49 protein-coding genes, 1 tRNA gene, 1 other RNA gene and 1 pseudogene are annotated in these 45,245 nt (G+C 72.7%); 21 read left to right on the top strand and 31 right to left on the bottom strand.

Annotated elements, in window-relative coordinates; all coding sequences use genetic code 11:
- Positions 1-203: hypothetical protein (locus tag JWQ92_RS03740; RefSeq protein ID WP_297343116.1), on the top strand; the 203-nt coding region annotated here is incomplete at its 5' end.
- A gap of 6 nt (positions 204-209) precedes the next feature.
- On the opposite strand, the gene JWQ92_RS03735 is transcribed toward JWQ92_RS03740, so the two are convergent.
- Entirely contained in the window at positions 210-452 is a 243-nt protein-coding gene (locus JWQ92_RS03735; protein WP_297343115.1) for a zf-HC2 domain-containing protein, read from the bottom strand.
- Complete coding sequence (locus tag JWQ92_RS03730) at positions 449-1,351, bottom strand: sigma-70 family RNA polymerase sigma factor (RefSeq protein WP_297343114.1); 903 nt, start codon at positions 1,349-1,351, stop codon at positions 449-451. The genes JWQ92_RS03735 and JWQ92_RS03730 overlap by 4 nt, the downstream gene beginning before the upstream one ends.
- Positions 1,352-1,468: 117 nt before the next feature.
- Between JWQ92_RS03730 and aroA the strand changes: the two genes are divergently transcribed.
- The 6 genes from aroA (at position 1,469) to JWQ92_RS03700 (ending at position 7,175) form a co-directional block, all read left to right on the top strand.
- Positions 1,469-2,788, top strand: a complete 1,320-nt coding sequence (aroA, locus tag JWQ92_RS03725; protein ID WP_297343113.1) for a 3-phosphoshikimate 1-carboxyvinyltransferase — start codon at positions 1,469-1,471, stop codon at positions 2,786-2,788.
- The gene (locus JWQ92_RS03720) at positions 2,785-3,882 is read left to right on the top strand and encodes a ribosome small subunit-dependent GTPase A (protein WP_297343112.1); all 1,098 of its coding nucleotides are present in this window, start codon (positions 2,785-2,787) and stop codon (positions 3,880-3,882) included. Before aroA ends, JWQ92_RS03720 begins: the two co-directional genes overlap by 4 nt.
- Positions 3,883-3,944: 62 nt before the next feature.
- Positions 3,945-4,772 carry an inositol monophosphatase family protein gene (locus JWQ92_RS03715; RefSeq protein ID WP_297343111.1) on the top strand — a complete coding sequence of 276 codons (828 nt, stop codon included), beginning with the start codon at positions 3,945-3,947 and terminating at the stop codon, positions 4,770-4,772.
- Between the two features lie 7 nt (positions 4,773-4,779).
- Entirely contained in the window at positions 4,780-5,271 is a 492-nt protein-coding gene (locus tag JWQ92_RS03710) for a sigma-70 family RNA polymerase sigma factor (RefSeq protein WP_297343110.1), read from the top strand.
- On the top strand, positions 5,268-5,906 hold the full coding sequence (locus JWQ92_RS03705) for a methylated-DNA--[protein]-cysteine S-methyltransferase (protein ID WP_297343109.1): 639 nt from the start codon (positions 5,268-5,270) through the stop codon (positions 5,904-5,906). Before JWQ92_RS03710 ends, JWQ92_RS03705 begins: the two co-directional genes overlap by 4 nt.
- 15 nt (positions 5,907-5,921) lie before the next feature.
- Positions 5,922-7,175, top strand: a complete 1,254-nt coding sequence (locus tag JWQ92_RS03700) for an Nramp family divalent metal transporter (RefSeq protein ID WP_297343108.1) — start codon at positions 5,922-5,924, stop codon at positions 7,173-7,175.
- 51 nt (positions 7,176-7,226) lie between these two features.
- Here JWQ92_RS03700 and ssrA read toward each other — a convergent pair.
- The 6 genes and pseudogenes from ssrA to prfB all read right to left on the bottom strand — a co-directional run bounded on the left by ssrA (position 7,227) and on the right by prfB (position 12,572).
- Positions 7,227-7,602: a transfer-messenger RNA gene (gene ssrA, locus JWQ92_RS03695) on the bottom strand.
- Between the two features lie 65 nt (positions 7,603-7,667).
- A complete protein-coding gene (locus JWQ92_RS03690) occupies positions 7,668-8,087 on the bottom strand; it encodes a GNAT family N-acetyltransferase (protein ID WP_297343118.1) in 420 nt (139 codons plus the stop codon).
- Positions 8,088-8,311: 224 nt separating this feature from the next.
- Positions 8,312-8,788, bottom strand: a complete 477-nt coding sequence (smpB, locus tag JWQ92_RS03685) for an SsrA-binding protein SmpB (protein WP_297343107.1) — start codon at positions 8,786-8,788, stop codon at positions 8,312-8,314.
- A 163-nt stretch (positions 8,789-8,951) separates the two neighbouring features.
- Positions 8,952-9,866, bottom strand: a complete 915-nt coding sequence (gene ftsX, locus JWQ92_RS03680) for a permease-like cell division protein FtsX (protein ID WP_297343106.1) — start codon at positions 9,864-9,866, stop codon at positions 8,952-8,954.
- Positions 9,867-10,573: 707 nt separating this feature from the next.
- A pseudogene (gene ftsE, locus JWQ92_RS03675) lies at positions 10,574-11,275 on the bottom strand (cell division ATP-binding protein FtsE); the annotation flags it as partial.
- 181 nt (positions 11,276-11,456) lie between these two features.
- Positions 11,457-12,572 carry a peptide chain release factor 2 gene (prfB, locus tag JWQ92_RS03670; RefSeq protein ID WP_297343105.1) on the bottom strand — a complete coding sequence of 372 codons (1,116 nt, stop codon included), beginning with the start codon at positions 12,570-12,572 and terminating at the stop codon, positions 11,457-11,459.
- A 39-nt stretch (positions 12,573-12,611) separates the two neighbouring features.
- Here prfB and JWQ92_RS03665 point away from each other — a divergent pair, with 39 nt between their 5' ends.
- Positions 12,612-13,880 (top strand): MFS transporter, encoded by a 1,269-nt coding sequence (locus JWQ92_RS03665; protein WP_297343104.1) that lies wholly within the window; start codon positions 12,612-12,614, stop codon positions 13,878-13,880.
- Between the two features lie 4 nt (positions 13,881-13,884).
- Here JWQ92_RS03665 and JWQ92_RS03660 read toward each other — a convergent pair whose 3' ends face one another.
- A complete protein-coding gene (locus JWQ92_RS03660; protein ID WP_297343103.1) occupies positions 13,885-15,735 on the bottom strand; it encodes a hypothetical protein in 1,851 nt (616 codons plus the stop codon).
- A gap of 144 nt (positions 15,736-15,879) precedes the next feature.
- On the opposite strand from JWQ92_RS03660, the gene JWQ92_RS03655 reads away from it, so the two are divergent.
- Positions 15,880-16,371 (top strand): PaaI family thioesterase, encoded by a 492-nt coding sequence (locus tag JWQ92_RS03655; RefSeq protein WP_297343102.1) that lies wholly within the window; start codon positions 15,880-15,882, stop codon positions 16,369-16,371.
- A 6-nt stretch (positions 16,372-16,377) separates the two neighbouring features.
- Here the strand turns inward: JWQ92_RS03655 and JWQ92_RS03650 are convergent, their stop codons facing one another.
- The 4 genes from JWQ92_RS03650 to JWQ92_RS03635 are packed head-to-tail and all read right to left on the bottom strand — an operon-like array spanning position 16,378 to position 17,795.
- Complete coding sequence (locus tag JWQ92_RS03650) at positions 16,378-16,809, bottom strand: pilus assembly protein TadG-related protein (protein WP_297343101.1); 432 nt, start codon at positions 16,807-16,809, stop codon at positions 16,378-16,380.
- Entirely contained in the window at positions 16,806-17,267 is a 462-nt protein-coding gene (locus tag JWQ92_RS03645) for a hypothetical protein (RefSeq protein ID WP_297343100.1), read from the bottom strand. Before JWQ92_RS03645 ends, JWQ92_RS03650 begins: the two co-directional genes overlap by 4 nt.
- Positions 17,242-17,622: a TadE/TadG family type IV pilus assembly protein gene (locus JWQ92_RS03640; RefSeq protein ID WP_297343099.1), complete on the bottom strand. Its 381-nt coding sequence runs from the start codon at positions 17,620-17,622 to the stop codon at positions 17,242-17,244. Before JWQ92_RS03640 ends, JWQ92_RS03645 begins: the two co-directional genes overlap by 26 nt.
- Positions 17,619-17,795, bottom strand: a complete 177-nt coding sequence (locus JWQ92_RS03635; protein ID WP_297343098.1) for a hypothetical protein — start codon at positions 17,793-17,795, stop codon at positions 17,619-17,621. Before JWQ92_RS03635 ends, JWQ92_RS03640 begins: the two co-directional genes overlap by 4 nt.
- A 235-nt stretch (positions 17,796-18,030) precedes the next feature.
- On the opposite strand from JWQ92_RS03635, the gene JWQ92_RS03630 reads away from it, so the two are divergent.
- Positions 18,031-18,396, top strand: a complete 366-nt coding sequence (locus JWQ92_RS03630; RefSeq protein WP_297343097.1) for a hypothetical protein — start codon at positions 18,031-18,033, stop codon at positions 18,394-18,396.
- 95 nt (positions 18,397-18,491) lie between these two features.
- Entirely contained in the window at positions 18,492-18,701 is a 210-nt protein-coding gene (locus JWQ92_RS03625; RefSeq protein WP_297343096.1) for a hypothetical protein, read from the top strand.
- A 5-nt stretch (positions 18,702-18,706) separates the two neighbouring features.
- Here JWQ92_RS03625 and JWQ92_RS03620 read toward each other — a convergent pair whose 3' ends face one another.
- The 3 genes from JWQ92_RS03620 to JWQ92_RS03610 form a co-directional block, all read right to left on the bottom strand.
- Complete coding sequence (locus JWQ92_RS03620) at positions 18,707-20,053, bottom strand: permease prefix domain 1-containing protein (RefSeq protein WP_297343095.1); 1,347 nt, start codon at positions 20,051-20,053, stop codon at positions 18,707-18,709.
- A complete protein-coding gene (locus JWQ92_RS03615; protein ID WP_297343094.1) occupies positions 20,050-20,406 on the bottom strand; it encodes a PadR family transcriptional regulator in 357 nt (118 codons plus the stop codon). Before JWQ92_RS03615 ends, JWQ92_RS03620 begins: the two co-directional genes overlap by 4 nt.
- A 78-nt stretch (positions 20,407-20,484) precedes the next feature.
- Positions 20,485-21,528, bottom strand: coding sequence for a TIGR03617 family F420-dependent LLM class oxidoreductase (locus JWQ92_RS03610; RefSeq protein ID WP_297343093.1), 1,044 nt, complete (start codon positions 21,526-21,528; stop codon positions 20,485-20,487).
- 51 nt (positions 21,529-21,579) lie between these two features.
- On the opposite strand from JWQ92_RS03610, the gene JWQ92_RS03605 reads away from it, so the two are divergent.
- Together JWQ92_RS03605 and JWQ92_RS03600 are read left to right on the top strand one after the other, a co-directional pair.
- Positions 21,580-21,978, top strand: a complete 399-nt coding sequence (locus JWQ92_RS03605; protein WP_297343092.1) for a ribonuclease E inhibitor RraB — start codon at positions 21,580-21,582, stop codon at positions 21,976-21,978.
- 135 nt (positions 21,979-22,113) lie between these two features.
- Entirely contained in the window at positions 22,114-22,680 is a 567-nt protein-coding gene (locus JWQ92_RS03600) for a hypothetical protein (RefSeq protein WP_297343091.1), read from the top strand.
- Here JWQ92_RS03600 and JWQ92_RS03595 read toward each other — a convergent pair.
- From JWQ92_RS03595 to JWQ92_RS03585, 3 genes are read right to left on the bottom strand one after another with little or no spacing between them, the layout of a single operon-like run.
- Positions 22,677-23,615 (bottom strand): type II secretion system F family protein, encoded by a 939-nt coding sequence (locus JWQ92_RS03595; RefSeq protein ID WP_297343090.1) that lies wholly within the window; start codon positions 23,613-23,615, stop codon positions 22,677-22,679. The two genes, JWQ92_RS03600 and JWQ92_RS03595, sit on opposite strands and share 4 nt — an antisense overlap.
- Positions 23,612-24,472, bottom strand: coding sequence for a type II secretion system F family protein (locus tag JWQ92_RS03590; RefSeq protein ID WP_297343089.1), 861 nt, complete (start codon positions 24,470-24,472; stop codon positions 23,612-23,614). The genes JWQ92_RS03595 and JWQ92_RS03590 overlap by 4 nt, the downstream gene beginning before the upstream one ends.
- Positions 24,469-25,689 carry a CpaF family protein gene (locus JWQ92_RS03585; protein ID WP_297343088.1) on the bottom strand — a complete coding sequence of 407 codons (1,221 nt, stop codon included), beginning with the start codon at positions 25,687-25,689 and terminating at the stop codon, positions 24,469-24,471. The genes JWQ92_RS03590 and JWQ92_RS03585 overlap by 4 nt, the downstream gene beginning before the upstream one ends.
- A gap of 115 nt (positions 25,690-25,804) precedes the next feature.
- Here JWQ92_RS03585 and JWQ92_RS03580 point away from each other — a divergent pair.
- Positions 25,805-25,884, top strand: a tRNA-Leu gene (locus JWQ92_RS03580).
- 40 nt (positions 25,885-25,924) lie between these two features.
- Positions 25,925-26,611, top strand: a complete 687-nt coding sequence (locus JWQ92_RS03575; protein WP_297343087.1) for a VTT domain-containing protein — start codon at positions 25,925-25,927, stop codon at positions 26,609-26,611.
- Between the two features lie 4 nt (positions 26,612-26,615).
- Here JWQ92_RS03575 and rdgB read toward each other — a convergent pair whose 3' ends face one another.
- The 4 genes from rdgB to JWQ92_RS03555 are packed head-to-tail and all read right to left on the bottom strand — an operon-like array spanning position 26,616 to position 29,007.
- Positions 26,616-27,203: an RdgB/HAM1 family non-canonical purine NTP pyrophosphatase gene (rdgB, locus tag JWQ92_RS03570; protein ID WP_297343086.1), complete on the bottom strand. Its 588-nt coding sequence runs from the start codon at positions 27,201-27,203 to the stop codon at positions 26,616-26,618.
- Positions 27,200-27,949 carry a ribonuclease PH gene (gene rph / locus JWQ92_RS03565; RefSeq protein WP_297343085.1) on the bottom strand — a complete coding sequence of 250 codons (750 nt, stop codon included), beginning with the start codon at positions 27,947-27,949 and terminating at the stop codon, positions 27,200-27,202. The genes rdgB and rph overlap by 4 nt, the downstream gene beginning before the upstream one ends.
- Positions 27,946-28,797, bottom strand: coding sequence for a glutamate racemase (murI, locus tag JWQ92_RS03560; protein WP_297343084.1), 852 nt, complete (start codon positions 28,795-28,797; stop codon positions 27,946-27,948). The genes rph and murI overlap by 4 nt, the downstream gene beginning before the upstream one ends.
- Before the next feature lie 42 nt (positions 28,798-28,839).
- On the bottom strand, positions 28,840-29,007 hold the full coding sequence (locus tag JWQ92_RS03555) for a hypothetical protein (RefSeq protein ID WP_297343083.1): 168 nt from the start codon (positions 29,005-29,007) through the stop codon (positions 28,840-28,842).
- Between the two features lie 266 nt (positions 29,008-29,273).
- Here JWQ92_RS03555 and JWQ92_RS03550 point away from each other — a divergent pair, with 266 nt between their 5' ends.
- Positions 29,274-30,578, top strand: coding sequence for a nicotinate phosphoribosyltransferase (locus JWQ92_RS03550; protein ID WP_297343082.1), 1,305 nt, complete (start codon positions 29,274-29,276; stop codon positions 30,576-30,578).
- A 10-nt stretch (positions 30,579-30,588) separates the two neighbouring features.
- Here the strand turns inward: JWQ92_RS03550 and JWQ92_RS03545 are convergent, their stop codons facing one another.
- From JWQ92_RS03545 to JWQ92_RS03530, 4 genes are all read right to left on the bottom strand, one after another.
- A complete protein-coding gene (locus tag JWQ92_RS03545) occupies positions 30,589-30,855 on the bottom strand; it encodes a DUF3039 domain-containing protein (protein ID WP_297343081.1) in 267 nt (88 codons plus the stop codon).
- Between the two features lie 35 nt (positions 30,856-30,890).
- On the bottom strand, positions 30,891-32,459 hold the full coding sequence (locus tag JWQ92_RS03540; RefSeq protein WP_297343080.1) for an ABC transporter permease: 1,569 nt from the start codon (positions 32,457-32,459) through the stop codon (positions 30,891-30,893).
- 126 nt (positions 32,460-32,585) lie between these two features.
- Positions 32,586-34,385: a glycosyltransferase 61 family protein gene (locus JWQ92_RS03535; RefSeq protein ID WP_297343079.1), complete on the bottom strand. Its 1,800-nt coding sequence runs from the start codon at positions 34,383-34,385 to the stop codon at positions 32,586-32,588.
- Positions 34,386-34,546: 161 nt separating this feature from the next.
- Positions 34,547-35,377 (bottom strand): ABC transporter ATP-binding protein, encoded by an 831-nt coding sequence (locus JWQ92_RS03530; RefSeq protein WP_297343117.1) that lies wholly within the window; start codon positions 35,375-35,377, stop codon positions 34,547-34,549.
- A 657-nt stretch (positions 35,378-36,034) separates the two neighbouring features.
- Between JWQ92_RS03530 and JWQ92_RS03525 the strand changes: the two genes are divergently transcribed.
- Together JWQ92_RS03525 and JWQ92_RS03520 are read left to right on the top strand one after the other, a co-directional pair.
- Entirely contained in the window at positions 36,035-36,856 is an 822-nt protein-coding gene (locus tag JWQ92_RS03525) for an ABC transporter permease (RefSeq protein WP_297343078.1), read from the top strand.
- 1 nt (position 36,857) lies between these two features.
- Complete coding sequence (locus tag JWQ92_RS03520) at positions 36,858-37,595, top strand: ABC transporter ATP-binding protein (RefSeq protein WP_297343077.1); 738 nt, start codon at positions 36,858-36,860, stop codon at positions 37,593-37,595.
- 5 nt (positions 37,596-37,600) lie between these two features.
- Here JWQ92_RS03520 and JWQ92_RS03515 read toward each other — a convergent pair whose 3' ends face one another.
- Positions 37,601-38,023: a hypothetical protein gene (locus tag JWQ92_RS03515; RefSeq protein WP_297343076.1), complete on the bottom strand. Its 423-nt coding sequence runs from the start codon at positions 38,021-38,023 to the stop codon at positions 37,601-37,603.
- Positions 38,024-38,131: 108 nt separating this feature from the next.
- On the opposite strand from JWQ92_RS03515, the gene JWQ92_RS03510 reads away from it, so the two are divergent.
- Positions 38,132-38,881: a hypothetical protein gene (locus JWQ92_RS03510; RefSeq protein WP_297343075.1), complete on the top strand. Its 750-nt coding sequence runs from the start codon at positions 38,132-38,134 to the stop codon at positions 38,879-38,881.
- Between the two features lie 3 nt (positions 38,882-38,884).
- Here the strand turns inward: JWQ92_RS03510 and JWQ92_RS03505 are convergent, their stop codons facing one another.
- Both JWQ92_RS03505 and JWQ92_RS03500 read right to left on the bottom strand, forming a co-directional pair.
- Positions 38,885-40,771: an alpha-amylase family protein gene (locus JWQ92_RS03505; protein WP_297343074.1), complete on the bottom strand. Its 1,887-nt coding sequence runs from the start codon at positions 40,769-40,771 to the stop codon at positions 38,885-38,887.
- Between the two features lie 90 nt (positions 40,772-40,861).
- Complete coding sequence (locus JWQ92_RS03500) at positions 40,862-42,286, bottom strand: trypsin-like peptidase domain-containing protein (RefSeq protein ID WP_297343073.1); 1,425 nt, start codon at positions 42,284-42,286, stop codon at positions 40,862-40,864.
- A gap of 115 nt (positions 42,287-42,401) precedes the next feature.
- Here JWQ92_RS03500 and JWQ92_RS03495 point away from each other — a divergent pair, with 115 nt between their 5' ends.
- Together JWQ92_RS03495 and JWQ92_RS03490 are read left to right on the top strand one after the other, a co-directional pair.
- A complete protein-coding gene (locus JWQ92_RS03495; RefSeq protein WP_297343072.1) occupies positions 42,402-43,604 on the top strand; it encodes an aminotransferase class I/II-fold pyridoxal phosphate-dependent enzyme in 1,203 nt (400 codons plus the stop codon).
- Positions 43,601-44,140: an AAA family ATPase gene (locus JWQ92_RS03490; RefSeq protein ID WP_297343071.1), complete on the top strand. Its 540-nt coding sequence runs from the start codon at positions 43,601-43,603 to the stop codon at positions 44,138-44,140. The genes JWQ92_RS03495 and JWQ92_RS03490 overlap by 4 nt, the downstream gene beginning before the upstream one ends.
- 150 nt (positions 44,141-44,290) lie before the next feature.
- On the opposite strand, the gene JWQ92_RS03485 is transcribed toward JWQ92_RS03490, so the two are convergent.
- On the bottom strand, positions 44,291-45,079 hold the full coding sequence (locus JWQ92_RS03485; RefSeq protein ID WP_297343070.1) for a carbon-nitrogen hydrolase family protein: 789 nt from the start codon (positions 45,077-45,079) through the stop codon (positions 44,291-44,293).
- Between the last annotated feature and the right edge of the window lie 166 nt (positions 45,080-45,245).

Below are 45,245 nucleotides of genomic sequence, written 5' to 3'. Positions count from 1 at the left end.
GGGCCATGCAGATCCCCAAGGAGACGATCGTCCGGTTCCTGCGCGACCGCGGGAAGGACGCACTGGCCGATCAGGCCGACAAGCACCTACCGGAGCAGGTCGATCCCGCGCAGTACGCGGAGCAGCTGCAGCGGTACGGCGTGGACGTGCCCGCGCTCCTCAGCAGGCTGCCCGGTCCCCTCAAGGGGCTCTTCGGGCGCTGATCCGCGTCAGACGTGGCGCGTCAGGAGCCGCAGCTGCACCATGACGTGCTCGCGGAGCTGCTCGGGCGCCGTGTCCCGGCACGCACGCTTGACCGCGTCGGTGAGCACGACACCGATGTGGTGCTCCTCCGCGCAGTCGACGCAGCCGGCCATGTGCTCCGTGATGTCCGCGTACTCGGTGCGCTCGAGCTCGTGGTGGAGATACTCCTCGAGATCGCGTTTGGCCTTCTCGCAACCGCAATCGGTCATGGCGTCACTGCCCCTTTTCGAGTCGGGGTCGCCCGGCGCGAGATCTCGCCCATGGCGATCCCGCGTTCCTGGGCGTACCCGGTCAGCCGGTCCCGCAGCAGCCGGCGGCCGCGGTGCAGGCGGCTCATCACGGTGCCAACGGGGGTCTTCATGATGTCGGCGATCTCCTGGTAGGAGAACCCCTCGACGTCGGCGAGGTAGACCGCGAGCCGGAAGTCCTCCGGGATGGACTGCAACGCGTCCTTCACCGTGGAATCCGGTAGGTGGTCGATCGCCTCGGCCTCCGCGGAGCGCGAGACGCGCGACGCGGAGGTGGTGGAGACGGCCTCGCCGAGCTGCCAGTCCTCGAGGTCGTCGATCGTGTTCTTGTACGGGTCCCGCTGCTTCTTGCGGTAGCTGTTGATGAACGTGTTCGTGAGGATGCGGTACAGCCAGGCCTTCAGGTTCGTGCCCTGCTGGTACTGGCGGAAGGCGCTGAACGCCTTCACGTACGTCTCCTGCACCAGGTCCTGCGCGTCCGCCGGGTTGCGGGTCATCCGCATGCCGGCCGCGTACAGCTGGTCGAGAAACGGCAGCGCCTGCTGCTCGAACAGCTCGCGGAGCTCCTCGTCGCCCGGCGCGACGTCCTCGAGCGCGGCATCCGGGCCCGTTCCGGCCGGTTCCGACGGGTCGCGATGCGACGTGGCCGCCGGGCCGAAGGGGACTGCATCGGCCTCGTCGTCGAGGGTCGCCGCATCGGTCTCGTCGGCACCATCGACGGGCTCCGCGAGCGCGTCCTGCACCTCGTGGTCGAGGTCCTCGTCGGCCTCGTCCCCGGCGGCCCCCTCCAGCGGGGACTCCTGCTCGTCAGAGGGCCCGACCTCGCGGTCGTCGACGGGGCGGTCGGAGGGAAGGGACATGGCCCAGGATTCTACGGGCGGCCACTCCACGACGTCCGGGAGGAGCGGTGCGTCGAGCACTGCTGCTGGCATGCCGCCCTCCTTCGCTTCGAGTCCGCCGGACCTATGGTGGAACCGATGGCCGCGCCGACCTATTCCGCCCCCGCGGGCTGGAACGCGCCCAGCCCGTCGGGGCGGCTGTCGGCGGTCGTCGAGCTGCCCGGCTCGAAGAGCCTCACGAACCGGGAGCTCGTGCTCTCCGCGCTCGCGCACGCGCCCTCCACCTTGCGCCGGCCATTGGCCGCCCGCGACACCGATCTCATGGTCGAGGCGCTCGGCCGGCTCGGCACCCGCATCCGGCGCGACGACGACGGCACCCTCCACATCGAACCCGGGCCGCTCACCGGCGGGGTCGACATCGACTGCGGGCTCGCGGGCACGCTCATGCGCTTCCTGCCCCCGGTCGCGCTGCTCGCGGACGGCCCCGTGCGCTTCGACGGCGATGAGCGCGCCAGGGCGCGACCGCTGGCCACGACGATCCTGTCGCTGCGCGCACTCGGCGCCGAGGTCGACGACGGCGGACGTGGCACCCTGCCCTTCACGGTCACACCCGGGGACGTGCGAGGCGGCCGCGTCGTGATCGACGCCTCGGCGTCCAGCCAGTTCGTCTCCGGGCTGCTGCTCGTCGGCGCCCGCCTCCACGACGGCATCGAGGTGGAGCACCGCGGCGAGCGCCTGCCCTCGATGCCGCACATCGCGATGACGATCGACGCCCTCGCCCGGCGGCACGTGCGGGTGGAGACCGCGAGCGCCGGGCCGCCCGCGGCGCTCTGGCGCGTGGAGGCGCAGCGGATCCGTGGCCGCGACGTCGACATCGAGCCCGACCTGTCCAACGCGGCGCCGTTCCTCGCCGCCGCCCTCGTCGCCGGCGGCACCGTGACGGTGCCGGGCTGGCCGGAGGAGACGACGCAGGTCGGGAACCGGCTGCGCGACTGGCTGGCCGCGTTCGGCGCCGGCGTCTCACTCGAGCAGGGCGCGCTCACCGTCGACGGCGGCGCCGGCGTCCGGGTGGCGCCGCTCGCCCCAGTCGACCTCGACCTGTCCGAGGGCGGCGAGCTCGCGCCGACCCTCGTCGGCCTCGCCGTGTTCGCCGACGGGCGCAGCACGTTCACCGGGATCGGGCACCTCCGCGGGCACGAGACCGACCGCCTGGCGGCGCTCGCGACCGAGCTCACCGCCGTCGGAGCGTGCGTCGAGGAGACCGAGGACGGCCTGATCGTCGAACCCGGCCCGCTCGCAGCGCCCGGCCGCCCCTGGCGCGCCTACGAGGACCACCGCATGGCCACCACCGGCGCACTGGTCGGACTCGGTGTCGACGGCGTCGTGGTCGACGACATCGCGACGACCGCCAAGACCCTCCCCGGCTTCGCGGACCTCTGGCGGCGGATGCTCGGATGAGCTGGCTGTCGGACGAGGAGGAGGGCCCGTACGACGAGTACGACGAGTCCGACGCCCGGGTGCGGCCGAACCCCCGCGGCTCGCGGCCGCGCACCAAGCAGCGACCCGCGCACGAGACGGCCGTTCCGGGGCGCGTGCTCACCGTCGACCGCGGCCGCATGCAGGTGCTGCTCTTCGAGGACACCCCGGAGGAGCGGGAGGTGCAGGCGACCCGCGCCCGCGAGCTGGGCAAGGTCGGCGTGGTCACCGGCGACGCGGTCGACGTGGTGGGCGACCTCTCGGGCGAATCCGGCGTGCTCGCCCGGATCGTCCGCCTCGAGCCGCGCCGCACGGTGCTCCGGCGCAGCGCCGACGACACGGACGACGTCGAACGGGTCGTGGTCGCCAACGCCGACCAGCTGCTCGTCGTGGTCGCCGCCGCCAACCCCGAGCCGAGGCCCGCGCTGATCGACCGCTACCTCGTCGCCGCGTTCGACGCCGGGCTCGACGCCGTGCTGCTCGTCACCAAGACCGACCTCGCGGAACCGGCGCCCCTGCTCGCGGAGTTCGCGCCGCTCGAGCTCACTGTCGTGACGACCGAACGCGGCGCCGATCTCAGCGGGCTGCGCCGCCTGCTGCTCGGCCGCACGACGGTGGCCGTCGGCCACTCCGGTGTCGGGAAGTCCACGATCGTGAACGCGCTCGTGCCCGACGCGGGCCGCGCGATCGGCGCGGTGAACGCCGTGACGGGACGCGGCCGCCACACGTCGTCGTCGAGCGTCTCCCTGCGCGTCCGGGCGACGGCGGCGGATCGGGCGGAGGGGCTGCCGGCGACCGGGTGGATCATCGACACCCCCGGCATCCGGTCGTTCGGGCTCGGGCACGTCGACCCGACGAACATCCTGCGGTCGTTCGCGATCCGCAGCCGCCCGATCACGGATCCGCCCGACGGCATCGCGCTCGCGGACGCCCACGACTGGGAGATCGTCGACCGGGTGAACGCGGGCGAGCTCGGCGACGCCGGGCGCCGCCGTCTCGAGTCGCTGCAGCGGCTGCTCGAAGCTCAGGGCGGGCGGGTGCAGGGCGCCGACGACGAGGCCGATCCCGACGCCTAGGGCGCGTCTCGCGACCTCGTTCCGCCGCGAGACGTCGCGAGGCGCGCCCTAGTGTGAGTCCCATGGCGCCCGGCATCTTCGAGGACCTGCAGCTCGCCCTCGACCTCGCCGACATGGCGCACGTGCTCGCCGTCGACCGCTTCCGGGCCGGCGACCTCGCGATCTCGACGAAGCCCGACCGCACCCCGGTCACGGATGCGGACCAGGCGATCGAGCAGGCGCTCCGGGCCGCGCTGAAGGACGCCCGCAAGGACGACGAGGTGCTCGGCGAGGAGTACGGCGGCGAGGCGCGATCGGGCCGCCAGTGGATCATCGACCCGATCGACGGCACGACGAACTTCCTTCGAGGGCTGCCGATCTGGGCCACCCTGATCGCGCTCGCCGTCGACGGCGACCCGATCCTCGGCGTCGTCGCCGCGCCCGCGCTCCGCCGGCGCTGGTGGGGTGCCCGCGGTCACGGCGCGTGGGCCGCCACCGTCACCGAGCGCGGCACCGGCGCTCCGGCTCGGCTGTCGGTCTCGAAGGTCGGCGAGCTGTCCGACGCCCTGCTCAGCTACAACTCGCTCCAGGGCTGGGACGACGCGGGAGGCCTGGACGGCCTGCTCGCCCTCGCCCGCGGCTGCTGGCGCACCCGGGCGCTCGGCGACTTCTGGTCCTACGTGCTCGTCGCCGAGGGCCAGGTCGACATCGCCGGGGAGCCCGACCTCAAGGTGTGGGACATGGCGGCGCTCGTGCCGATCGTCACGGAGGCGGGCGGCCGGTTCACCTCGCTCGACGGGCACGACGGCCCCTGGCACGGCACCGCGCTCGCGACCAACGGGCGCCTGCACGACGCGGCCCTCGACCGGATCGGACTCGCGGCCTCACATTCCGGCCCCGCCGGCCGTTGATATCGATGTGAGCATCTCCGAGACGGCGAAAGCACCGTTCGAACGGGTCGTCGGCGAGCACGGGCCGCTCGTCTGGCGGGTCTGCCGCGGCATGCTCGACCAGCACGACGCGGAGGACGCCTGGAGCGAGACCTTCCTCGCCGCGATGGGCGCCTGGGCCCGGTTCGACGGGAACGTCGCCGGATGGCTCGTCACCATCGCGCACAGGAAGGCCGTCGACGTGCTCCGGGCGCGGTCCCGTGCGGCGTTCCCGACCGCGGAGCCGCCGGAGGTCGTCTCGACCCTCGGCGTCCCCGACGGCCGGGACCTCGACCTGTGGGCGGCGCTCGCGCTCCTCCCGACCCGGCAGCGCGCCGCGGTCGTCCACCACCACCTCGCCGGCCTGCCGTTCGCCGAGGTGGCGCAGCTCACCGGCACCACCGAGCCCGCGGCCCGCAAGGCCGCCTCCGACGGCGTGCAGCGGCTCCGATCGCTGCTCGCCGGGAAGGACATCGCATGACCACCACCGCCCCCTTCGCCGTTCCCGACGCCGATCCCGCCCTGCTCGCCCGCCTCCACGCGAGGCTCGAGGACGCGGCGACCGGCGACGCCGCCCCCGACGTGCACTACCGGACCGTCGACTCCCCGCTCGGTCCGCTGCTCGTCGCCGCCACCGAGCAGGGTGTCGCCCGGCTCGCGTTCGCGATCGAGGACGAGGACGAGGTGCTCGAGAGCCTCGCCACGCGCATCGGTCCACGCGTGCTGCGTGCGCCGCGCCGACTGGACCCTGCGGCGCGCTGGCTCGACCACTTCTTCGCCGGTGACCACGGCCCGTACCCGGGGCCGGTGGATCTGCGGCTCGCCCGGGGGTTCCGGCTCGCCGTGCTCGAGCGGCTGCGGGAGGTGCCGTTCGGCCGCACCATCAGCTACGCCGCGCTCGCCGCCCGCACGGATGCGCCCCGCGCGGTCCGCGCGGTCGGCACCGCCTGCGCCACGAACCCGGTGCCGCTCGTCGTGCCCTGCCACCGCGTGGTGCGCTCCGACGGCAGCACCGGCGCGTACCGGGGCGGCGCGGAGGCGAAGGTGCGCCTGCTCGCACTCGAGCGCGACGGCGTGCTCCCCGCATCCGGAGGGTCCGCGCCCCGGCTTCTGTGAGGCAGGATCAGCGGGGTGACCGACGCCCCCGCCCCCGCGATCGTGCGGGCGACCCGGCGACGGTCGCTCGTCCGGCTCGTCTCGGGGTTCGGTCCCGCGTTCGTGGCCGCGATCGCCTACGTCGATCCGGGCAACGTGGCCGTGAACATCACCGCGGGCGCGACGGAGGGCTACGCGCTCGTCTGGGTGCTCGTCGTCGCGAACACCATCGCGGCGCTCGTGCAGTACTGCTCAGCGCGGCTCGGGCTCGTCACCGGCGCCAGCCTGCCGGAGCTGCTCGGCCGCCGGCTCTCCCGCCCGTCTCGCATCGCGTTCTGGCTGCAGGCCGAGGTCGTCGCGGCCGCCACCGACGTGGCCGAGGTGATCGGCGGCGCGATCGCGCTGCGGCTGCTGTTCGGGCTGCCGCTGCTGCTCGGCGGGGTGATCGTCGGCGCCGTCTCCCTCGTGCTCCTCTCCGCGCAGCACCGCCGGGGGCAACGGGTCTTCGAGGGGCTCGTCGTCGGGCTGCTCGCCGTGCTCACCATCGGGTTCGCCGCGGGCGTCTTCACGGGCAGCACGGATTGGAGCGGGGTCGCGGGCGGCCTGCTCCCTCGGCTCAAGGACGGCGGATCCGTGCTGCTCGCCGCCTCGATGCTCGGCGCGACGGTGATGCCGCATGCGATCTACCTGCACTCGTCGCTCACCCGCGACCGTCACGGCGATCCCGGGGAGCGGCTCCCCCATCTGCTGGTCGTGACCCGGTGGGACGTGATCGTCGCGCTCGCACTCGCCGGCGCGGTCAACATCGCCCTGCTCGTCGTGGCCGCCGCCAACCTGCAGGGCAGCAGCGGCGCCACGACCATCGAGGGCGCGCACGGCGCGATCACCTCCGCGCTCGGGCCGGTGATCGGAGTGCTCTTCGCGATCGGGCTGCTGGCATCCGGCCTCGCGTCGAGCTCCGTGGGCGCCTACGCCGGCTCCGAGGTGATGGCCGGCCTGCTCAAGGTGCAGGTTCCGCTCCTCGCGCGCCGGGTCGTGACCCTGCTGCCGGCGCTCGTCCTGCTCGCGCTCGGCACACCGCCGACCGCGACGCTGGTGATCAGTCAGGTGGTGCTGAGCTTCGGGATCCCGTTCGCGGTCGTGCCCCTCATCCGCCTGAACTCGGACGCGTCGCTCATGGGCGCCTACGTCGCGGGCCGCGGTCTGCGGATCGGCGGCTGGGCCGCGGCGGGCGTGGTCGTCGCCCTGAACGTGCTGCTGCTCGGCGTCACCCTCACGGGAACCGCCTGAAACAGCAGCCGCCGACCGAGCTGCACAGCGCGACAGTGACATCCGCGCGAGGAGTGGAGATGGGGGGAATCGAACCCCCGTCCACTGCTGGAGAACGGCGTCTTCTCCGGGCGCAGCCTGTGTCTTTCGTTCTACTCGGCCCCGTCCCTTGCCACAGGCAGGTTACGGACGACAGGCCCAGTCCCGGTGAAAGTCCCACGAAGCCCCGAGGCAGGACATCCGTAGCAAGCCCCCTTGATGACGCCGGATACCGGGGCGGAGGCGAACCCGGTCCGACGGCCTTGACTACTCTTGCTTACGCAGCGAGAGAGAAGGCGGTGCGAGTCTTACTGGCACCTGTTGTTTGCATGCATCGTTAGCGAGATAAGCATGCATCCTCGGCCCGCTTTCCGTCGTCGAACAGGCAATGTCGAAACCGATCATCCCCATGACGGCGCGGAGCCACTGTCGCACTGTGGAGTTGTGTCGCCCCGTTGCCGGGGCTCCGACAGTCTAGAACCGCGAGGGCCCCTCGGTCATTCCCGGATCGAGGGACAGCATGTAGTAGGCGCTGTGCGGGTCCTCCCGGTACGCCCCGAAGGGCGGGCAGGGCCGGAAGCCGTGGCGCTCGTACAGCCGCCGCGCCGGCACGAAGAACGGCTCGGTACCGGTCTCGAGCAGGACGGCCTCGTAGCCGCGGCCCCGCGCCTCCGCGAGCACGGCGGCCAGCACGATGGTGGCGACGCCGCGGCCGCGGGCGGCCTCGGTGGTGCGCAGCGACTTCAGCTCGCCCCTGACCGCATCGATCGGGGCGAGGGCTCCGCAGCCGAGCACGGCGCCGCCGTCGCGGACGGTCCAGAACGCGACGCCCCGGGCGACCAGCCCGTCCGGGTCGAGCGCGTGGACGCTCTCCGCCGGTGAGGTGGCGTGCATGTCGGCGAGATGCTCGGTGAGCACCGCGACGACGTCGGGCCGCCGCGGGTCGTCACGCCGCGCCTGCAGCCTCCCGGCGCCGGGCCGAGATTCCGGCGCGCGGACTCCACCGTCCACGAGGGCTGGTCGCCGAGATCCAGGCGTATGGACATCCGACGTCGGCACGGCCGGCACACCGCTGAGCGTCGTGCGGGACTCGGCGCCGGGGTCCGGAGCCATGAGGACTACTCGCCGAGGTTCCGGCGAGTGGACATCGCGCGTTCGGCCTCGCGGCGGTCCTGCCGCTCACGCAGCGCTTGGCGCTTGTCGTACTCGCGCTTGCCCTTGGCGAGCGCGAGCTCGACCTTGGCCTTGCCGTCGCTGAAGTACAGCGACAGCGGCACGAGTGTGTAGCCGCCCTCCTTCACCCGGCTGCCGAGCTTGAGGATCTGCTGCTTGTGCAGCAGCAGCTTCCTGGTGCGGCGCGGCGGGTGGTTCGTCCACGTGCCCTGGTTGTACTCGGGGATGTGCACGGCGTCGAGGTAGGCCTCGCCCCCGTCGATGTACGCGTAGCCGTCGATGAGCGACGCTCGACCCTGCCGCAGCGACTTGACCTCGGTGCCCGTGAGCACCAGTCCCGCCTCGATGGTGTCCTCGATGGTGTAGTCGTGGCGCGCCCGGCGGTTGCTCGCGACGACCTTGCGACCCTGCTCCCTGGGCACTGCAACCACCTCCTCGGCTGATCGATCAGCCCGACAGTCTACTGCCGAGGCTCCATACCCGCTCCGGAGATTCGGACCCCCCTCGGTCCACCAGCATGCACGCGGCACGGGGACGGAACGGGAGGAGCCGGCCGGCGGCACGGGCGGCGTGCGCCCGCGGCGGCTACACCCTCAGGTAGCGGCTGATCGCCACGTTCGCCGAGACGGCGGCGAGCACGATGCCGACACCGATGAGGATCGGCACGACGACGAGCGCATCCGAGACCGTGACAAACGCGATGTCCTTCTGCGCCTGGGCGAGGAAGCCCTGCACGAAGAACTGCACGATGCCCACGGTCGCGAGGCCGGCGAGCACCGATCCGATGAGGGAGGCGAGCACGCCCTCGAGGATGAACGGCGTCTGGATGAACCGGTTCGACGCGCCGACGAGGCGCATGATCCCGAGCTCCCGTCGCCGGGAGAAGGCGGACAGCCGGATGGTCGTGGAGATCAGCAGCGCCGCCGCCACGAGCATGAGCGCCGCGATCGAGGCCGCGGTGATCGACGCCGTGTTCAGGACGGCGAAGATCTGGTCGAGCAGGCGCCGCTGGTCGGTCACCGCGTCGACGCCGGGCAGACCGGCGACCGCCTCCGCGATGATCGCCGACTGGTTCGGGTTCTTGAGGTTCACCCAGTAGGCCTCGTTGAGCAGGTCCGGCGTCACGTAGTCGGCGACGGGGTTGCCTTTGAACTGCGCCTCGAAGTTCTTGTAGGCCTGCTGGTGGTTCTCGAAGTACGACTGCTTGATGAACGGCTTCAGCTGCGCCGAGTGCAGAGCGTCGCCGATCGCCTTGATCTGCGCCGCGGTCGCGCTGCCGTTGCCGCAGTGGGTGCTCGGCACCTCGCCGTTGCAGAGGTACACGGCCACCTGCGCCTTGTCGTACCAGAAGTTCTTCATCTGGCCGATCTGCAGCTGCAGCAGCGCCGCGGTGCCGACGAACGTCAACGAGACGAACGTGACGAGCACGATCGAGACGACCATCGAGAGGTTGCGGCGGAGGCCGCTGGCGGCCTCGGAGAGGACGAGTCCGAGTCTCATGAGGAGGGTCCCACCCCTTCGTCGTCGGCATCGCGGTCCCGGAGACCGAGTCCGGTGATGAAGTCGAGGTGATCGGGCAGCGGCGGTGTGCGGTGGCGACCGTTGCGGCCTTCGAGACCCTCGGGGTCGCCCGTGTCGTCGAGGTCGATCTCGCCGGTGATCGTGCGGACGCCGCGACGTGCGTCCGGACGCTCCTCGCGGCCGGGATCGACCTGCTCCACCTCGGGCTCCGAGCCGCGGCGGCGGAACCGCGGACGGGGCTCCGCCGCGTCGAGGCCCGGGTCGGGCCGTGGCTCCGGCGGCAACGGGGCGGCGAAGAACAGGCTCGCCGCATCGGTCTCGGGGCGGGCCGCGGGCTGCGGCGCCGGCTCCCCCCGACGCCACGGCGTCCGGTCGGCGTCGGCGGGGACCGTGCGGACGGGGCCGGTGTCGGTGCGCGCCCAGACCGGTGCCCGCGACGGCTCGGGCTGCTCCTCCGTGCGCGAGCTCGGGCCGGTCGGCGGCTGCACCGTCGGAAGCGGACCGGTCGCGGGACGCGGTGCGGCGGGTGCGGCCGTCAGCGGCGGCTGCTGCCACACCGTCTGCGGCGGTGTGCCGGGCGGGCGCGTGGGGCCGGTGGTGACGGGCGGCTCGGGCCGATCGCGGCCACGGCGGGCCCAGACGGGGACCGTGCCGGTGTCGCCCTCGGTGACCGGCGGCTGCTGCGGGCGCTGGATCGGGATCGAGGAGGTGACGTAGGTCGCCTCCTCCTCGTCGCGGATGATGCGGCCGCCGACGAGCTCGATGACGCGCTTCTGCATCCGGTCGACGATGGTGACGTCGTGGGTGGCCATGACGACGGTCGTGCCGGCCTCGTTGATCCGGTCGAGCACCTTCATGATCTCGTCGCTCGTGGTCGGGTCGAGGTTGCCGGTGGGCTCGTCGGCGAGCAGGATCGCCGGCTTGTTGACCACGGCTCGGGCGATGGCGACGCGCTGCTGCTCGCCGCCCGAGAGCTCGTTCGGCATGTTCTGGGCCTTCTCCGCGAGCCCGACCATGCCGAGCACGTCCGGGACGGTCGCCTGGATGAAGCCGCGGGACTTGCCGATCACCTGCAGGGTGAAGGCGACGTTGTCGAAGATGGTCTTGTTCGGCAGCAGGCGGAAGTCCTGGAACACGACGCCGAGGCTGCGCCGGAAGTACGGCACCTTTCGGCTCGAGATGGACGTGAGGCGCTGGCCGAGCACGTGGATCTCGCCGGAGGTCGGGCGCTCCTCGCGCAGCATCAGGCGCAGCAGGCTCGACTTGCCGCTGCCCGAGGCACCGACGAGGAAGACGAACTCACCGCTGCCGATCTCGAGGGAGACGTCGTCGAGGGCGGCCCGCGGAGCACCGCGGTAGCGCTTGGTGACGGAATCGAAGCGGATCATGACGGCTGGCAGCCTAGGCACATCCTGCGAGGGCCGGGTGCAGGCTGGCCGGATCGGGGTTCGGGTCGGGTGGCCGGAAGACTACTCCCCCGGCGTGGCGCGCCGGTCCGTGCAGGCGCCGATCAGGCCGAGACGTGGAGCCGCGGGCGGCGGCGCGAAGGCGAGAGATCGCCTTCGCTCGTCAGACCGCCGACCTCTTCCGCCAGCGGATGCCTGCGGAGAGGAACCCGTCGAGGTCGCCGTCGAACACCGCGGACGGGTTGTTCACCTCGTGCTCGGTGCGCAGATCCTTGACCATCTGATAGGGAGCGAGCACGTACGAGCGGATCTGGTCGCCCCAGCTCGCGGTGATCGTGCCGGCGAGCTCCTTCTTCTTCGCCGCCTCCTCCTCGCGGCGCTGGATGAGCAGCCGCGACTGGAGCACGCGCATCGCCGCAGCGCGGTTCTGGATCTGGCTCTTCTCGTTCTGCATCGACACGACGATCCCGGTCGGCAGGTGGGTGATGCGCACCGCGGAGTCCGTCGTGTTCACGCTCTGGCCACCGGGACCGCTGGAGCGGAAGACGTCGATGCGGATGTCGCTCTCCGGCACCTCGATCTCGCCGCTCTCCTCGAGCAGCGGGATGACCTCGACGGCCGCGAAGCTCGTCTGCCGCTTGCCCGCCGAGTTGAAGGGGCTCATCCGCACCAGACGGTGGGTGCCGGCCTCGACGGAGAGCGTGCCGAACGCGTAGGGGGCGTCCACCTCGATCGTCGCGGACTTGATCCCGGCCTCCTCCGCGTAGGAGGTGTCCATCACCGTCACGGCATATCTGTGCTGCTCCGCCCAGCGCAGGTACATGCGCAGGAGCATCTCGGCGAAGTCGGCGGCGTCGACGCCGCCCGCGCCCGCGCGGATCGTGACGACCGCCGGACGGGCGTCGTACTCGCCGTTCAGCAGGGTCTGCACCTCGAGCTCGCCGACGCTCGCCTGGACGGCGGCCAGCTCGGACTCGGCCTCGGCCGCGTACTGCGCCTGCTGCTCGTCGTCCTCCGCGTTCACCAGTTCCACGAGCACCTCGAGGTCGTCGAGGCGGCGCTGCACGGCGATGATCCGCGCGAGCTCCGACTGCGCGTGGCTGAGCGCGCTCGTCACCTTTTGCGCCGCGTCGGGGTCGTCCCACAGGTCGGGGACGGACGCCTGCGCACTGAGGTCGGCGATGCGCGCACGCAGGTCGTCGACGCCGACGACGGACAGCACATCGGCGAGCGTCGAGCGGAGGGAGGCGAGCCGGGCAGCGTAGTCGAGTTGCACCATGAGGGCGGCCAGTCTATTGGCGGTCGTAGGCTGGCCAGGATGACGTCGACCGAGCCGTTCCGCCTCGGCTCGGTCGCCCTCCCCGTCTACCTTCCGTCGCTGCTGTTCGCGACCGGCGAGGGCGCGATCATCCCGATCATCCCCGTCGCCGCGGTGCACCTCGGCGCCTCCCTCGCCCTCGCGGGCTTCATCGCGGCGCTGATCACCGTCGGCCAGCTGATCGGCGACCTGCCCAGCGGTTGGATCGTGGCCCGGATCGGTGAGCGCAACGCGATGCTCTGGTCGGCGACCGCCGCGCTGCTCGGGCTCGTGGTCGCCCTCGTCGCGCCGAACCCGTTCGTGCTCGCCGTCGGGGTGCTCCTCGTCGGCATCGCGACGGCCTCGTTCGCGCTGGCGCGGCAGGCCTTCATGACCTCGTTCGTGCCGCGTTCGTACCGCGCGCGGGCCCTGTCGCTGCTCGGCGGCATGTTCCGGGCGGGCTACTTCCTCGGTCCGTTCCTCGCCGCGGCGGTGATCGGGCTCGCCGGCAGCACGCAGGCGGCGTTCTGGATCGACGCGATCGCCTGCTTCGCCGCCGGTGCGGTGCTGCTCGCCCTCCCGGATCCGACCGCGGTGCTGGCCGCTCGGCGGCAGGCCGCCATCCGCTCGAGCGCGGCCCGACCGCAGGTCGACGCGCTCGATCAGCCGGCACCTCCCCAGCGGGCTGGCCTCTTCCGGACCATCCGCGAGCATCGAGGCGTCCTCGCCCGGATGGGAACGAACGCGGCGCTCATCGGCGGGCTGCGCTCCAGTCGGCAGGTGGTCCTCCCCCTGCTCGCCGTGAGCCTGCACATGCCCGAGAGCTCGATCGCGCTCGTGATCGGCGTCGCGGGGGCGATCGACTTCGCGCTGTTCTTCTCGAGCGGCCAGATCATGGACCGGTTCGGGCGCCTCTGGAGCGCCCTCCCGTCGATGATCGGCCTGGCGATCGGGCACCTCGCGCTGCTCGCCACGGCCGGGCTGCACTCCGCGGTGATCTGGTTCATCGCGATCGCGATGTTCCTGTCGGTCGCGAACGGCATCGGCAGCGGCATCCTCATGACCTTCGGCGCGGACCTCGCGCCGCGCCACGATCCGGCGCCGTTCCTCGGCGCCTACCGCTTCACGGGCGACGCGGGAAACGCGGCCGCACCGCTCGTGATCGCGGGTGTCACGGCGGTCAGCTCCGTCGCGGTGGCGGCCGGCGTGATCGGGGTGGTCGGTCTGGTCGGTGCCGGACTGATCGCCCGCTGGGTGCCCCGCTACATCCCCCGGGCGCGCTCCGCCTGACCGCTCAGCCCGGGGTGACCGGCTCGAGCACGCCGAACCGGTCGGGGCTGTGGCAGCCGACGTAGACGAGGCCGGTTGCTGGATCGATGGCCTCGCCCTCACCCTCGCCCGGTATGGCGAGCTCGATCGTGTCGATGCGATTCCCCGTCGCCGGATCGATCTTGGTGATGCGATTGCCCTGGGTGAGGCTCGAGTACACCCACCACTGCCCGTGCACGACCTCGAGGCCCTGCGGCAGACCGCCGGGATCGGGGACGGGCACCGAGGTGCCGAGGCTCCCATCCCCGGTCATCGGCGTCACGGTGAACGGCTGACCCGGGAGGTTCGCGAAGACGAGGAACCCGCCCGCCGGATTCGACGCGATCATCCCGTTCACGCCGAGGGCGCCCGCGTCGATCGTCCGCTTCAGGGTCCAGCCGTTCGGGTCGACGACCCCGATGCGGGTGGGCGCGGTCGCGCTGCCGTTCGCGACGTAGAGCAGGCCGTCGTCGCCGACGGCGATCTCAGCCGCATGCCCGACGGGCAGGGGCGCCGACGAGGCGAGGTGCCTGCCCGTGAGGTCGTACTCGTCGATGCGGGCGTCCCCTCCGCCCACGTCCACCCCGGCGAAGAGTCGGGTGGCGCCGTCGACGCGACCGATGGCGAGGCCCTGCTCGTTGCCGCTCCCGAGCACGGCGACGATCCGGATCCGGTAGGGCAGGTGGTCCGCGCTGACGGCGACGTTCGTCGTCCGGGTGACGGTGCCGCCGTCGGGACCGCGCTCGCGCACGGTGACGGTGTAGGTGCCGACGACGATGCGACCGCCGACACGGCCGTCCCAGAGCACGCGGTGCGTCGCCGAGGTGGTGAGGGACCAGGACCGCACGACCGTGCCGTTGCGGCTGACCCGGATTTCGCCATGCACGGGGACCGTCACGCCCGAGCTGGCGCTCGCCCCGGCGGAGAGGGTGACGGTGTCGAGCTGGTCGTCGATCACCGGCTGGACGGTCGGCCACGTGCTGCTCACCGTCGCCCGGGTGATCACGGTCGGCGCCAGCGTCACCGACCGGCGGACGCTGCGCGCCGAGCCGGCCGGCCCGGCCACGCGAGCCGAGAGCGCGGCGCTGGTGCCGCGGAGGCCGGAGACGGTCAGTCGGGCGGTCCCGGGATCGGCGCGGCTGATCGGGGACCTGTGGATGACGGTCCCCGCCGCGATCGTGGCGGAGCCGTGCACCGCGATGGACGCACCGGTCTCGTCGGCGGCCCGCACGGTCGCGCCGACCCGCGATGGCGCGCCGGGAGTCTTCGGGTAGTAGGTCGTCCGATCGGTGCTCAGCGTCAGGGTGCGGACGATGCCGGAGCCGACTCGGACCGGATGGGGCGCCGCGACGCTGTGCCCGGCGGTGCTCGCGTGAAGGGTCCAGGAACCGACGGTCAGCGACGTGATCGGCACGCGGATCGCCGCCGATCCCCCACCCGGCACCCCGGCGAGCGGCGCGGACCTCGCGATGAGCACGGTGCGGGTGCCCCTCACTGCGGTCAGGGTGACCGGGGACGTGCTCGGTGCCGTCAGGTGCACGGTGAGCGAGTCGCGCAACCCGTCACCGTTCGGCAGCGTGAGCACCGGAGCCGCCGGGAGGACGATCGCGAACGGAAGCGGCGGCTTCGGGGTCGGCGTCGGGCTGTCGGTCGCTGCCGGAGAGCCCGTCGGAGGCGCGTCCGTGACGGCCGGGGCGGGATCCGCCGATGCCGTGCCCGAGTTCGTGCCCGGGTCCGAGCTCGAACCGGCAGCAGGCGCCGGCAGCTCGTCGGCCCCTGCAGCGATCGGCGCACCGAACGCGAGCGCCAGTGCGGCGAGTCCGAGTCCGAGGGTCATGGCGCGCAGCCGCCCCCGTCGTTCCTCGCCCCCCGGCACGGACGAGACGATAGGTCACGCCTGCCGGATGCGCCGTCTTCCCCGTCGGGTGGCGCGAGATGCAACGTTCCGGGAGATGTGGCGCTGGTCGGCTAGCGTCCCGGTATGGACACGGATCGCCGGATGCTCGTCGAATGGACCGACCCGGCGGAGGCGCTGCCCCGGTACGCGGACCTTCCCGGGATCGAGTACCTGAGGCAGGTGCGCGAGGGCGTGCTACCGCCGCCGCCCATCTCGCAGGTCTTCGGCATGCGGTTCGGCGACATCGAGGACGGGCGGCTCAGCGTCACCTGCGATCCGCGCGAGGCGTTCTTCAACCCGCTCGGCACCGTCCACGGCGGCCTCGCCTGCACGATGCTCGACACGGCCCTCGGCTGCGCCGCGCATTCGACGCTGCCGGCCGGCACCGGCTACACGTCCATCGACATCACCGTGAGCTACCTGCGGCCGATCCTGCCGTCCGCCGGCCCGGTCACCGCGACGGGGACGGTGATCAAGCGCGGCCGTCGGGTGCTGTTCGCCGAGGCCGCACTGACCGACGCCGCCGGCACCGTCTACGCGACGGCGACCTCGAGCCTGCTCGTGGTCGGGCCCTAGGGCGCCTCAGCGGAAGCGTGCGGCGGCCGTCGACTCGACGGTCACCGGGACGGCGATCGGCAGCAGCGGCCCCGCGATCGGCGGATGCCAGGTCGCGGCCAGCCGCACGAGGGCGCTGCGGCCGTCCGGCGTACGGGCCTCCACGAGCCGCAGGTCGGCGAGACCGCCCGCATCCGCGCCGCCGACCGCGTCGGCGGCAGCGGCCCGCACGCCCGCGTCCGTGAGTCGCGGCACGACCGTACCGCCCTGCACCGTGGCGTCGCCGATCCGGAACGACTCGGCCGCCGCGAGCGCCGCGCCGTCCGCGACGGTGAGCAGCCGGAGCCTCTCGAGGTGCAGCGCGGTCGCGCCTGCGGTGACGATCACGAACCCGGCCGCGATCATCAGGAAGACGAGGATCAGCGGCAGCGTGGACCCCTCGTCGGATCGGGACCTCATCGGGCCGCCTGGAACATCGACACGCGCTGCACGGCGTGCGCCTCGACCGGAACGGCACCCGGCGCGCCGAGCGCCAGGGCCCGCGGCAGCAGGGGAAGCGCGACGGCGACCCGAACGGTCACCCGCACGGTCCCTCGCGCGAGGAGGCAGTTCCCGGGATCGGGGGCGCAGGTGAGCTCGACCGCCGAATCCGATTCGGGGACGCGCCAGTCGGCGAGCGCCGTGTGCACCGCGCCGGCCACCGCCGCCCGCCCGGCCGGGTCGCTGCCCGCGAGGACCACCTCGCGCGCCGCCTGCCGCGCCGCACCCTCCGCTGCGAACGCCGCTCCCTGGAGCGACGCCAGCACGAGCACCAGGTAGACGAGCGGCACGAGCAGCACGATCCCGACCGTCAGGAACTCGACGGCGGCGGAACCGGCCTCCGCCCGGGCCTCAGGGAACGGGTTCGAGCGCGGCATGGCCGGACACCTCGAGCCCCTCGGCGGGACCGATCAGCCCGAGGACGGGCAGGGGCGCTCGGACGGTGACGACGGTGACCGGCCGGCCCGCCTCGGTCGTCACGCCGGCCCGCACATCGGCGGCGTAGGCCGGTCCGAGCGCAGCGGTGAGCACCTGCGCCGTGCGGGCGGCACCGGCCGACGGGGCGCCCTCGATCGCGGCCCACCGCGCCCCTTCCGCCGCGGCGTCCAGCGCGGTGTTCCGCACGAACAGCACCGCGGCGACCTGCAGCACCCCGAGCACGAGCGCGACGAGCAGCACCCCGACCAGCACGAACTCGACCGGAGCGGATCCGCGCTCGGCGAGCGGGGTCATATGCCCGAGACGCTCGTGATCGCCTGCTGGAACAGGTTCGTCAACGCCGGACCCGCGACGCCCCAGAGCAGCACGACCAGACCCGCGGTCATCAGGGTGACGAGCACCCAGCCAGGCACGTCGCCGCGCTCGTCACGGAATCGCGTTCTCACACCGCTCAGCAGCGTCTTCATGTCGGGCCTCCCTCGGATCGAGGCGAGTCTTCCCGTGATCCCGTCCGCGCCGCGGAAGTTGTCCACAGGCGACCTCGTCCTCACCCGGAGGAGCCGGCGTCCGCGGTCGGCGGCCGGGGCCATCCCCGGCTACCGTGGGCCGACCAGGCACCCCCGCTCCGACCAGGGCCGCCGACATCGGAGAAGCCACACGACCCACGCCGTCGTCGAGGTCCTCACCCTGGGGGCGTGCGCGTTGCTCCTGATCGGCGTCGCCTTCCAGCTGGGGTTGAGCGCGGGCGCCCCACTCGCCGCCGCCGCGTACGGTGGCCGCGCGGCGCAGTCCGACGGCCGGCTCCCGCCGGGCTACCGCCTCGCCAGCCTGGTCACCGCGGCCGTGCTCGCCGGCATCGGCTGGCTGCTCCTGCTCCACGGAGGCCTGCTCGCCGCAGCCCCTCTCGCCGGCCCGGTCGTCCGAGTGGCCGTCTGGGTCGTCGCGGCGCTGTTCGCACTCAACACGGCCGGGAACCTCACCGGCCGGCATCCGCTCGAGAGGTGGGGCATGGGAGCGATCACCGCAACGCTGACCGTGCTCTGCGTGCTGCTCGCCATCGGCGGCTAGCCACCGCGCACCGCGCCGGGCCGACTGGTGAGCCCCGGAGCATCCGGCCGGCTCCCGCGGGCCGTCAACGCGCGGGTGCCGGGTACCGTGATCGGATGCCCGCCCGCCCGTCCCGCCTCGGCGTCGCGCTGACCCTGCTCGGGGTGCTGGTGCTGTTCGTCGGGGTGATCGCACAGCTCGCGACCACGGACGGTCTCGCGCAGACGCTCTGGGTCGTCGTCAGCATCATCGGCGCGTTCGTGATCGTCGCCGGGATCGCGACCCTGATCCGGGCGAGCAGGAACGGCGCGCCGCCCGAGGACTGAGCCGATCAGGCGAATGCGAACACCGGCGGCAGCACGAGCACGACGACCGCCGTCCAGACGCCGAACACCGGCAGGTAGTCCGTCTGCCACCGCTCGAGCCGCTCGGCCGTCGTCCTGCCGAGGAGCAGCTGCACCGAGAGCCAGGCCGTGACGGCGAGGTCGACGACGAGCAGCACGTTCAGGCCGAGCGCGGCGACCCGGTTCGGGGTGAACCCCAGCTCGCCGATCCGGGCCACCATCGATCCGAGCACGAGCAGGTCGAGCAGCAGCGCCGCCACCACCGCGACGGTCCGGACGACGTCCGTCGCGCCGCCCGGGCGGACGGGGTCCAGAGCGCTCAGTCCGTAGAGCACGAGAGCGAGCACGACGAGCAGCAACGCGTCGAAGACGATCAGCAGGTTGCGGTCGAAGGCGTGCCCGATCCCGAGGACGCCGTACACGACGACGGCCGCGAGCAGCATGAGCGCGAAGAGCGGGGTGAAGATCGCGGTCAGCACGGGCGCGATGTTCTCGATGACGTTCTTCTTCGCCTCGACGAGCCATGCGGCGACGACGACCGCTCCGCCGGCGCCGGCGGGGATCACCCACGTGGCGAGGGCGTCCCCGGCGGACGGCGCGAGCGGGGCCAGGACCAGCCCGCTGAGGCCGACGAGGACGCCGCCGCCGAGCGCGATGAGGACGAAGTAGATCGCCCACTCCCCCGAGAAGCGGACGAAATCCATCCGCCTCGAGCTGGACCGGCCTTCCCCGGCGAGGTAGGCGACGCCCACGACGAACCAGAGCAGGACGGGCAGGTGCTCGGCGACGAGCAGCTCGCTGTCGCCACCCGCCCGGAACGGGTAGAGGTTCACGACGACGGCGACCAGCACCACGGGGAGCACGAGCACCGCCGCCCTGCGGAGCGGGATCCGCCGGGCGACGGCGAAGTAGGCGGCCAGCACCGGGAGGACGAAGAGCCCCAGGTCGCGGAGCACCCATCCGCCCGGTTCCCCGAGGCGAGCGATCGCCTGCGCGAGGTCGAGGAGCACGGCGGCCACGGCCGCGAAGACCACCATGCGCAGCGGGAGACGCTCTCCCGCTGCGGGGGCTGCCGCGTGGGTCAGTGCGAGCTGCTTCCACAGGCGGTCGCTGTGGGCCCGGGCGAATTCCGCGGTGATGGCGTCGACCCCGCCGAGCCGCTTCACCGCGACGAGGAAGGCCTCGTCCTCGGCCAGTCCGGCCGCGACCAGGTCGGCGATCTGGTCCCGGAGGTGCCCCTCGAGCTCGTCCGCGTCGGCCGACGTCACCGCGCCGCCCTTGGCCACGGCCGCGCGCCATGCGGCGATGTCGTCATCCACCAGTGCCCCGCTCATGTCGTCCCCAGGGAGGTGGACGGGCCGGACGCGGCGCGGCTCCAGATGCCCCCGAGCGTGCGGTTCGCCGTCTCCCACTGCCGCCGCTGGTCGGCGAGCTGGGCGCGTCCGGAGTCGGTGATCGCGTAGTAGCGCCGGCGACGCCCCTCGGGCGACGCGCCCCAGTCCGCGCGGACGGAACCGCTGCGCTCGAGCCGGTGCAGCAGCGGGTAGAGCATCCCGTCGCTCCACTCGAGCTCGTCGCGCGAGAGCTCCCGGACGCGCTTCAGGATGGCGTAGCCGTAGGTGTCGCCCTCCGCGAGGATCGAGAGCACGAGCGGCGAAGCCATCGCCGCGACCAGGTCCTTGTCCATGCCACCTCCATGCCTTGCACCGTTATGCATTGCAGCACAAGGTATGGGTGCGAGGAGGGTCTGCACAAGGGCGGAGGCTCAGCCGGCGCGCAGCCCCCGCACCAAGGCGGCCGTCGTCTCCGGCGCGATCGGGTAGCTCGCGCTGAACGACAGGCGGGTCACGACGCCCGCGAACCGCGAGCGGAGCTCCCGAGCGACGGCGTCCGCGGATCCGATGGGAGCGAAGGTCTCGAGCACCTCGTCGGGGACGAGGTCGCCCATGGTCGCCCAGTCGCCGCGTCGCGACGCCTGGTGCAGCTGCTCGTGCAGCCCCGTCCACCCGTGGGCCTCGAGCACCGGCAGGTAGGCGGGCGTGCTGCCGTAGAACGCGATCTGCGCCCGCGTCGCGCGGACCGCGACGTCGAGCGCCGCCTGGTCGTCGCCGACGGCGATCAGGGCCGGGAGCGCCACCCCGATGGACGCCGGGTCGCGCTCGGCCCCGGCCGCCCCGCGGGCGAGGGCGGGCAGGCTGACGTCCCGCAGGTAGTGCGGCGTCGTGAAGCTGTGCGCGTGCAGGCCGTCGCCGACCTCGCCGACGACCTCGGTCATCCGCTCGCCGACGGCGGCGATCCAGACGGGCGGGAGGCCCTCGGTCAGCGGGGGCGGGCTGAAGAACGGCGTCATCAGGGTGTGCGTGTAGAACTCGCCCCGGAAGCGCAGCGGCTCGCCCGTCTGCCATGTCGCCCAGATCGCGCGGACGGCGCGCACGAACTCCGCCATCCGGGCCGCCGGCCTCGACCAGGGCATGGAGAACCGCTTCTCGATGTGCGGCTGCACCTGCGACCCCAGGCCGAGCAGGAACCGGCCTGCGGAGATCGCCTGCAGATCGAACGCGCTCTGCGCCACCGTCATCGGGTTGCGAGCGAACGCCACGGCGATCGTGCTGAGCAGCTCGATGCGGGTGGTCTCGCGGGCTGCGAGGGCGAGGGAGAGGAACGGGTCGTGCCGGGTCTCGGACGCGCTGACGCCGTCGAACCCCTCCCCCTCGGCCTCGGCGGCACGGCGGGCGAGCGCGAGGGCGTCGATGCCGGGATCGCCGCCGACGTCGAGTCGGAACGGGGCGGCATCGGTCTCGATCGGCACGACCTCATCCTCTCGCGGCACGATGGAGGGCAGGACCGGAAGGGGATCGACGTGACGACACCGATCGAGGAGACGATTCCGCAGCCGGAGCACGGTGCGGCGCCTGCGGAGTGGGTGAGCGAGAACCTCGCGGAGCTCGAGGAGATGAACGCCGACAGCGCCGAGAGCGTCGCCGAGGCCGGCTCCGACTCGGTGCGGATCGAGTTCGCGTTCGCGGCCTCCACGCAGGAGGTGGGTGACGAGCTCGCGGAATACCTCGAGACCGAGGGCGACTACGAGGTCGAGGTGCGCGCGCCGGAGACCGAGACGGACGAGTGGACCGTCGCGGGCACCACGCCGGAAGTGGCGGTGACCCGGGCGGGCCTGGACCGGTGGGTCCGCACGATGACGATCGCGGGCTGGGCGCACGGGCACTGCCGGCTGGACGGGTGGAGCGCGCTGTTCGAGTGACCGTCTGCAGGTTCGCGAGCCGTCTGCAGGTCGGATGGGGGTAGTCAAACCTGCACATGGCGCGAGCACCTGCACACGGCACCGCTCCCGGGGCACGTTGCCAGGCGCCACGTCCGCGGGGCCCAGCAGCCCGCCGTGTTCGTGCCCCGCGAGCTCGCCGATCCGGTGCCCCTCGTGGTGCTGCCGCACGGCGCAGGCGGGACGCCGGCGGGGATCATCCCCTTCCTGCAGCTGGAGGCCGAGGCGCGCGGGGTGCTCCTGCTCGCCCCGAAGTCCGGCGACGCGACCTGGGACGTGATCCGTGGCGGCGTCGGGCCGGACGTCGCGGCGATCGACCGGGCGCTCGGCGAGGTGCTCGACCTGTTCGCGGTCGCGCCGGAGCGGCTCGTGATCGCCGGCTTCTCGGACGGCGCCTCCTACGCCCTGTCCCTCGGCCTCATCAACGGGACGCTCGTCCGCCGGATCCTCGCCTTCTCCCCGGATTCCTCGTCGCACCCTCGCGCCGGGCGGCCGTCGGTCTTCGTCTCGCACGGCGTCGACGACCCCGTGCTCCCGATCGACCGGTGCAGCCGGCGCCTCGTCCCGGTGCTCGAGCAGGAGGGGTACGACGTCGACTACCGGGAGTTCCGCGGCGGGCACGAGGTGCCCGCCGCCATGGTCGCGGCCGCGCTCGAGCCGGTTGCACCGCGACTCGTCGGCTAGAGGCGCGTCTGCAGCACCACCACGCCCGGCCAGACCGCGAAGGCGACGGTGACGGGGAGGATCAGGAAGACGAGCGGCACGAGCATCGCCACCTCCTTCTTGCCGGCGCTCTCGAGCATCGCCCGCCGAGCCTCCTCGCGCGCGTCGGCCGCCTGCACCCGGAGCAGCTCGGCGAGGGGCGAACCTCGCTCGAGCGCCGCGACCACGTGGGCGAGGCAGCGGGCGAGCGCCGGGATGGCGAGCTCGTCACCGAGCCGCGTGAGGGCGGCGCCGAGCGGGACGCCCACCGCCGTCTGGGCGACGACGGCGCCGATCTCGTCGGCGAGCACCCCGCTCCCGACCCGGGCGATGCGGGCGAGCGCGTCGTGCACGCCCTCCCCCGCCGCCAGGCTCAGGGCGAGGAACTCGAGCACGGTCGGCAGCTCGCTCTCGATGCGACCGGCTCGGCGGCGGGCGGCCCTGGTCAGCAGGTGGTCCGAGGCGGCGAGCCCGATGCCCGCGCCGACCATCGGCGCGGCGACGACCGCGAACTGCGACGCGGATCCGCTGAGCCCGCCGAGCAGCGCCACGCCGCCGAGGACGACCGCGCCGGCGGCGGTCCAGCCGAGCTGACGCAGGCGGTGGCCCTCGACGCTGCGGTCGAGGCCGGCACGGCGGAGGCGGAGCGCCGCCCCGCCCGGGGACCCGAGCACAGCACCGAACGCCCGCTGGAACGCCTCGAGGAGCGGGACGGCGAGCACCCCGATCACCGGCACCGGATCCGCGGGAACGCGGTCGCGCAGACGCCGCGCCTCGGCCGAGACGTCGAGCAGGTAGGGAGCGATCCGGGTCGCGAGGCGCGGCCGGGCGAATGCGGGCAACCGGCTCGTGAGGCTCCACAGGCCGAGGCCGAGACCGATGCCGCAGACGATCGCGAGGGCGAGCTCCCCGGTCACCGGAACCACCTCCGGTCCTCGGGCAGCCGACCGATGGCGACCATGACCCGGTAGGCGATCAGCGTGACGGCGGCGGCGGTGACGACGAGCACCGCGCCTGCGGGCGTCCCGTAGGCGGCCGCGCCCTCGGGCCTCGTCGCGAGCAGCACCAGCACGATCCACGGGGCGGCGAGCCCCAGCTTGCCTGCGCCGGTGACCCACGACTGCCGCGCCTCCATCTCCGACCGCAGGGCGAGGTCCGCCCGGAGGTGGATCGCGAGGTCGCGCAGCACCGACGGCAGCTCGGATCCGCCCACCTGCCTGGCCATGCGGAGGATCTCGATCAGGCGATCGGCGGTCGGGTCGGCGAAGCGGGCCTTCGCCGCGTCCAGAGCCACCTCCGTGGTCCCCGTCTCCCGCCAGCGCCGCTCGAAGAGCGCGAAGCCGGGTCGGAGCGGCGCGGGCGCCTCGGTGGCGAGTGCCGCGATCGCGTCCGGGAGCGGCATGCCCGCACGGACCGAGGCGACGAGGGCGTCGACGACCGCCGGCCAGAGGGCACGGGCGGCGTGGAGCCGCCCCCGGGCACGCCGGCCCAGCACGGCCCAGGGGGCGACGGCCGCCGCGACAAGGGCGAGGGCCGCGACGGCCGGCAGCCCGGTGAGGGCCTCGGCGAGCGCCCCGGCAGCGAGCCCCAGCAGGAGCGACACGGGCAGGAACAGTCCGGGGGCGATCCCCCGGACGCCCGCCTGCTCCAGCCGGTCCACGATGCGACCGACTCCTCGGCGCACGATCACCGCGCGTCGCGACCGCGGCCAGAGGATCGGCGAGACGACGAGCAGCAGGCCCGCTCCTCCCAGCGCCCCGAGCGCGGGGATCACGCGGCCCGTCCGAGCAGCGATCGAACGTCGATGCCCGCCGCGTCGAACTTCGAGGTGCGGGGCAGCACCGTCGTGCGCGGCCGCAGCACGCCGTCATCCAGACCGAACACCCGACCGGCCTCGATGGTCCCGCCCTCCGACACGGACCCGGTCGGGGCGAGGATCTCGACGACCCGGCGGCGCCCGGACGCCAGCATCTCGCAGTGCACGACGAGTTCGACGCACGCGGCGACCGTCGGCACGACGAAGGCGGCGTCGATGTTGCGGCCGGCCAGCAGCGGCAGCGTGCAGAGCTTCGTGAGGGCGTCGCGGGCGGAGTTCGCGTGGATGCTGCAGGCGCCGGGGATGCCCGAGTTGAGCGCGATCAGCAGGTCCAGCGCCTCGGCCTCCCGCACCTCGCCGACCACGAGGCGGTCCGGCCGCATCCGGAGTGCCTCCTTGATCAGGCGCCGCAACGTGACCTCGCCGCCGCCCTCGAGGCTCGGCTGGCGGCACTGCATCGCGACCGCGTCGCGCCCGGGCGACCGCAGCTCGAACGTCTCCTCGACCGTGACGACGCGGTCGGAGGGCCGACCCGCAGCGAGGAGGGCATTGAGGAGCGTCGTCTTGCCCGCCTGCGTCGCCCCCGACACGAGCACGTTGACGCCCGCGAGCATCGACGCGCGGAGGAACTCCGCCGCCGTCGACGGCAGCGATCCGCGCGCCACGAGCGCTTCGAGGTCGACGACGCGATCGGAGAACTTGCGGATGTTGACGGCCCAGTGCCGCCGCGTGATGTCGGGGATCACGACGTGGAGGCGCGAACCGTCGGGCAGCGAGGCGTCGACGAACGGTGAGGACAGGTCGACCCGCCTGCCGCTCGTCACGAGCATCCGCTCGACCAGGTCACGCACCTCCTGCTCGGCGAGCACGAGGGGCGTGAGCTCCGCGACCCCGCTGCGGGCGACGAAGACGCGGGTCGGCCCGTTGATCCAGATCTCCTCGATCTCCGGGTCGTCGAGCAGGGGCTGCAGCGGGCCGAAGCCGGACAGCTCGGCGACGATGCGCCGCTCGGCCTGGCGCTCGTCCGCGATCAGCGGGGCGCCCGACCCGACGGCGTGCTCGGCGTAGCGCCGCAACTCCTCCCGCACGGCGCCGACCGGCCCGTTCTCGTCGAGCTCGCCACGCCGTGCACGGTCGCGCACCGCTGCGCTGATCAGTCGAACGGGGTCGGCCACGGGGTCAGTGTGACCGTCTGCGGATCCGCTCGTCGGCGGTTCTCCACAGGCGCTGAAGCGCCCTCGCGGCACCCCCGCCGCGTCGCACCCCGCCGCTACACTGAGCCAGCCCGATGCGGGAGTGGTGGAATTGGCAGACACGCAGGACTTAGGTTCCTGTGCTTCGGCGTGAGGGTTCGAGTCCCTCCTTCCGCACTCGCCGCACCGCCGCGGCGCATGCCGCACGAGCCGAGGGATGGACGACGTGCGCCTCAGCGCCCTGATCCCGTTCCTCGATCCGACATCGCTGATCCACTCGTTCGGGCCCTACGCCATCCTCGGCGTCTGCCTCATCATCTTCGCCGAGACCGGCCTGCTGATCGGCTTCGTCTTCCCCGGCGACACCCTGCTCATCATCACGGGACTGCTGTCCCGGCACGACGTGCACGGCCTCGGTGTCAGCATCTGGGTCGCGGCGCCCGCGATCGGCGTCGCGGCGTTCCTCGGCGGGGAGACGGGCTACTTCATCGGCCGCAAGACGGGGCCGCGGATCTTCGAGCGGCGGGAGACCGGCCTCTTCAGCCGCGAGCAGGTCGAGCGGACCAACGGGTTCTTCGACAAGTACGGCGCGCTCGCCGTGATCCTCGCCCGCTTCGTGCCGATCGTGCGCACGTTCGCGCCGATCGCCGCGGGCGTCGGACGCATGCCCCGGCGTCGCTACACGCTCTACAACCTCATCGGCGCGATCGCGTGGGGCTTCGGCATCACGTTCCTCGGGTTCCTGCTCGGCGGCATCCCGCCCGTGCGCTACTTCGTCGTGCACTACATCGACGTGATCCTGCTCGGCGCCGTGGTGCTGAGCCTGGGCCCGACCGCCATCCACCTGCTCAGCAACCGGCGCAAGGCCAAGCGGGCGGCCCGGGAGCAGCCGGCGACGGACTAGCGGCTCAGGCGCCGATCCGTTCGGCGAGGGCCCGGAACGCCAGCCCTCGATGGCTGCTCCCGTTCTTCTCCTCCGCCGTCATCGCGGCCGCGGACCGATGCTCGCCGGCCGGCCGGAACACGGGGTCGTAGCCGAAGCCGCCTTCACCCTCCGCCTCGGTCAGCACCTCACCGGGCCACTCCGCGACCGCCTCGAACGACGCCACGTCGGCGACGAGCACCGCGGCGCAGACGAAGTGGGCGCGGCGGTCGGTCTCCCCCGCCATGCGGGTGAGCAGCAGCGCGCGGTTGTCGTCGTCGCGGCCCGTCCCGGCGTAGCGGGCGGAGTGGATGCCGGGCGCACCGCCGAGGGCCGTGACGGCGATCCCGGAGTCGTCCGCGAGCGCGGGCAGGCCGGTCGCCTCGTGCGCGGCACGGGCCTTGATCAGGGCGTTGGCGAGGAAGGTCGATCCGTCCTCGACGGGTGAAGGTCCGCCGTACGGGACGAGCTCGACGCCCGGCAGCAGCGGCTCGAGGATCGCGCGCAGCTCGGCGATCTTGTGCGCGTTCCCGGTCGCGAGCACGATCCTGGGGAAGTGGTCGGCGACGGTCACGACGCCGTCCCGGTCGCGCCCTCCTCGAGGGCCGCCACCTGCAGCCGCGTCAGCTCGGCCGTGCCGGCGATGCCGAGCTCGAGCAGCGCGTCGAGCTCGCGCCGGTCGAACGGGGCGCCCTCGGCGGTGCCCTGCACCTCGACGAAGAGCCCACGGCCGGTCGTGACGATGTTCATGTCCGTCTCGGCGCGCACATCCTCGGTGTAGGCGAGGTCGAGCAGCGGGACCCCGTCCACGATGCCGACCGAGACGGCGGCCACGCTGTCGACGAGCGGCTGGCTGCGCTGCCCGAGGAACCGGCGGTCCCGCCCCCAGGCGATCGCGTCCGCGAGGGCCACGTACGCGCCGGTGATCGCGGCGGTGCGGGTGCCGCCGTCGGCCTGGAGCACGTCGCAGTCCAGCACGATCGTGTTCTCCCCGAGCGCCTTCGTGTCGACGACGGCGCGCAGCGCGCGGCCGATGAGCCGGGAGATCTCGTGGGTGCGGCCCCCGATCCGGCCCTTCACGCTCTCGCGGTCGCTCCGCTCATTGGTGGCGCGCGGCAGCATCGCGTACTCCGCCGTCACCCAGCCGCGGCCCTTGCCCTGCAGCCACCGCGGCACGCCGTTCGTGAACGACGCGGTGCAGAGCACGCGGGTCTCCCCGAAGGAGATCAGGGCGCTGCCCTCCGCTTGGGTGCTCCAACCGCGCTCGATGGAGACGGGGCGGAGCTGGTCGGGGGTGCGGCCGTCGCGGCGCTCGGTCATCGTGGTCCTCCGGGGGTCGCGTGCGGCAGGGAGATTGCGCCGGTGTGCACGAGGTCCACCGACGGCACCTCGGGGCCGAGGAAGCGGCGGGCGAGGGTCAGGAACGCGGATGCGCTCGTGCCCGTCGCCTCGAAGACGTGGCGCGGCGGGGTTGCCGCGGTGCGCAGCAGGTCGTGCTCGACGAGCTGCCGGTAGACGTCGTTCGCGGTCTCCTCCGCGCAGGAGACGAGCGCGACGTCCGGCCCCATCACGTAGCGGATGGCGCTCGACAGCAGCGGGTAGTGGGTGCAGCCGAGCAGCACCGTGTCGACGCGCGCGGCCTTCAGCGGTGCGAGGTACTCCTCGGCCGCCGCGAACAGCTCCGGCCCGGTCGTGACGCCCGCCTCGACGAAGTCGACGAACCGCGGGCAGGCCGCCTGCACCACCTCGATGGCGGGATCCGCGACGAAGGCGTCGACGTAGGCGTTCGAGTTGACCGTGCCCACCGTGCCGATGACGCCGATCCGCTTGGAGCGCGTCTGGCGTGCGGCGGCGCGCACGGCCGGCAGCACGACTTCGACGACCGGGATGCCGGCGCCGAGGGTGAACCGCTCGCGGGCGTCGCGGAACATGGCCGCGGAGGCGGTGTTGCAGGCGATGACGAGCAGCTTCACGCCCTGCGCGACGAGGTCGTCGAGCACGGCGAGGGCGTACGCGCGCACCTCGGCGAGCGGCTTCGGGCCGTACGGCGAGTGCGCCGTGTCTCCGACGTAGAGGATCGCCTCGTTGGGCAGCTGATCCAGGACGGCGCGGGCGACGGTCAGCCCGCCGACGCCGGAGTCGAAGACCCCGATCGGTGCATCCGTCACGGGCGGGAAGCCTAACGGCCGCGCCGGTGCGGCTGCTGGCCGCTACTCCACGTCGCGGCGGTGGTGGGTGGCGACCACGACGAGCGTGATGGCGAAGGCGAGGAGCACGACGGCGACGACGGCCGCAGGCACGTAGTCCCAGAGGACGAACGGGGAGGAGTGGACCGGCGTGGCTGTCAGCCAGGCGGGAACGCTCGGGGATCCGAGCATGGGGGAAGGGACCTTTCGGGGAAAAGGCTGCTGCACCGGGTGGGTGGCCGGCGGATGGCCGGATGTGGGTGCACCGGGCGTCCGTCGAGCGTACGGAACGGGCCCCTCCGCGAGGGAGTACCCAGTAGTGGGGGGCTTCCTCCCCGTCGCATCGTCGCGCCGTTCCGGAGAAACGGAAGGACACGCCGCTCGCGCCGGCCGGGATGCGGCGTGCCGCCTGAGAACTCCGGATCCGCGCGACGGACGGCCGTCCCTAGGCTGCTGCCGTGAGCAGCACCGCGCTGATGACGGACCGGTACGAGTTGACGATGCTCGATGCGGCGCTCGGGGACGGCACCGCCGACCGGCGCAGCGTGTTCGAGGTGTTCGGCCGCCGCCTGCCGGGGGGCCGCCGCTACGGCGTGCTCGCGGGCACGGGACGCCTCCTCGACGCCATCGAGCGCTTCCGATTCGAGGAGGCGGAGCTGCACTGGCTCGCGGAGCAGCGGATCGTCTCTGACCACACCCTCGAGTGGCTCGCCGGGTACCGGTTCCGGGGCACGATCACCGGCTACCGCGAGGGCGAGCTGTACTTCCCCTACTCCCCGCTGCTCACGGTCGAGGGCACCTTCGCCGAGGCGGTGGTGCTCGAGACGCTGCTCCTCAGCGTGCTGAACGCGGACAGCGCGATCGCCACCGCCGCCGCCCGCATGGTCCAGTCCGCGGCGGGCCGCCCGGTCGCCGAGATGGGGTCACGCCGCACCCAGGAGCACGCCGCGGTCTCCGCCTCGCGCGCCGCCTGGATCGCCGGCTTCTCGGCGACCTCGAACCTCGAGGCGGGACGCCGCTGGGGCGTTCCCACCATGGGCACCGCCGCGCACGCCTTCACGCTGCTGCACGACTCGGAGGAGGGTGCGTTCCGGGCGCAGATCGCCGCGATGGGCGTGGGTACCACGCTGCTCGTCGACACGTACGACATCGCCGAGGGCATCCGCACCGCGGTCCGGGTCGCGGGGACCGAGCTCGGCGCCGTGCGGATCGACTCGGGCGACCTGCCGGTCGTCGTCGGGGAGGTCCGCCGCCTGCTCGATTCCCTCGGCGCCACCCGCACCCGGATCACCGTCACCAACGACCTCGACGAGTACGCGATCGCCGCCCTCGGCGCGATGCCGGTCGACGCGTACGGGGTCGGCACCGCGCTCGTCTCGGGCTCCGGGCATCCCGCGGCCGGCCTGGTCTACAAGCTCGTCGAGCACGTCGACTCGGACGGCGGATGGCGCAGGGTCGCCAAGCAGTCGAGCGAGAAGGCGGGCCGCGGGGGCCGCAAGTGGGCGGTGCGTGACCTCGACCAGGCCGGCCGGGCACTCGCCGAGCGGGTCGTCATCGCCGAGCACGAGCCGGATCCGGGCAGCGGACGGCCCCTCGTGGTGCCCCTCGTCGTCGACGGCCGCATCGACCACCAGCACCTGGGCGTCGCGGGGGTGCGCGCCGCCCGCGACCATCACGCCTCGGTCATCGGCGAGCTGCCCCCCGAGGCGACACGCCTCTCGAGCGGCGACCCGGCGATCCCGACCGTGATCGAGGGCGCCTGACGCCCCCGGTTCAGTCGCGCAGGGTGTCGTAGATCTTCTTGCAGTCGGGGCAGATCGGGAACTTCTGCGGATCCCGGCCGGGCACCCAGACCTTGCCGCAGAGGGCCCGGACCGGCTTGCCGGTGACCGCCGACTCGACGATCTTCTCCTTCTGCACGTAATGGGCGAACCGGTCGTGGTCGCCGTCGTCGATCTGCTCGCCGTTGAGCAGCTCCTCGAGCTCGCGATCGAGCGTGGAGGTGCCGCCGCCGGGCTCGGTGGTGCTGTCGCGAGGCATGCGCCAAGGGTATGCCGCAGTCGGCGGACGCGGTGTCACATCCGGACGGCGGAGGCGAGGATCTCTGGACCGCGGCGCTCGAACACCCGGGCCCCGAGCTGCAGCCCGATCGCGAACACTAGGGACCCGATCCCGAGCCCGGCGACGAGCGACACGAGGAACCAGCCGTCGCCGTCGAGCACGCCGAGCAGGGCGAAGACGATCGCCGGGATCGCCGGGAGGAACTGCCCGAGGAACGTCAGCGACTGCACCGCCGCGGTGAGCCCGCTCGACGAGTTCGGCTGCTGGAACGGCGACGAGCCGGGCTGCGGCACGGGGTACGGCAGGCGGGCCGAGGAGACGGATCCGAGCCCCATGCCGGTGAGGAAGAGGCAGCCGGAGACGCCGAGCTCCCCGAACCCCGCCGCGGGGTCGCCGGACAGCACGCCCGCGACGATCGACCCGGCGATCAGCAGCGGGGCGCCGACGGCGAGCACCGGGGTGAGGCGGCCGAGCCGGTCGGCGACGCCGCGGGTGTGCGCCGCGACGTGCAGCCAGATCGCCGTGCTGTCGTAGGCGATGTCGTTGTGCGACACCCAGCCGAGGAAGAGCGCCACGATCGGCACGGGCAGCAGCGCCAGCCAGCGGCCGGGCAGCCCGACGAAGCCGAGCACGAGCACGATGACGACCGGCGTGATCGGGACGACGAGGATGCTGACCCGGTAGCGGACGTCGCGGCTCCAGTAGGTGAGGCTGCGGGCCGCGATCGCCCACCCGGGCCGCGCGGGCAGGCGGCCGAACCAGCCGAGTCCGCGGTAGGACTGCGGGCGACCGTGCCGTGTCGGGCTCACGAGCGTCGTCGCCACGAGCCCGCGCCAGGCGAGCGCCAGCAGGCCGGCGGTCACCGCCGCCTCGAGCAGCTGCAGGACCCCGGCGGCGTCGCCGGCGGCGACGGCCGCTGGTGCGGCCCACGAGGCGCCGAGCGGCGTCCAGCCCAGCACCGCCGAGGCGACGGCCGCGTCGTGCGCGCCCGACGGTCCGAGCTGCACGGTGCTGAGCAGCACGATGATCGGCGACAGCAGCACGAGCCCCACCACCGCGATCGCGGCGAGCGCCTCCCTCGACCGCCGGGTGGCGAGCAGCAGCCCCGCCGCGGCCGCGCTGATCCGCGCGACGAGCACGCAGATCGCGACGGTGAGCGGCGCGGCGAGGAGCGCCACGAGGAACGCCCCGGGCGACCGCGACCACGTCACGATCGTCGCCAGCGCCACGAGGGCGATCACGAGTGCGGGGATCGAGACGAGCGCCGCGACCCCGAGTGCGACGGCGAGCCGCGTTCGGTCGAGCCCGAACAGGGCGAAGCGGCGGGGGTCGAGGGTGTCGTCGACGCCGAGCACGAGCGGCACGACGAGGAACCCGAGCACGGTGATGGATCCGCCGATCACGACGACCGGCCCGGCGACGGACACCGGCGCGAACCGCAGGCCGATCAGCGCGACGACGGCGAGGATCGTGACCGCGGCGCCGTAGAGCAGGCCGATCGCGATGCCGACGACCTGCCAGGGGCTGCGGCGGAACGCGTTGGCGGTGAGCTGCAGCTTCAGTCGGAGGAACTCCGCGATCACGATAGAACACGCCCCTGATCAGGAATCACTTGCCGCTGTGGTGTGGATGCCCACCCCACCGTAGCCCAGCGATCCGAGCAGATGGTCATGGTGCACCGCCGTCAGCGGCCGGCTGAGCGATCCGGACTAGGACGAGGCGAAGTCCCTCAACAGCTCCCCGTCTCCCGCGAGGTCGACCGTGAACGGTGACTGGTACAGGTCGTTGCCGGGACCGCTCCCCGCCAGCTCCGCCCGCGAGAAGTGCTGCGTGACCGGATCACCGTAGACGGACGAGATCAGGAACTCGTTGATGGCATGGTGGCTCTCGGGCTGCAGCACGAGGACCTGCCGGTCTCGCCCGCGGAACACCGCGTTCAGCATCGCGCTCCCTCCGAATCCCGCGAGCCGTTCGGCATTGGCGAATATCGCGACCTGCGTGTGCAGATCATGCTCGGCCGGGAGGATCACCTCGAAGCCGGCGTCGGCGAAGAAGCTCTCGACCTCCGCGGCATTGCGGCAGTCGCGGGTCCCGCCGGGCGGCCGAGAGACGAACACCCGCTTCGGTGTCTCCGGAACGGGTCGCATCGAGAGCACCCGGTCGCGCCAGCGGTTCCACACCTGGCTGATCGATGGATCGGCGTAGCCGAAGAAGAAGTTCACGAACTGCGGCGTCACCCCGTACAGACGCTCCACGCGAGCCGGCTTGTTGAGCACCTGCAGCCGATCGCGCTCGATGCCGTAGGCGTCGAGCAGGTTCTGCATCCAATCGGGGAGCTCCGTCTCCTTCTCGGTCGGCGTCGACACGAGCAGCTTGACGTTCGGATCCTCCTGCACCGCCCGGTCCCACCCCCAGAGTCGCCCGGACATGTCCGTCAGCAAGTGGCCGTAGACCTTCGGATGCTCGTCGTCGAGGTAGTAGTACGACCCCTTCAGGATCGGCAGCTTGCCGTACGGCTGCGGCAGGCGGACGAACCGGAGGTCGACGTCCCTCGTGAAGACCTGTTCGGGATAGGGGCGGCGAGTGAGGCGGATCGCGTCGGGCAGCAGCAGGTTGTCGCGGAAGACGATCTGTCGCGGCGCGCACGACACCTCGTCGTAGGTCCTGAACACCATCGGGGGAAGGCTGAAGGAGGTCGGGAACTTCCACCTCAGATCCGCTCGATTCAGGCTGAGCGGGGCGAGTTCGGTGACGGTGGAGGCCGGAGCGATCACCTGCTCCGTCGTCCAGTCCTGCATGCGAGCCCGGACGAACTCCTCCGTCATGTCGTCCTCCCGCACTTTGAGGAGGTGATTCAGGCCCTTGTGCAGGACGACCGACCCACCGACCTTGTGCTGGTCGAGCACCGCCCCTGCGAGGCGGCGCGTCGCGACCCGCGCGTCGGGCTCGCGATGCGCGACGCCGAGTCTGCCCTCGCCGTTCGGGGAGAACCCCGGCTCGCGTCGGATGCGGTCGAGTTCAGCGAGGAGCTCCGCGACGGCTGGATCGGTTCGCAGAACGACGTACCGGCCATGAGGAAGCAGGTAGTACAGCAGCTGGCGGAGTCGACGCTCCTGCTCGCTCCCGCCGAGGCCGTCGACGAGCACCCCGAGCCTCGGGATCAGGCGCAGCGCCCGGTGGATCTCGTCGATGTCGGCGCTCTCGTCGAGCCCGGCTCGCGCCGGCGAAGTGCCCCTTGTGCGAGGAACCACGAGGTGCACCCGGACACCCGGCCGGTGCCCCAGTCGTCGTGCCACGCCCTCATCGCCGAGGACGACGACGTCGACGTCCGGATGTCGCGGCGTCGCCACCTGCGCGCTCGCAGCGTGAACGGCGCTGCCGAGGAGACCGCCCCTCCTGACGAGCGATCCTCGGAACCCGATGTCGTGCTTCACGCGCCTGAGATGCCGAGCGAGCAGTCGCACGATCGGGCGAGCACGCGCCAGGGTCTTCGCGGATGTGGACGTCATCGTCCGGAAGCATAGGTCGCGCGATCCTGCCGCCGCGGGTCCTCGGCTGCGGGTCGGAGCGGCGTGCACCGCCCATCCAGGTTCCCGTCAGCCCGACGCGTCGATCGCACCGTCGCCGCAGGCGAACCGCTGATCATCGCCGTCTCCGGCACCGGTCCCGATCAGTCGGAGAAGCTGTGCAACCACTCGAGCCCTTCCGCCGCCTTCCGGCCGCCCGCGAGGTCCACGAACCGGTCCTCGAGGCTCTGGCCCCCGCGCACCTCGTCGACGGTGCCCGAGGCGAGCACCCGGCCGCCGATGATGATCGCGACGTGGTCGCAGACCCGCTGGATGAGGTCCATGCCGTGGCTCGAGAGCACCACCGTGCCGCCCGCGCGCACGTAGCGCTGCAGGATCTCGACGATGTTCGCCGCTGACACCGGGTCGACGGACTCGAAGGGCTCGTCGAGCACGAGCAGTCGCGGCGAGTGGATCATCGCGCAGGCGAGGGCGATCTTCTTCGTCATGCCCGCCGAGTAGTCGGCGACGAGGCGGCCGGTGGCGTCCTCGAGCCCGAACGCCTGCACGAGGTCGGCGCTGCGTTGCTCGACGGTCCTCGCATCGAGCCCGCGGAGGACGCCGGAGTAGTGGAGCAGCTGCGCGCCGGAGAGCCGGTCGAAGAGACGGAGCGCGTCGGGCAGCACGCCGATCGCGCGCTTCGCCCGCTCCGGCTCGCGCCAGACGTCGATCCCGTGCACGTGCACGGAGCCGGTGTCCGGCCGCAGAAGTCCGGTGATCATCGAGAGCGTCGTGGTCTTGCCGGCGCCATTCGGGCCGACGATCCCGCAGAAGGAGCCCGGCTGCACGGTGAGGTCGATCCCCGCGACCGCGAGGGTGGGTCCGAACCGCTTCGTGAGCCCCTCGATCCGCAGCACGGGACGATTCTTGAGGCGCGACGAGCCCCCGTCCCTCGCCTGAGCCGTCGCAGCGGCGGCGGGGCCGGCCGCCGGCATCCTCACGGTGGGCTCGTCCTCCGGGACCGGCAGGCTCGCGGTCGTCTCCCCCGCCCGGGCCCGCGTTCCCGGCTCCGTGGGCACGGCAGGCGGCAACTCCTTCGTGAGCTCGCGGGTCGCTTCGTCGGGCTCGGGGGGAAGCTCACGTGTGGGCGGCTCGTCCACGAGCGCGGCGGGCGCCGGCTCGGGGGTCCTGTCAGGGCTCGGGACCGCGGCTCCCTGGTTCGCAGCCGCGACCTCGTCCCGTGCGGTGGCGGGCCGGGAGCGCGCCGCGGTGCCCCCGGTCGAGCGAGGGCCGGAGCGCTTGGCGCCGGGTTCTCCGGAGGTGGCTTTCGCCCGCGACGCGGTGGTGCGCTTCGAGGTGGCCGGCGTGCCGCTCGCCGCCTTCGCTCTCGCAGGCCGTTTCGCCGCGGGTCGCGGAGTCGACGGGTCCGCGGCCGGCGCAGGCTGCTGCTCCTCGCGATCCGTCCGGTCACCGTCGGCTGCTGGAGTCACACCCGCACGCTAGCAACCGCTCCGACGAGCCGACCTGGCACGCCGGAACCCGCGGAACCGCTCGACAGCGGGGCGGTCGATTAGCATGGCGTCCCGGCGCCCGCCCGTCGCCGTGCGCCCGATCCCAGCCGCGGGATCGACCCTGACATCGAACGGACTCCCGTGACCGCAGCCGTGACCGCGACCAGACCGGTTCGGGCCACGCGTCGCCCCGGCTACTGGACCCGCTACCGGCACGCGCTCTGGCTGCTCACGACGCGGGACCTCAAGGTCCGGTACACGACGAGCGCCCTCGGCTACCTCTGGTCGATCATCGATCCGCTGATGATGGCGGGGATCTACTGGTTCGTCTTCACGCTCATCATCCCGCACGGCCGAGCGGGGCAGGAGCCCTACGTCCTGTTCCTGCTGTCGGCGCTGCTGCCGTGGACGTGGTTCAGCGGCAACATCTCCGATGCGACTCGGGCGTTCCGGTCGGAAGCGAAGCTCATCCGCTCGGTGAAGATCCCTCGGAGCATCTGGATCCTCCGGCAGATCGCGTCGAAGGGCATCGAGTTCCTGATCAGCCTGCCGGTGATCGCGTTCTTCGCGCTCGTCACGCTGAAGGCCCCGGTGCTCGAGGCGCTCCTCTACCTGCCCCTGGCGCTCGTGCTGCAGATCGTGCTGACCGTCGGGCTCAACCTGATCATCGCCCCGGCGTCCGTGTTCCTCCGCGACCTCGAGCGGGTCGTGAAGCTGGTCACCCGGGTGCTGTTCTACGGCGCGCCGGTCATCTACTCGTTCAAGCTCGGCAACCCGGTCCTGCATTTCCTGTACGGACTCGACCCGGTGGTCGGGTTCCTCGAGCTGTACCGGGCCTGCTTCTTCCCGGCCGTGCTCGACTGGGTCTACGTGCTCGAGTCGGCCATCGTGTCGCTGATCCTGCTCGCGATCGGCACGGTCGTGTTCCGGCGCAGCGTGCCCCGCGTGCTGAAGGAGATCTGAGGTGGCGACGCCCGTCATCTCCGTCGACGACGTCGGCATCCGGTTCAAGCGCAACCGGCAGCGCTCCCGCAGCTTCAAGGACCTCTTCGCCACCGGCGAGCGCCGGGCGAAGCCCGACGAGTTCTGGGCGCTCCGCAACGTCAGCTTCGACGTGCAGCAGGGCGAGTCGATCGGGGTCGTGGGCCGCAACGGGCAGGGCAAGTCGACCCTGCTGAAGCTCGTCGCCGAGGTCATGCTGCCCGACGAGGGCCGCATCTCCGTGCGTCGCGGCGTCGCGCCGCTGATCGAGATCACCGGCGGCTTCGTCGACGACCTCTCCGTCAAGGACAACATCTACCTGTCGGCCGGCCTGCACGGGAAGCGGAAGGCCGAGATCGACGCCGAGTTCGACGACATCATCGAGTTCGCCGAGATCAAGGACTTCGTGAACACCCCGTACCGGCACCTCTCGTCCGGCATGAAGGTGCGGGCGGCGTTCAGCGTCGTCTCGCGGATGGACGAGCCCATCCTGCTCGTCGACGAGGTGCTCGCCGTCGGCGACCGCGGCTTCCGGAACAAGTGCTACGCCCGCATCGAGGAGATGCTCGAGGAGGGCCGCACGCTCTTCTTCGTCTCCCACAACTCGGGCGACCTCCGCCGCTTCTGCCAGCGCGGCCTCTACCTGGACAAGGGGCGGCTGCAGTTCGACGGCGGGATCGAGGAAGCGTTCAACCGGTACGAGACGGACTACACGGGCTGAGGCCGTCAGCGGGCCGGCAGCGGCCCGACGCCCGACTGCACCGGCGCGTACTGCCCCGGTGCCACCTCCTCGAGGTGGACGGTGTGGGACGAGCCGGTCGTCGGAAGTACGACCTTGCCGCCCTCGATGAGGCTCGACGTCTGCTCCGGCGTCACGGCGACGCCGTAGCGGTCGGCCATGGTGCTCTGCACGAGCGCGTGCTCCCCACCGAGGGTGCTGAACGCCTGCACGGCCTGCGCGACCCCCGGGACCACGGCGAGGACCGCGAGCGCGACCGCGACGGTCGTCAGCACGCGTCCGCGTCGCATCCGCGCGAGCAGGGGACCGAGCACCACCGGGACGACCGCGAGCACCGTCGCGACGAAGAACCAGGCGAGCGCCGGGATGAACACGTCGGTCTGGGCGGGGCCGAAGAACGGGATGGGCACGGGCACTGGCTCCTCGCTGGCGGGACCGACCGACGCTAGCACCGGAGTGCGGCGGGGATCCGGCGCACGGTCGGCGGGGTGCCAGGGCGGTTTCCTAGGATCCCCCGCATGGCGAAAGCACCGAAGATCGATCCGGACCGGCTGCAGTCCGGCTGGACCAAGCAGGGCTTCGACCGGCTGCTGTCCGTGCAGCGGCCCGTCGTGCTCGCACACCTGCGCTCCATCCGGAAGCAGAAGCCCGAGGCGACGCCCGCCGAGGTGATCGCGGTGCTCGAGCAGCGCTACCTCACTGCGGTCACGACCGGCGGTGCGGCTGTCGGTGCCGTCGCCCTGATGCCGGGCGTCGGCACGGCGGCGTCGATCGCCATCAGCGGCGCCGAGACCGCGGGCTTCCTCGAGGCCAGCGCGATGTTCGGGCAGTCGGTGGCGGAGCTGCACGGGTTGCCGCTCGAGGACGCGGAGCGCTCGAGCACCCTCGTCATGGCGCTCATGCTCGGTCCCGTCGGCGCGAACCTCGTGGAGCAGTTCGCCGGCGAAGCGAGCGGGACGGGCCCGAACCGGGCGGCCTACTGGGGGGAGATGGTCACCCAGCGCTTGCCGAAGCAGCTGCTGAACCGGCTGACCCAGCGCATCCGCCGTCGCTTCGTGCAGCGCTTCGCGACGCGGCAGGGCGCCTCGGTCGTGCTCCGCGCGGTGCCGTTCGGCATCGGCGCGGTGCTCGGCGGGACCGGCAACCACCTCGCCGGCCGGAAGGTCGTCGCCGCGACGCGGAGCGCCTTCGGGCCCGCGCCGGTCGCCTTCCCGGACGGCGTGACCGTCGGCTCCCGCAAGGGCCTGCCCGGTCCCGACGAGTCCTGAACCTCAGACCTGCAGCCAGAGGAACTCGAGCGGCGCGAGCTCGAGGTCGGCCCACAGGCTCGTCTCGGCCTCGGTGAGCAGGTCGACGGCGGTCGCCGGCAGCGCGGAGAAGGCCTCGGCCGGCACGAGCTGCGGGGCGTCGGACACGTTCGCGAGCACGAGCACGGCGCCGGACGCTCCCGGCCGCTGGTACCCGAGCACATGGGGGTTGTGTGTGTGGAACCCCACGAGCGCGCCGCCGGCGAGCTCGTCGGTCGCCCGCCGAACGGCGATCAGCCGCCGCATGCCTCGGTAGATCGTGCCGGCGTCGCTGTCTGGGTCGTTCCTCTCGGCATAGCGGTCGGCGGGACGGGGCGGCCGGTGCACCCAGCGGCTGTCGCCCGCGTGGTCCGGATCCGCGAGGTAGCCGTAGTCGTTCAGCTGCCCGACCTCGTCGCCCAGGTAGACGAGCGGCACGCCGCCCGTGGACAGCGCGATCGCGTGGGCCAGCAGGATGCGCTGCGCGGCGCCCGGCTCGCCCGACTCGAGTCCGGCCAGGGACGCCGTGGTGCCGGACACCCGGGCGTCGCCGGTGCGCGGGTTCTCCTGGAAGGGCACGCCCCGGGCGAAGCTGCCGGGGAACCGGTTGACGTAGAAGGCGTTCAGGAACCGGCGGTGGGCGGCCGCGTCGACGCCGAGCTCGGCCGCGTCCTCGTCCGCGAACGTCCAGCCGATGTCGTCGTGGCTGCGCACGTAGTTGACCCAGGCGCAGCCCGGGTCGATCGCGTGCCGCCGTTCGAGCGCCTGGGACAGCAGCGACGCGTCACGGGTGGCGAGCGCCTCCCACGTGAGCGCCATCTGTAGCGGGTTGTAGGAGAGCTGGCACTCCTCGGGCGAGATGTACTGCACCACCTCGTCGGGGTGCACGATCGCCTCCGACTTGAACAGCACGGACGGCGCGGTGATCCGGCAGACGGCGTTGAAGGCGCGCAGCAGGGTGTGGGCCTGCGGGAGGCTCTCGCAGCTCGTGCCGAGCTCCTTCCAGATGAATGCGACCGCGTCCATCCGCAGGATGTCGACCCCGACGTTCGCGAGGAAGAGCAGCTCCCCCGCCATCGCGTTGAAGACCGCCGGGTTCGCGTAGTTCAGGTCCCACTGGAACGAGTAGAAGGTCGACCAGACCCAGCGGCCGTCCGGCAGCTGCACGAAGGAGCCGCGGTGGTCGTCGGGGAAGATCTCCCGCGTCGTCTTGTCGTAGGCGTCGGGCATCGTGCGGTCGGGGAAGATCCGGTAGTACGCCTCGTACTCGGGTTCGCCGGCGAGCGCCCGCTGCGCCCAGGCGTGCTCGTTGCTCGTGTGGTTGAAGATCAGGTCGACCACGAGCGATATGCCGGCGACGCGCAGGTCGGCCGCGAGGCTCTGCAGCGTGGCCATGTCGCCGAGCGCCGGGGCGACCTCCCGGTAGCTCGAGACCGCGTAGCCGCCGTCCGAGTTCCTCTCCGGCGCGGCGAACAGCGGCATGAGGTGCAGGTAGGTGAGCCCGAGCTCCTTGAAGTACGGGATGCGGCTGCGCACGCCCTCCAGGTCGCCGGCGTACCGATCCACGTAGCAGACGCCGCCGAGCATCCGGTTCGACAGGAACCAGCCCGGATCCGCCTCCCGCGCGGCGTCGAGCACCTTCAGGTCGTCGGCACGCTCGGCCCACGCGTCGGCGAGCAGGCGCACGAGATCCGCCAGCCGGTCGAGGCAGTCGGCGCGGTCGCCGTAGACGGCCGAGTAGTGCTCGAACAGGATCGGGAAGTGCGCGTCCAGCCGTCCGGCGAGCACCGGATCGACCGGCGCGTGCTCGGTTGCGAGCGCCGCGTCCACGAAGGCCCGAGCGGCCCTGGCCTGCTGGGCGAGCGTGAGCATCAGCGTCCCCGATCCGTCCCGTCCAGTCTATGAAGGCCGGGGCCGCCCGCTCGGGGAGGAGCGGACGGCCCGTGGCCGGACGGAAGCGGGTCAGCCGCTGTAGGTGCCGAGCTGCACGCTCGCGGTGGCCGACTTGCCGCCGCGCACGTACACGACCTGCGTGCTCGAGCCGCCGGCGAGGGCGCGCACCTGCGCGGTGAGGTCCGTGGCGCTCTGGATGGCGACCCCGTTGAAGCGGGTGATGATGTCGCCCGGCTTCAGTCCCGCCGACGCTGCGGCCCCCCCGGAGGTGACGCTGCGGACGAGCGCGCCGGCGACGGTGCTGCTCGAGGAGCTGCTCGAGTCGCCGACGCTCGCACCGAGGAGGCCGTGCGTGGCCTTCTTGTCCTGGATCAGCTGGTCCGCGATCCGCTTGGCGATGTTCGACGGGATCGAGAAGCCGACCCCGATGCTGCCGGACTGGCTGCTCGTCGACGACGACGAGCCGGTCGAGGCGATGGCGACGTTGACACCGATGACCTGGCCCTGCGCGTCGAGCAGCGCGCCGCCCGAGTTGCCCGGGTTGATCGCCGCGTCGGTCTGGATGACGGCGAGCGAGATCGTCGTGGTGGAGGTCGTGGAACCGGTGCTGCCGGAGCCGCCGCCGTTGCCGAAGTTCCAGAAGTTGAACGGGCTGCCGCCGCCGCTGCCGTCGCCGCTCGAGTTCCCGCTGCTGTTGGGGACGGCCGACGACTGGATGCTGATGCTGCGGTTGAGGGCCGAGACGATGCCCGTGGTCACGGTGCCGGGCAGGTCGAGCGGGGCGCCGATCGCGATGGCGGTGTCGCCGACGTTCAGCCGGCTCGAGTCCGCGAAGGTCGCCGGGGTGAGACCGCCGGCCCCCGTGAGCTTGATCACCGCGAGGTCGTTGACGGGGTCGGTGCCGACGATGGTCGCCTTGTAGATGTGGCCGTCCGAGGTGGTCACGCTGACCGTGCCGGACGAGGAGGCCCCGTCGAGGGTGACCACGTGGTTGTTCGTCAGCACGTAGCCGTCGGACGAGAGCACGATGCCCGATCCGGTGCCCGACTCGTTCGTCGCGTTCACGGAGATCGTGACGACGGACGGGGAGGCCTTCGCGGCGACGGCGGAGATCGCGGTCGCGGTCTTCGAGTTGTTGATCGTCACGCTCGACGCGCCGGTCGTGGTCGACGAGGCGGTGGCGGCCTGGTCGTGCGGCTGCACGGCGAGGGCGATGCCCGCGCCGGCACCGCCGCCGATGAGCGCGGCGACGACGGCCGCGGCGACCACGGGAACGAGCAGGCCGCGACGCCGCGCGGGCGCCCGGAACGACGAGCCGTCCTCGGTGGCCGTTCGGGTCGTCGAGGTCGCCGGTGCAGACGTGTCGGCGGGGGCGGTCGGCGTCTCGGCGACGGGCCGGGTGGGGGCCGCCCAGGGGTTGTCGGAGATGTGCTCCCCGTGCGTGCCGGCGATGTCCGACGGGCCCTCCTCGGGCCGGTCAGTGCTGTCGGTCATGGTGCTCCTTCCAAGCGCCCTTCAGCTTGCGCCGGCCGCCTGTGGGGATCTTATGAGCACCCTGTCGCGTTCCTACGATCCTCGCGCGCCGGGACCCTCCCGTAGGGTCGGTCGGGTGACGACGACGGGTCCGTGGCGCAGGGCAGCGGCGGGTGCCGGCCTGCTCCGCGCAGACGGCACGCCCGGCACCACCATCTTCGCGGAGATGAGTGCGCTGGCGACCGCGACCGGGGCCATCAACCTCGGCCAGGGGTTCCCCGACACCGACGGGCCGAGGCAGGTGCTCGATGCGGCGCGGGAGGCCATCGCGGCCGGCCTCAACCAGTACCCGCCGGGCCGCGGGACGGATGCCCTGCGCCGCGCGATCGCCGCCCACCAGGCGCGCTGGTACGGGCTCCACGTCGATCCGGAGCGCGAGGTGCTCGTGACGGCGGGCGCGACCGAGGCGCTCGCCGCGACGCTGCTCGCCCTGGTCGAGCCCGGCGACGAGGTGGTCACCTTCGAGCCGTACTACGACGCCTACGGGGCCCTGATCGGTCTGGCCGGCGGGGTGCACCGCACCGTGCCGCTGCGCTGGCCCGACTTCGCCCCCCACCTCGACGAGCTCGAGGCCACGGTCACCGACCGCACCCGCGTGATCCTCGTCAACTCCCCGCACAACCCCACGGGCGCCGTGCTCGATACGGCGGTGCTCGAGCGCGTCGTCGCGCTCGCCGAGCGGCACGACGCGGTGATCGTCACCGACGAGGTCTATGAGCACCTGCTGTTCGACGGCACGCGGCACGTCCCGGTCGCGACGCTGCCCGGCGCAGCGGGACGCACGGTGTCGATCTCGTCGGGCGGCAAGACCTTCAGCACCACGGGCTGGAAGATCGGCTGGCTGACCGCCCCGGCGGAGCTCGTCTCGGTGATCCTCGCCGTGAAGCAGTTCCTGACGTACGTGAACGGGGCGCCGTTCCAGCCCGCGATCGCGGCGGGGCTGGCGCTGCCGGACGAGGTCTTCGCAGGAATCGCCGCCGACCTCGCCGCCCGTCGTGATCAGCTGCTCGAGGGGCTGCGGTCGGCCGGGTTCGGCGTCAGCGTGCCGAGGGCCGGCTACTTCGTCGTCGCGGACGCCGCGCCCCTCGGCTTCACGGACGGCGCGGAGCTGTGCCGGCGGCTGCCCGAGCTCGCGGGCGTCGTCGGCGTGCCCGTCTCCGCGTTCTGCGGGCCCGCCCTGGCGGACGAGCAGCGGTCCCTCGTCCGCTTCGCCTTCTGCAAGTCGGAGCCCGTGCTCGCCGAGGCGGCGATCCGGCTCGCAGCCCTCGGCCGCCGATGACGCCCCCCACGGTCGTCCTCGTCGTCGGGGTGCCGGGAGCCGGCAAGACCACCGTCGCGCGGGCGGTGGCGGAGCGCCTCCCCCGTTCCGCCTGCATCGAGGGCGACCTGGTGCAGCACCACTTCACGGTGTCCGGGCTCGTGCCTCCGGGCGGGTCCCCTGCGGAGGAGGCGGATCGGCAGCTCGCGCTGCGCTGGACGAACTGCGCCCTGCTCGCGCGCTCCTTCGTGGCCTCCGGGTTCACGGCGGTCGTGGAGCACGCCGTCTCGCGGCGCAGCTGGATCGACGGCTTCCTCGCCGAGACGGCTCCCGCTCCGCTGTCGTTGATCGTGCTCGCCCCGACCCTCGAGGTGACCCTCCAGCGCGACCGGGACCGCGGCACCAAGCAGGTCGGCCACCTGTTCCGGCACATGGACGCCGAGCTTCGCACCGAGCTCGGGGACATCGGCTGGTGGCTCGACACGTCCCGGCTGAGCGTCGCGGAGACGGTCGACGCCGTGCTGCGCGACGGCATCGAGGGCGGTCGGCTCCGTTGAGGCTCACCCGCGCGGTGGGCCCTGCCGCGCCGTCGGAGCGCGCCGCGCATCCGCCGTCGTCCGGATCCGGCTCCCTGCTGCAGGGCCATGGGGGTCCGACGGCGGCGTGTCGGACGGGTCGTCCTGGACACGGCGGAGCTGAAGGGCGGCTCAGCCCCGCGGGACGACCGTGTAGCGCCGGAGGGCGAGCGCCGGGTTGACCCGCCTGACCTCGGCGACGAGCTGCGCATCGACCCGCGCGACCGCGACGCCCGGCTCGTCGCCGAGCTCGGCGAGGAGGTCGCCACGGGGATCGACGATGAGGCTCGTGCCGACGCCGCCGGGCGGCACCTGCCCGGCAGCCGCGACGTAGAGGGTGTTCTCGATCGCCCTCGCGGTGACCAGGGTGCGCCAGTGCGCCACCTTGCGCGGGCCCGGCACCCAGTCGGCCGGCATCACCACGAGGTCCGCCCCCGCGTCCGCGATCCGCCTCGTGACCTCGGGGAACCGCACGTCGTAGCAGGTCTGCAGGCCGATCCGCACGCCCCCGACCTCGAAGACCGCGGGCTCGTCGAGCGGGCCCGGCTCGACCCAGTCGCTCTCCCTCGCGCCGAACGCGTCGTAGAGGTGCGTCTTCCGGTAGACGGCCAGCACGCCGCGCGCGTCGACGGCGACCGCGGCGTTCCGGAACCGCTCCCCCGCCCGCTCGACGAGGCCGAACACGACCGTGAGCCCGACGCCGGCGGCGACGGCCCGCACGGCAGCGGTGAACGGCCCGTCGAGGTCCTCGGCGTGCTCGGCGAAGCGGGGACCCATCCGGGGCTCGAAGTAGGAGCTGTACTCCGGGAATGCGACGAGGTCGGCGCCCTGCTGCCGCGCCTCGGTCGCGAGACGACGGACGGCGGCCGCGTTCGCCTCGGGATCCGACCCGGGAGCGAACTGGGCGACGGCGACCTGCACGGGGGCAGCCTACGAGGCCGAGTCGCCCCCGGACGCGGTCTTCTGCATCTGGTGCAGCTCGACGGTGAGCCGATGGATCTCGCGGGTGAGCACGGTGTTCTCGTCGAGCTCCTTCTCCTGCACCGTGAACTCGTGGTCGGCCTTCGTCTGCTGGAAGGCGGACTGC

Origin of the sequence: Amnibacterium sp., assembly GCF_025463795.1 — a bacterium.
Classification (GTDB): domain Bacteria; phylum Actinomycetota; class Actinomycetes; order Actinomycetales; family Microbacteriaceae; genus Amnibacterium.
The sequence above is the reverse complement of the archived record's forward strand: the minus strand, read 5'-3'. Positions and strand labels throughout refer to the sequence as shown.

Coding starts and splice junctions, on each gene's coding strand:
- JWQ92_RS03735 (WP_297343115.1), bottom strand. CDS start 452: ATGACCGATTGCGGTTGCGAGAAGGCCAAACGCGATCTCGAGGAGTAT.
- JWQ92_RS03730 (WP_297343114.1), bottom strand. CDS start 1,351: ATGTCCCTTCCCTCCGACCGCCCCGTCGACGACCGCGAGGTCGGGCCC.
- aroA (WP_297343113.1), top strand. CDS start 1,469: ATGGCCGCGCCGACCTATTCCGCCCCCGCGGGCTGGAACGCGCCCAGC.
- JWQ92_RS03720 (WP_297343112.1), top strand. CDS start 2,785: ATGAGCTGGCTGTCGGACGAGGAGGAGGGCCCGTACGACGAGTACGAC.
- JWQ92_RS03715 (WP_297343111.1), top strand. CDS start 3,945: ATGGCGCCCGGCATCTTCGAGGACCTGCAGCTCGCCCTCGACCTCGCC.
- JWQ92_RS03705 (WP_297343109.1), top strand. CDS start 5,268: ATGACCACCACCGCCCCCTTCGCCGTTCCCGACGCCGATCCCGCCCTG.
- JWQ92_RS03690 (WP_297343118.1), bottom strand. CDS start 8,087: ATGCACGCCACCTCACCGGCGGAGAGCGTCCACGCGCTCGACCCGGAC.
- ftsX (WP_297343106.1), bottom strand. CDS start 9,866: ATGAGACTCGGACTCGTCCTCTCCGAGGCCGCCAGCGGCCTCCGCCGC.
- prfB (WP_297343105.1), bottom strand. CDS start 12,572: ATGGTGCAACTCGACTACGCTGCCCGGCTCGCCTCCCTCCGCTCGACG.
- JWQ92_RS03665 (WP_297343104.1), top strand. CDS start 12,612: ATGACGTCGACCGAGCCGTTCCGCCTCGGCTCGGTCGCCCTCCCCGTC.
- JWQ92_RS03660 (WP_297343103.1), bottom strand. CDS start 15,735: ATGACCCTCGGACTCGGACTCGCCGCACTGGCGCTCGCGTTCGGTGCG.
- JWQ92_RS03655 (WP_297343102.1), top strand. CDS start 15,880: ATGGACACGGATCGCCGGATGCTCGTCGAATGGACCGACCCGGCGGAG.
- JWQ92_RS03650 (WP_297343101.1), bottom strand. CDS start 16,809: ATGAGGTCCCGATCCGACGAGGGGTCCACGCTGCCGCTGATCCTCGTC.
- JWQ92_RS03645 (WP_297343100.1), bottom strand. CDS start 17,267: ATGCCGCGCTCGAACCCGTTCCCTGAGGCCCGGGCGGAGGCCGGTTCC.
- JWQ92_RS03640 (WP_297343099.1), bottom strand. CDS start 17,622: ATGACCCCGCTCGCCGAGCGCGGATCCGCTCCGGTCGAGTTCGTGCTG.
- JWQ92_RS03635 (WP_297343098.1), bottom strand. CDS start 17,795: ATGAAGACGCTGCTGAGCGGTGTGAGAACGCGATTCCGTGACGAGCGC.
- JWQ92_RS03625 (WP_297343096.1), top strand. CDS start 18,492: ATGCCCGCCCGCCCGTCCCGCCTCGGCGTCGCGCTGACCCTGCTCGGG.
- JWQ92_RS03620 (WP_297343095.1), bottom strand. CDS start 20,053: ATGAGCGGGGCACTGGTGGATGACGACATCGCCGCATGGCGCGCGGCC.
- JWQ92_RS03615 (WP_297343094.1), bottom strand. CDS start 20,406: ATGGACAAGGACCTGGTCGCGGCGATGGCTTCGCCGCTCGTGCTCTCG.
- JWQ92_RS03575 (WP_297343087.1), top strand. CDS start 25,925: ATGGACGACGTGCGCCTCAGCGCCCTGATCCCGTTCCTCGATCCGACA.
- rph (WP_297343085.1), bottom strand. CDS start 27,949: ATGACCGAGCGCCGCGACGGCCGCACCCCCGACCAGCTCCGCCCCGTC.
- JWQ92_RS03555 (WP_297343083.1), bottom strand. CDS start 29,007: ATGCTCGGATCCCCGAGCGTTCCCGCCTGGCTGACAGCCACGCCGGTC.
- JWQ92_RS03545 (WP_297343081.1), bottom strand. CDS start 30,855: ATGCCTCGCGACAGCACCACCGAGCCCGGCGGCGGCACCTCCACGCTC.
- JWQ92_RS03535 (WP_297343079.1), bottom strand. CDS start 34,385: ATGACGTCCACATCCGCGAAGACCCTGGCGCGTGCTCGCCCGATCGTG.
- JWQ92_RS03530 (WP_297343117.1), bottom strand. CDS start 35,377: ATGCCGGCGGCCGGCCCCGCCGCCGCTGCGACGGCTCAGGCGAGGGAC.
- JWQ92_RS03510 (WP_297343075.1), top strand. CDS start 38,132: ATGGCGAAAGCACCGAAGATCGATCCGGACCGGCTGCAGTCCGGCTGG.
- JWQ92_RS03505 (WP_297343074.1), bottom strand. CDS start 40,771: ATGCTCACGCTCGCCCAGCAGGCCAGGGCCGCTCGGGCCTTCGTGGAC.
- JWQ92_RS03500 (WP_297343073.1), bottom strand. CDS start 42,286: ATGACCGACAGCACTGACCGGCCCGAGGAGGGCCCGTCGGACATCGCC.
- JWQ92_RS03490 (WP_297343071.1), top strand. CDS start 43,601: ATGACGCCCCCCACGGTCGTCCTCGTCGTCGGGGTGCCGGGAGCCGGC.